This is a genomic window from Parafrankia irregularis (assembly GCF_001536285.1).
GTDB lineage: Bacteria > Actinomycetota > Actinomycetes > Frankiales > Frankiaceae > Parafrankia > Parafrankia irregularis.
Genome location: NZ_FAOZ01000014.1, coordinates 57672 through 115342, shown reverse-complemented (window position 1 = coordinate 115342; position 57671 = coordinate 57672). Strand labels below are relative to the sequence as shown.

The 57671-nt window shown below is 71.8% G+C and carries 40 protein-coding genes, 2 pseudogenes and 1 riboswitch (1 of these 43 only partly in view); of the genes and pseudogenes, 24 read left to right on the top strand and 18 right to left on the bottom strand.

The annotated features are described in order from the left end of the window. A protein-coding gene (locus AWX74_RS21225; protein ID WP_091279699.1) for an ATP-dependent Clp protease ATP-binding subunit crosses the window boundary here: on the top strand, window positions 1–1921 show its 3' portion. 584 nt of this gene lie to the left of the window's left edge; 1921 of the gene's 2505 nt are visible here — the last part of the coding sequence; its start codon lies beyond the left edge, outside the window; its stop codon occupies window positions 1919–1921. Between the two features lie 274 nt (window positions 1922–2195). Then, the gene (locus AWX74_RS21220; RefSeq protein ID WP_242666342.1) at window positions 2196–3707 is read left to right on the top strand and encodes a purple acid phosphatase family protein; all 1512 of its coding nucleotides are present in this window, start codon (window positions 2196–2198) and stop codon (window positions 3705–3707) included. 305 nt (window positions 3708–4012) lie between these two features. Here the strand turns inward: AWX74_RS21220 and AWX74_RS21215 are convergent, their stop codons facing one another. After that, window positions 4013–4567, bottom strand: coding sequence for a hypothetical protein (locus tag AWX74_RS21215; RefSeq protein WP_091279693.1), 555 nt, complete (start codon window positions 4565–4567; stop codon window positions 4013–4015). Window positions 4568–4648: 81 nt separating this feature from the next. Between AWX74_RS21215 and AWX74_RS21210 the strand changes: the two genes are divergently transcribed. The 3 genes from AWX74_RS21210 to AWX74_RS21200 all read left to right on the top strand — a co-directional run bounded on the left by AWX74_RS21210 (window position 4649) and on the right by AWX74_RS21200 (window position 9172). After that, window positions 4649–5272, top strand: coding sequence for a TetR/AcrR family transcriptional regulator (locus tag AWX74_RS21210; RefSeq protein ID WP_091279690.1), 624 nt, complete (start codon window positions 4649–4651; stop codon window positions 5270–5272). A gap of 242 nt (window positions 5273–5514) precedes the next feature. Continuing rightward, window positions 5515–7230 carry a PP2C family protein-serine/threonine phosphatase gene (locus AWX74_RS21205; protein WP_091279688.1) on the top strand — a complete coding sequence of 572 codons (1716 nt, stop codon included), beginning with the start codon at window positions 5515–5517 and terminating at the stop codon, window positions 7228–7230. A 25-nt stretch (window positions 7231–7255) separates the two neighbouring features. After that, window positions 7256–9172, top strand: a complete 1917-nt coding sequence (locus AWX74_RS21200; protein ID WP_091279685.1) for an NAD-binding protein — start codon at window positions 7256–7258, stop codon at window positions 9170–9172. A gap of 26 nt (window positions 9173–9198) precedes the next feature. On the opposite strand, the gene AWX74_RS21195 is transcribed toward AWX74_RS21200, so the two are convergent. Further along, on the bottom strand, window positions 9199–10935 hold the full coding sequence (locus AWX74_RS21195; RefSeq protein ID WP_091279683.1) for a hypothetical protein: 1737 nt from the start codon (window positions 10933–10935) through the stop codon (window positions 9199–9201). Between AWX74_RS21195 and mptB the strand changes: the two genes are divergently transcribed. Continuing rightward, complete coding sequence (gene mptB, locus AWX74_RS40810) at window positions 10827–12779, top strand: polyprenol phosphomannose-dependent alpha 1,6 mannosyltransferase MptB (RefSeq protein ID WP_397312260.1); 1953 nt, start codon at window positions 10827–10829, stop codon at window positions 12777–12779. The two genes, AWX74_RS21195 and mptB, sit on opposite strands and share 109 nt — an antisense overlap. A 460-nt stretch (window positions 12780–13239) precedes the next feature. On the opposite strand, the pseudogene AWX74_RS41415 reads toward mptB, so the two are convergent. Beyond that, a pseudogene (locus AWX74_RS41415) lies at window positions 13240–14145 on the bottom strand (glycosyltransferase 87 family protein); the annotation flags it as partial. Window positions 14146–14313: 168 nt separating this feature from the next. Between AWX74_RS41415 and AWX74_RS21175 the strand changes: the two are divergent. Further along, on the top strand, window positions 14314–15570 hold the full coding sequence (locus AWX74_RS21175; protein ID WP_054568941.1) for a Glu/Leu/Phe/Val family dehydrogenase: 1257 nt from the start codon (window positions 14314–14316) through the stop codon (window positions 15568–15570). Here the strand turns inward: AWX74_RS21175 and AWX74_RS21170 are convergent. Further along, a complete protein-coding gene (locus AWX74_RS21170; RefSeq protein WP_091279675.1) occupies window positions 15515–15976 on the bottom strand; it encodes an RNHCP domain-containing protein in 462 nt (153 codons plus the stop codon). The two genes, AWX74_RS21175 and AWX74_RS21170, sit on opposite strands and share 56 nt — an antisense overlap. A 217-nt stretch (window positions 15977–16193) precedes the next feature. Between AWX74_RS21170 and AWX74_RS21165 the strand changes: the two genes are divergently transcribed. From AWX74_RS21165 to otsB, 3 genes are read left to right on the top strand one after another with little or no spacing between them, the layout of a single operon-like run. Continuing rightward, entirely contained in the window at window positions 16194–16526 is a 333-nt protein-coding gene (locus AWX74_RS21165; protein ID WP_091279672.1) for a DUF3263 domain-containing protein, read from the top strand. A 10-nt stretch (window positions 16527–16536) separates the two neighbouring features. Then, a complete protein-coding gene (locus tag AWX74_RS21160; RefSeq protein ID WP_091279670.1) occupies window positions 16537–17169 on the top strand; it encodes a LytR C-terminal domain-containing protein in 633 nt (210 codons plus the stop codon). A 46-nt stretch (window positions 17170–17215) separates the two neighbouring features. Next, window positions 17216–18100 carry a trehalose-phosphatase gene (otsB, locus tag AWX74_RS21155; RefSeq protein ID WP_091279866.1) on the top strand — a complete coding sequence of 295 codons (885 nt, stop codon included), beginning with the start codon at window positions 17216–17218 and terminating at the stop codon, window positions 18098–18100. A 285-nt stretch (window positions 18101–18385) separates the two neighbouring features. Here the strand turns inward: otsB and AWX74_RS21150 are convergent, their stop codons facing one another. Together AWX74_RS21150 and AWX74_RS21145 are read right to left on the bottom strand one after the other, a co-directional pair. After that, window positions 18386–19879, bottom strand: coding sequence for an alpha,alpha-trehalose-phosphate synthase (UDP-forming) (locus AWX74_RS21150; RefSeq protein ID WP_091279668.1), 1494 nt, complete (start codon window positions 19877–19879; stop codon window positions 18386–18388). A 130-nt stretch (window positions 19880–20009) separates the two neighbouring features. Continuing rightward, a complete protein-coding gene (locus AWX74_RS21145) occupies window positions 20010–20816 on the bottom strand; it encodes an HAD family hydrolase (protein WP_091279664.1) in 807 nt (268 codons plus the stop codon). A gap of 99 nt (window positions 20817–20915) precedes the next feature. Next, window positions 20916–21035, top strand: a riboswitch (SAM riboswitch). An 8-nt stretch (window positions 21036–21043) separates the two neighbouring features. Between AWX74_RS21145 and thrC the strand changes: the two genes are divergently transcribed. Beyond that, window positions 21044–22321: a threonine synthase gene (gene thrC / locus AWX74_RS21140; RefSeq protein ID WP_054568935.1), complete on the top strand. Its 1278-nt coding sequence runs from the start codon at window positions 21044–21046 to the stop codon at window positions 22319–22321. A gap of 183 nt (window positions 22322–22504) precedes the next feature. On the opposite strand, the pseudogene AWX74_RS41410 reads toward thrC, so the two are convergent. After that, window positions 22505–22987: pseudogene (locus AWX74_RS41410) on the bottom strand (tyrosine-type recombinase/integrase); the annotation flags it as partial. 290 nt (window positions 22988–23277) lie between these two features. Then, the gene (locus AWX74_RS21130; protein ID WP_091279660.1) at window positions 23278–25887 is read right to left on the bottom strand and encodes an MMPL family transporter; all 2610 of its coding nucleotides are present in this window, start codon (window positions 25885–25887) and stop codon (window positions 23278–23280) included. Window positions 25888–26435: 548 nt separating this feature from the next. Between AWX74_RS21130 and AWX74_RS21125 the strand changes: the two genes are divergently transcribed. The 3 genes from AWX74_RS21125 (at window position 26436) to AWX74_RS21115 (ending at window position 30024) form a co-directional block, all read left to right on the top strand. Then, window positions 26436–27305 (top strand): LuxR C-terminal-related transcriptional regulator, encoded by an 870-nt coding sequence (locus AWX74_RS21125; RefSeq protein WP_242666341.1) that lies wholly within the window; start codon window positions 26436–26438, stop codon window positions 27303–27305. 334 nt (window positions 27306–27639) lie between these two features. After that, complete coding sequence (groL, locus tag AWX74_RS21120; protein WP_091279652.1) at window positions 27640–29262, top strand: chaperonin GroEL; 1623 nt, start codon at window positions 27640–27642, stop codon at window positions 29260–29262. A 168-nt stretch (window positions 29263–29430) separates the two neighbouring features. Further along, window positions 29431–30024 carry a Uma2 family endonuclease gene (locus AWX74_RS21115; protein WP_054568930.1) on the top strand — a complete coding sequence of 198 codons (594 nt, stop codon included), beginning with the start codon at window positions 29431–29433 and terminating at the stop codon, window positions 30022–30024. An 80-nt stretch (window positions 30025–30104) separates the two neighbouring features. Here AWX74_RS21115 and AWX74_RS21110 read toward each other — a convergent pair whose 3' ends face one another. From AWX74_RS21110 to AWX74_RS21075, 7 genes are all read right to left on the bottom strand, one after another. Continuing rightward, complete coding sequence (locus AWX74_RS21110) at window positions 30105–31742, bottom strand: DNA repair helicase XPB (RefSeq protein ID WP_091279863.1); 1638 nt, start codon at window positions 31740–31742, stop codon at window positions 30105–30107. Window positions 31743–31902: 160 nt separating this feature from the next. Beyond that, a complete protein-coding gene (locus AWX74_RS21105) occupies window positions 31903–34443 on the bottom strand; it encodes a helicase C-terminal domain-containing protein (protein ID WP_091279649.1) in 2541 nt (846 codons plus the stop codon). A 44-nt stretch (window positions 34444–34487) separates the two neighbouring features. Continuing rightward, the gene (locus AWX74_RS21100; protein ID WP_193209788.1) at window positions 34488–34736 is read right to left on the bottom strand and encodes a hypothetical protein; all 249 of its coding nucleotides are present in this window, start codon (window positions 34734–34736) and stop codon (window positions 34488–34490) included. 791 nt (window positions 34737–35527) lie between these two features. Further along, a complete protein-coding gene (locus AWX74_RS21090) occupies window positions 35528–35965 on the bottom strand; it encodes a DUF3180 domain-containing protein (RefSeq protein WP_035953157.1) in 438 nt (145 codons plus the stop codon). Beyond that, on the bottom strand, window positions 35962–36966 hold the full coding sequence (gene folK, locus AWX74_RS21085; protein ID WP_091279861.1) for a 2-amino-4-hydroxy-6-hydroxymethyldihydropteridine diphosphokinase: 1005 nt from the start codon (window positions 36964–36966) through the stop codon (window positions 35962–35964). The genes AWX74_RS21090 and folK overlap by 4 nt, the downstream gene beginning before the upstream one ends. A 37-nt stretch (window positions 36967–37003) precedes the next feature. Next, window positions 37004–37897, bottom strand: a complete 894-nt coding sequence (folP, locus tag AWX74_RS21080; protein ID WP_091279640.1) for a dihydropteroate synthase — start codon at window positions 37895–37897, stop codon at window positions 37004–37006. Beyond that, complete coding sequence (locus tag AWX74_RS21075) at window positions 37894–38829, bottom strand: GNAT family N-acetyltransferase (protein WP_091279637.1); 936 nt, start codon at window positions 38827–38829, stop codon at window positions 37894–37896. Before AWX74_RS21075 ends, folP begins: the two co-directional genes overlap by 4 nt. A 631-nt stretch (window positions 38830–39460) precedes the next feature. Between AWX74_RS21075 and AWX74_RS21070 the strand changes: the two genes are divergently transcribed. The 4 genes from AWX74_RS21070 (at window position 39461) to AWX74_RS42085 (ending at window position 45420) form a co-directional block, all read left to right on the top strand. Next, window positions 39461–40699, top strand: a complete 1239-nt coding sequence (locus tag AWX74_RS21070; RefSeq protein ID WP_054568923.1) for an NsdA family TPR-like regulatory protein — start codon at window positions 39461–39463, stop codon at window positions 40697–40699. A gap of 40 nt (window positions 40700–40739) precedes the next feature. Further along, complete coding sequence (locus AWX74_RS21065) at window positions 40740–41708, top strand: aminoglycoside phosphotransferase family protein (protein WP_091279635.1); 969 nt, start codon at window positions 40740–40742, stop codon at window positions 41706–41708. A 447-nt stretch (window positions 41709–42155) separates the two neighbouring features. After that, window positions 42156–43007, top strand: coding sequence for a nickel pincer cofactor biosynthesis protein LarB (gene larB / locus AWX74_RS21060; protein WP_091279631.1), 852 nt, complete (start codon window positions 42156–42158; stop codon window positions 43005–43007). Window positions 43008–43197: 190 nt separating this feature from the next. Beyond that, the gene (locus AWX74_RS42085; protein ID WP_091279627.1) at window positions 43198–45420 is read left to right on the top strand and encodes a MinD/ParA family ATP-binding protein; all 2223 of its coding nucleotides are present in this window, start codon (window positions 43198–43200) and stop codon (window positions 45418–45420) included. Window positions 45421–45487: 67 nt separating this feature from the next. On the opposite strand, the gene AWX74_RS21050 is transcribed toward AWX74_RS42085, so the two are convergent. Continuing rightward, a complete protein-coding gene (locus tag AWX74_RS21050; protein ID WP_091279623.1) occupies window positions 45488–46681 on the bottom strand; it encodes a geranylgeranyl reductase family protein in 1194 nt (397 codons plus the stop codon). A 7-nt stretch (window positions 46682–46688) separates the two neighbouring features. Next, on the bottom strand, window positions 46689–47708 hold the full coding sequence (locus AWX74_RS21045; RefSeq protein ID WP_091279620.1) for a DUF5926 family protein: 1020 nt from the start codon (window positions 47706–47708) through the stop codon (window positions 46689–46691). Window positions 47709–48211: 503 nt separating this feature from the next. Here AWX74_RS21045 and AWX74_RS21040 point away from each other — a divergent pair. From AWX74_RS21040 to purL, 5 genes are all read left to right on the top strand, one after another. Then, window positions 48212–49171: an NAD(P)/FAD-dependent oxidoreductase gene (locus AWX74_RS21040; protein ID WP_091279617.1), complete on the top strand. Its 960-nt coding sequence runs from the start codon at window positions 48212–48214 to the stop codon at window positions 49169–49171. A 100-nt stretch (window positions 49172–49271) separates the two neighbouring features. Next, entirely contained in the window at window positions 49272–49817 is a 546-nt protein-coding gene (locus AWX74_RS21035) for an ATP-binding protein (RefSeq protein WP_091279614.1), read from the top strand. A 174-nt stretch (window positions 49818–49991) separates the two neighbouring features. Further along, the gene (purQ, locus tag AWX74_RS21030) at window positions 49992–50711 is read left to right on the top strand and encodes a phosphoribosylformylglycinamidine synthase subunit PurQ (RefSeq protein WP_091279611.1); all 720 of its coding nucleotides are present in this window, start codon (window positions 49992–49994) and stop codon (window positions 50709–50711) included. 5 nt (window positions 50712–50716) lie between these two features. Beyond that, the gene (locus AWX74_RS21025) at window positions 50717–51673 is read left to right on the top strand and encodes an ABC transporter substrate-binding protein (RefSeq protein WP_091279608.1); all 957 of its coding nucleotides are present in this window, start codon (window positions 50717–50719) and stop codon (window positions 51671–51673) included. 72 nt (window positions 51674–51745) lie between these two features. Further along, a complete protein-coding gene (gene purL / locus AWX74_RS21020; RefSeq protein WP_091279605.1) occupies window positions 51746–54004 on the top strand; it encodes a phosphoribosylformylglycinamidine synthase subunit PurL in 2259 nt (752 codons plus the stop codon). A gap of 46 nt (window positions 54005–54050) precedes the next feature. On the opposite strand, the gene AWX74_RS21015 is transcribed toward purL, so the two are convergent. Then, window positions 54051–55052, bottom strand: a complete 1002-nt coding sequence (locus AWX74_RS21015) for a DUF3027 domain-containing protein (RefSeq protein WP_242666340.1) — start codon at window positions 55050–55052, stop codon at window positions 54051–54053. A 357-nt stretch (window positions 55053–55409) separates the two neighbouring features. Here AWX74_RS21015 and AWX74_RS21010 point away from each other — a divergent pair, with 357 nt between their 5' ends. Beyond that, window positions 55410–57269: an MFS transporter gene (locus tag AWX74_RS21010; protein WP_091279601.1), complete on the top strand. Its 1860-nt coding sequence runs from the start codon at window positions 55410–55412 to the stop codon at window positions 57267–57269. The last annotated feature ends 402 nt before the right edge of the window (window positions 57270–57671 follow it).

Below are 57671 nucleotides of genomic sequence, written 5' to 3'. Positions count from 1 at the left end.
GCGCGTCATGCAGGTGCTGTCGCGCCGGACGAAGAACAACCCGGTCCTCATCGGCGAGCCCGGCGTCGGCAAGACGGCCGTCGTCGAGGGGCTGGCGCAGGCGATCGTCAAGGGCGAGGTGCCCGAGACCCTGAAGGACAAGCAGCTCTACACCCTCGACCTCGGCGCTCTCGTCGCCGGGTCCCGCTACCGCGGTGACTTCGAGGAGCGGCTGAAGAAGGTCCTCAAGGAGATCCGCACCCGCGGCGACATCATCCTGTTCATCGACGAGCTCCACACGCTCGTCGGCGCGGGTGCCGCCGAGGGCGCGATCGACGCCGCCTCCATCCTCAAGCCGATGCTGGCGCGCGGCGAGCTGCAGACGATCGGCGCGACCACCCTGGACGAGTACCGCAAGCACCTGGAGAAGGACGCCGCCCTGGAGCGGCGCTTCCAGCCCATCCAGGTGGCGGAGCCGTCGGTGGCGCACACCATCGAGATCCTCAAGGGCCTGCGCGACCGGTACGAGGCGCACCACCGCGTCTCGATCACCGACGCCGCCCTCGTGGCCGCGGCCTCCCTGGCCGACCGCTACATCTCCGACCGGTTCCTGCCGGACAAGGCGATCGACCTGATCGACGAGGCCGGGTCCCGGATGCGCATCCGCCGGATGACCGCTCCGCCGGACCTGCGCGAGTTCGACGAGCGCATCGCGAACGTCCGCCGGGACAAGGAGTCCGCGATCGACGCGCAGGACTTCGAGAAGGCCGCGTCGCTGCGCGACAAGGAGAAGACCCTGCTGGCCGAGAAGGCCAAGCGGGAGAAGGAGTGGAAGGCCGGGGACATGGACGTCGTCGCCGAGGTCGGCGACGAGGAGATCGCGGAGGTCCTCGCGATCTGGACCGGCATCCCCGTCTTCAAGCTCACCGAGGAGGAGACCGCCCGCCTCCTGCGCATGGAAGACGAGCTGCACAAGCGCGTCATCGGCCAGGAGCAGGCGATCAAGGCCGTCTCGCAGGCGATCCGGCGTACCCGCGCCGGGCTGAAGGACCCGAAGCGCCCCGGTGGCTCGTTCATCTTCGCCGGCCCGTCCGGTGTCGGTAAGACCGAGCTGTCGAAGACGCTGGCGGAGTTCCTCTTCGGCGACGAGGACGCGCTGATCCAGCTCGACATGTCCGAGTACATGGAGAAGCACACCGTCTCGCGGCTGGTGGGCTCCCCGCCCGGCTACGTCGGGTACGAGGAGGGTGGCCAGCTCACCGAGCGGGTCCGGCGCAAGCCGTTCTCCGTGGTCCTGTTCGACGAGGTCGAGAAGGCCCACCCGGACGTCTTCAACACGCTCCTGCAGATCCTGGAGGACGGTCGCCTGACCGACTCCCAGGGCCGGCTGGTCGACTTCAAGAACACCGTCCTGATCATGACGTCGAACCTGGGCACCCGGGACATCTCCAAGGGCCCCGGCATCGGCTTCGCGACCGGTCAGGGCGCGATCGACTACGAGCGGATGAAGGCGAAGGTCCAGGACGAGCTCAAGCAGCACTTCCGGCCTGAGTTCCTGAACCGGATCGACGACATCATCGTCTTCCACCAGCTCTCCGAGAACGAGATCATCCAGATCGTCGACCTCATGCTGGCCCGCGTCGACTCGCAGCTGAAGAACAAGGACATGGCGCTGGAGCTCACTCCCGCCGCCAAGGCCCTGCTCGCCAAGCGCGGTTACGACCCGGTGCTGGGCGCCCGGCCGCTGCGCCGGACGATCCAGCGGGAGATCGAGGACGTCCTGTCCGAGAAGATCCTCTACGGGACGCTGCGTCCCGGCGAGATCGTCGTCGGCGACGTCGAGGGCGAAGGCGAGGAGGCGAAGTTCGTCTTCCGTGGCGAGCCGAAGCCGAACTCGGTGCCGGACGCCCCGCCGATCGACCTGGCCAAGTCCAGCGAGTGACACTGTGCCGGTAGTGTGACCGACAGTTCAGGCTGTCGGTCACACCGACCGGCGCACACCACCGCCAGACCTGTTCGAAGGGCGGTTGCGCGTCACGCGTAACCGCCCTTCGGCATGTTCACCGCACACCGCACCGGCTCGCCATCGACCCGCATCGGAAGTCATGCCTCGCCGCCACCAGGACGAAGACCAGTCCGCAGCGCCGCGCCGACAGTCCGACGGGCTGGCCAGGCACGGCGTACACCTAACCTTCGGTCCCGATCCGGCCAGCTCGATGATCGTCTCCTGGATCACCAGGTCACCCGTGCTGCGACCCGAGGTCCGCCTGCGGCCGGCGCCCATCGACAACACCGCCACCGCGACGGACGCCGCCACCGCCACAGACACAGACGCTGCCGCCGGCACAGACACTGCGGCCGGCACAGACACTGCCGCCGGCACCGGCATCAAGGTCGACGCTGTCACCCGCTCGTACACCGACGCGGTGACCCGCCAGGAGATCTTCGCCCATCACGCGCTGCTCGAAGGCCTGGAACCCGACACCGAGTACCGCTACGAGATCTCGATGCGGGTACCGGGCAACGCCCCGTTCCGGCACCGCGGCTCCGGTCGGCTGCTCGAGCTGGGCGGTTCCTCCTTTCGTACCGCCCCCAGCGGCCGGACGGCGTTCTCCTTCACCTGTTTCGGAGACCACGGCACGGATCACCCCGAGGACCCGTTCGGCACCGCGGCCTCGGCGACGCTGGTGGCCGGGATCGAGCGCGTGGCGCCCCTGTTCACCCTGGTCAACGGCGACCTGGCCTACGCGAACGTCAACGCCGTCCCACCGGTCGCCTGGTCGGGCTGGTTCGAGATGATCAGTGCCTCCGCCCACCGCCGCCCCTGGATGCCAAGCGCCGGCAACCACGAGATCGAGCGCGGCAACGGTGCGCTCGGCCTGGCCGCCTACCAGACGTACTTCCAGCTACCGAGCAACGACGACGAGCCCTACCTCGACGGCCTCTGGTATGCGTTCACCGTCGGCGGCGTCCGATTCGTCGTGCTCAGCGGCGACGACGTCTGCTACCAGGACGCCGGCCGGGTCTACCTGCACGGGTACAGCTCCGGCCGGCAGACCGCGTGGCTGGAGCGGGAGCTGAAACAGGCCCGCGCCGACCGGGACGTCGACTGGATCGTCGCCGTCGCGCACCAGCCGGCGATCTCCACCGCCGCCCACCACAACGGCGCCGACCTGGGGCTGCGCGAGGAGTGGCTGCCCCTGTTCGACCAGTACGGCGTCGATCTGGTGCTGTCCGGGCACGAGCATCATTACGAACGCACCCACCCGCTGCGAGGCGTCATCGAGGGGACACCGACCCGGACACCCCGCCCCGTACCAGCTGCCACCACCACCGAGAACGGCGCCATCACGATCGACACCTCGGCCGGGGCCGTGCACCTGCTCGTCGGTACGGGCGGCTCGTCGACGCCGTCCGCCCACGAGCTGTTCGATCCACCGGCCTGCCAGGTGGTGGTCGGCGTGCGCGACCCCGCACCCGGCCAACGGCATCACCCGGCGATCCGGGAGATGGAGTCCGCACCGTGGCTCGCCGCACGCTTCCCGGACCACCCCTACGCCTTCGCCGGCTTCGAGGTTGATCCGGGCACCCCGGGCGGGACAACCCGGATCGTGGTGACGGTCTACGACTCGTCCACGGCCGAGCCCGTCCCCTTCGACACGTTCACCCTGGTCCGCCCCCGCGGCGATGCCGACGGACCCTGGTCGCCCGCGCTGGACGGAGTCTAGGGCTGGCCGGACAGCGCCATCGGTACCCGCCACGCCACGCCACCACAGCCTTGCCTGGCGGCAGCAGCAGCGGCACCGGCAGCCCGAAGCCCGAAGCCCTGATGATTTTCGTCGTTCCCGCGACCACAATCCTCAGGTCTTGTCCCCCGCTCGACGCCCGAGCTCGAAAATCTGAGGATTTTGGCCGTTGTAGCCAAAATCCCCATCTCTTCGCCTTTCGCCCCTTCAGATACCGGAAAAGGGCAGGACAGAGGCGGGAGCGGGGAGAAAAGCGATGTCCGGGGCAGGAGGCCGAGGCGCCGCGCTCAGGTCCGGCGGACGGCCATCCGCACCGACTCCCATCCCGGCCAGCCGACGAACCAGACCACCAGGACAACGGTGAGCCGGACGATCCAGGCCCCAAGCTCGGCGGTGTCACTGCTACCGGCACCGGCGCCGCCCACCAGCACCATCATCAGCGCGAGCAGCCCGCAGGCCACGGCCCACGCCACAGCGGCCTTGCCGAACTCACGCCACTCGTACCGGAGCCGTTCCCGGGTGCCGCGTGGAGCGGGCTTCGGTACCGGCGGGCCCGCTCCGAGGCGGTGCGCCACCCGCCTGTCGGCCCAGCGGACCATGCTGTGCCCGAAGGCGACCGAGAAGCCGAGATAACCCGCTGAGAGCCCGTGGACGAACGTGGCGTCGGCCCCGCCCCGCAGGTCCATGACGGTCGCGGCGAGCAGCACGACGTCCACCAGCGGCACGCTGAGGAGCAGTGCGGCCGACAGCCGTTGCCGGCGCAGGACGTACCTGGCCAACAGACCGCCCGCCAGCAGAAGCCAGAATCCGATCTCGCAGCCGACCAGTACCGCGACGAGCATGTGCACCACACCTCCTCGGCGAGAACCCTCCCTCCGTTGTAACACGGACGTCCGAAATAAATCCCTGGGTAGACTCGGACTGTGCCTCGGGCCATAGATCACGAGCAGCGGCGGGCCGAGATCGGCGCCGCCGTGCTCCGTCTTGTGGCCCGTGAGGGGATCGACGCGGTCACGGTGCGCCGGGTCGCCGCCGAGTCAGGCTGGTCGACGGGCGTGCTCGCCCACTACTTCGACTCCAAGGACGAGATCCTCGCCGTGGCCTTCCAGGCCAGTTCCGACGCCTACCGGCGCCGGTTCGCGGACATCGCCGCCGACGCCCCGCCACGCACCGTCCTGCGGGCTGCACTCACCGGGCTGCTTCCGCTCGACGAGGCCCGCCGTGACGAGCTGCTGGTCTGGTACGGCTTCGTCAGCCGGGTACTGGCGAGCGAGATGCTGCGCGCCTTCCCCAGGGATGCCTATCGCGAGCTGCGGACCATCCTCGCCGAGGTGATCACGGCCGGCCAGCACGCCGGTGAGATCCGCGCCGATCTGCGGCCGGGCGACGAGGCGCGTGCCCTGCTGGCGTTCTGCGACGGGCTGGCACTGCAGCACCTGTTCGACCCGGCGGAGCTGGACCACGGCGAGCTCGTGCGGCTGCTGGAGCGCCGGCTGGCCGCACTGGAACCCGCCCCCGACGTCCGTCCCGGCGCCCCTGCCGTCTGACCGCATGACCGTATGACCTTCGGGCGCCCCGGACAGCTACCCGACACCCGAATCACCCCGGCCAGACCCCGCTATCACGTCCACCTGCTCGCGCGAACGGTGCCGAGCGGGTCGGGACGGACTTTTGTCGGAGTCATGACACAGACCCCATCGTCTACGAGTAGACGCCTTTGGTTATGTATGGGGACTGCTACCGACACGTCCTATAGCGTGATCGGGTTGGCGTGGCGGGGACGGAGGCCATGGGTAGCTCACTGGTACCGATCATGCTCATTGTGGTGCTTCTTGTGGGCGCCGTTGTCTTTGTTGTGCTCTCCAGTCGGGCCCCGCGCACCGGGGCCGACGCCGGGCGCCGGCGGACGCTGGAGACACGCCGGTCACGGCCGGGGGCCATCCCGTTGCGGGAGCAACCAAGCCCGGAGCCACCGGGCGAGCCGAGCGGCCCGGATGCCACGGATGACCCGGACGGCATGGTTCCGGGGTTCTCCGCTCCGGCCGCTGCGGGCGGGCCTGTCGCGGGCGGGCCTGTCGCGGGTGGACCGGCCGCACCGGGCTACAACGCGGCCGAGACGACCGGCGGCGAGGACGCCGCGGACTCGGGCGAGGCCACCCTCTCGGCGTGGGATGACGCTACCGGATGGAACGAGTGGGTCGACACGGACGCCACCCGGGTCAGCAGCCTGAACGAGCCCGACCTGGGCGATGAAACCGACACGGCCACGACCACGGCGGATGACCGCGAGGACGCGGGTCACAATATCGGTGGCGTGTACCCACCGCACGCCACGGGCGGATTCGACTCAGGCAGCAGGGACACCTACATGAACGACAGCCGGGACCCGGACGCCACCGGGTGGACCCCGCCTCCCAGCGGCCGCCCGCACCACAGCGACGTCGACGACTCCGCCTACCGGCTGTCGACGGCGCAGGAGGGCCGGGGGCCGGCCACCGGAGGCTTCCCGATCCCCGAGCCACCCACACACGCGGGGTACTCCGATGCGGGGCATGCGGGGAGCTCAGGCCCGGGGTACCCCGGGCCGGGGTCCTACCCCGATCCCGCGGCCGCGCAGACCAGGCGGGTTCCCGTAAGCCCGGAGCATGCGCCGAGCTGGGGCTCGAGCCACGCACCGGCACCGCCCGCCCCACCCCTGCTGCCTCCGCTGCAGGCTCATCCGCAGGCGCAGGCTGAGGCGGAGGGCACCTCGCCCGAATCAGGCGAGGCTGGCATCGTCGCGGCCGAACCGGCCCAGACCACGACGCCGGCGCTGCGCCTCGCCGCGGCCGGGCGTTCCAGGCGCGGCAAACGTGGCGGCCCGAACGAGGACGCCTGGGTCGTCTCGGACGGCCTGCTGGCGGTGGCGGACGGCGTCGGCGGCGAGGCCGCGGGCCAGATCGCGTCCACGCTCGCGGTCACCACCGTCGCGGGCTTCCGCCCCCAGTACGCCCGGGACCCGGTTGACGGCCTGCGTCAGGCCATCGCGCGGGCCAACCAGGTCGTCCGGGAGAAGCCGCGGGAGGAGCCGGCCTGGCGGGGCATGGCCTGCACGCTCGACGTCGTCATCCTCGGGCGGCAGCAGTCGACCGGCGAGACCCTGTTCATCGCCCACGTCGGTGACAGCTCGGTCTGGCTGCAGCCGCAGAAGGGGCGCCCACACCAGATCACGACGCCGCACGCGATCAAGAACGGCCCGCTGCTCAACGCGATCGGCCTCGCCGACCAGATCGAGGCGGATCTTCTGCACGAGCCGGTGCGCGCGGGCGACCGGGTGATTCTCGCCAGCGACGGCATCACGAAGGTCATGACCCCGGAGCAACTGCTCGGGCTCATGACCGAACTCGGCGCCGAGCCACCGGAGAAGGCCGCGGACGCCCTCGTCGAGGCCGCACTGATCGCCGGCGCTCGAGACGACACGACGATCGTGGTCGCCGACCTCGTGTCGGAGCCGTCGTCACGGTGACGACCCGCCGCGGGTGACGCGGGGTATGAGGCTCGACCCCGCGTTCCTGTTCGGGCCCGTGAGCCGGATCGGCCGGATGCTCCGGTGGCTGCGCCGCCATCTGCTCAGCATGTTCGTGGTGCTGGGGCTCATCGCGCTGGCGCTGAGCCTCATCGGTACCTACCAGCACTTCGCGGCCACGCCGGAAAGTTTCACGTGGACCAACGTGGTCTTCTTCGCGTCAACCCTGTTCCTCGCGGACGGGACGATGTTCGAGGGCGGCGGGCAGTTCCCTCCCGCGCTGGAGGTTGCCCGCTTCCTGGCGCCGCTGGCCACCGCGGTGGGCGTCGCCGACGCGGCCAGCACCCTTTTCGCGCACCGGTTCGAGCAGTTCCGGGCCCGGCACGCCCGCCGGCACGTCGTCGTCTGCGGTAGCGGCCCGACGGCGTCGGCGCTGGTGGACAAGCTGGTGGGGTCCAGGCGGGTGGTGCTGGTCGCCGAGGACGCCGAACGCGAGTACCCGGACGCCGAGCGCCCCCCGAACCTGCTCCGCATCAACGGGGATCCGGCCGAACTGCTCGTGCTTCAGGGGGCCGGGGTCGCGCGTGCCGACGTCATCTACAGCTGCCTCGCCGACACCGCCTCCAACCTGGCCGTCACCCTCACCGCCCGGGCGGTCCTGCGGGCCGGGCGCACCCGCGCCCGGTTCCGCCGGTTCACCGACGCCCGGGCGGACAACCCACTGCGCTGCCTCGCCCAGGTCGGAGACCTGTCGTTGCTCCCGCACCTGCGCGCTCGGTGGATCGGGCTGGAGGGCGACCCGGGCTTCCGGCTCGACTTCTTCGCGGTCGAGGTCCTCGGCGCGCATTCCCTGCTCAACAGCAACGCCCCGGCCTGGTCCCGGCCGGGGCACGACGACACCGCACCGCACGATCCGCCGCACCTGGTCGTCCTGGGCACCTCGGGCCTCGGGCAGGCCGTCGTCATGGAGCTCGCGCGGCGGTGGCGGGACAACAGCCCGGCCGGCGGCCCGTTGCTGCGCATCGTGCTGTGCGCACCGGACGCGTCCGTCAGGGCCGCCGCGATGCGCTCACGTGAGCCCGCGCTCGGCCGGGTCACGCTGCTGTGTCACGACAGCGCCTCCGGTGACGTCCCCCCCGAACTCGTCCTGATCAGCCGCGCGCCGGGCGAGCCACCGACACCACCCGAGTTCGTGTACGTCTGCCATCGGGAGGAGGAGGAGGCGCTGCTGCGCGGTCTCGAGGTGGTCCGCGCGGTCGGTGCCGGCAGCCTCGGCGTCAACCGCACCAGGATCGTCGTGCGGACGGGGCGCCAACGCAGCTTCGAGGACGTGTTCGGCCCGCGTGAGCCACCCACCGACGAGACTGACCCGGCCGGCGATGGTGGGCTGCTGGACAACGTCGGCGGTGGGCTGCGGTTCTTCGCCGTGAACGACGAGGCGCTGCCGCTCGACCCCGGAGCCAACGATCTCATCGAGAACTTCGCTCAGATCATCCATGAGAAGTACCTCACGAAGGAGCTCGCCGCGGGCGCGCAGATCGGCTCACGGCGCGGTCTGCGCCCGTGGGCGGAGCTGGCCCCTGATCTCCAGGCCTCGAACCGGGCACAGGCGATCGGCTACAGCGAGGTCCTGCGCCGGCGGAACTGGATGCTGGTGCCCCTGGGGGAGCATGATCCGGAGTTCGTCTTCACCGACGAGGAGGTGGAACAGCTGGCTCCCGAGGAGCACCTGAGGTGGCGGCGCGAGCGGGAGAGCCGCGGGATGCGGTTCGGGCCCACCGAACAGGACGGCTCCCACCCGTCACTCATCGAGTGGGAGAGCCTCTCCGCGGAAGATCAGGACCGCAGCCGAGCCGTCGTGCTCAACATGCCGGTGGTGCTCGCCGCGGCGGATCTCGGCATCGTGCGGATGATGCCCCGACCGCCGGACCCGCCCGCCTGACCCGAACGTCTGGCCCGGAAGCTGGTTCAGTGCAGGCGTTCGTCGGCCGGGCAGTCCAGGGCGCTGGCACGCGTCAGACCGTCCACCGACAGGCGCGCCGACAGACGGACGGCCCCACTGGACTGGGTGAGGATGCCGGTCCAACCCCCTGCCGCACGGAACACACAGGCGTCACCTTCGGTGAGCTGCCAGTACGGGGTGTAGTGCACCAGGACCGTGGCGAAGCCCGGGTTCGCGAACGACACCGCGATCGAGCTGACGCCCAGCTCGGTGAGGGTGGCCGGCCCGTGGACCAGACCCGCGGAGTCCCGGACCAGCCAGATCTTCCAGTCCGCGTTCTGCCACGCGAGCTCCAGGTACGGCAGCCCGGAACGGAGCAGCTCGGCCTCGGCCACCGCGGACGGGTCGAGATCGACGTTCGGCAGCGCGACATAGGTGACGCCCCGGGCAAGCAGCCAGTCGTGATACGTCTCGGCCGTCAGCGTCCCGTCGTAGAACAGCGCGTTGTACTTGCTGTCGGCCTGGCGCAGCCACCCCCGGCTCATGGGGATCCGCGGGGGCACATAGCGTGCCTCCCAGTGCGACCGGGTGAAGGGAATCTCCACCCGGCCGACCGGCACGGGGCTGTCGTTGTCCAGGTAGTCCAGCATCTCGGTGTAGTAGCCAGGCGACGCTGACGGATCACCATGTGTGACCAGGGCTCCGTGGACCGGGCCGATCTGCCAGGCGATCAGTGGAATCGCCACCACGGCCAGCGCCCGCGGGCGGCCGGCCAGGAACACCGCGGCGGCCGGCCCGGCGAGCATCGTCGCCGGGCGGGCTATGTTGCCGCCGATCTGGGTGGGCACGAAGAAGAAGAAGATCGCCGCCGCCGCCCACAGCAGCAGACCGTTACGGACCGCCCGCCGATCCTTCGGCACCAGCAGCAGCCCGCACCCGATCAGCGCCAGCAAGGAGATGAACGTGACGGCCGGGAACGGCTGGTAGCCCTCGTCGGGGAAGGCCAGCGCGACGATGATCCCCGCGGTCGCGCCCAGGAACCCGGCGAGCACCCGGCGCGGCAGCGACCCGAGCAGAGCCAGGCCGACCATCAGCACGAAGCCGGCGGCAAGCGGCGACGCGAGCGACGACAGCACCGCGCCGAGCCACACCAGCCAGACCCTGCGCTCCCTCGCGCCGACCAGCGCGAGGGCACCGAAGGCCATGCCGAGCGCGAACGGCATCCGGCCGACGACCAGGTTGGCCACGGTCGCTACCGCGAACCACACCAGCGCCAGATCATGCCCGCGGCGGCCCCCCGGCCCACGCAGCAGCCTCGTCACGATCGCGGTCGAGGCGACACACGCCAGCACCCCGATGGTCTGGACCCCGAGCAGGGCACCCAGCGGGGGAAAGAGCACACTGTAACCGAGTATGGGATGGCCGCCGTACCAACCGTCGTCCCACAGAAGCGCTCCGCCGTGCTCGAACAGCCAGACCCGATACTCCTGAGCGGGAGTGTCCGGGCCGGTCACGTCGAAGCACACCGAGATCAGACAGAGCACGGCGGTCAGCAGCCAGGGCCTGCGCACCACCGCGGTGCCCAGCGCCGCTGCCGCCTCGGCCAGCCGGCTACGGCGACGAGGGCCCACGGCGAGGCAGGAGGTCTGCGGGAGTGAGTCGTGGCGACGACCGGTCCCACTGTGGCGCGCCAGCTCGGGCGATTCCGGGATTTCGCCGGTGGTGGTCCCGAGCGGCGGATCAGGCGTCGCCAGCAGGCCCACCCGCCACCTCCCAGGCTCACACGGCCGGCCCCACCGGCACCCTGATCAATACGCACGGACACAGCGTCGACATCTTCGCCGCTGACACCGCCAGCGCCACCGACACCGCAGCCACCGGCACCGCCGACGCAGCCAGCGCCACCGGCACCGCCGACGCAGCCAGCGCCGCCGACGCCACCGCTGCCGACACTGCGGGTGCCCCGGCCGGCCGCCGGGCAGGCACGCCGCCAGGGCGGCGACTGATCGTGGCGGGCACGATCGCCGCGATCATCGCCATGGTCGGCGAGGCCCGGCTCGGCCCCCGGGACCCACAGGCCAGCGACCCGTCGTCCTGGTGGGGAATTCTCCCATCCGCGCCCCCCTCGGACACGGTCAGGGGCGTGCTTGCGGCCACAGCGGTGCTGGCCGTGATCGCCCTCTGCCTGACCTGGGTCATCCTGCTGCGGCACGCCCTGCGTCACGCGCTCCCGGCCCGGACGGCCGCCGTCGCCGCCCTCGCGTGGGCAACCCCGTTCGCGGTTGGCCCTCCGTTGTTCAGCCGGGACGTCTACGCGTACGCGGCCCAGGGCGAACTCGCCCGGTACGGGCTGGATCCGGCAACCCACGGGATCGGCGATCTGCTCTCACCGGACGCGGCCGGCACGGCGGGCGCGGCATTCGTCGCCGCCGTCGACCCCCGGTGGCGCGAGACACATGCTCCCTATGGCGGGCTCGCCGTGGGTGTGGAACGGTTCGCGGCGGCGGTCGGGAACGCTCTGGGGTCCGGCCCCGCCACCGTGACAGTCGTGCTGCGGATCATCGCGGTGGTCTCCACTGTTGCCCTCGTCCTGCTGATGCTGCGCCTGTGGCGCAGGCCGGGCCCACTCACCGCCGGGACGGGTTCGCTCACCGCGGCAAGCTCACCCGCCGGCACGGGTACGGAACCCGGCCCCGCGGACTCCTACGCCTCGATCGTGCTCGTCCTGCTCGCGGCCAATCCGTTCGTGATCATCCATCTGATCGGTGGAGCGCACCTGGACGCGCTCGCCGCGGCACTGCTCGCGGCCGCGCTGGTCGTCGACCGGATGCGCGTCCGCGAGCGGCCCTCCCCCGGGCACCACGACCTGTTGCTCGGCGCGGCGGCCGTGGCCCTTGCCTGCCTCGCCGGGAGCGTCAAGGCAACCGCCTTCCTCGGGGTCGCCTGGCTCGTGGTCGCCCACGCCCGGGACGGATGGCGACGATCCCTGGGAGCGGACGTCGCCGCCGGGACGATCGCGGTTGTCGCCGCCAGTGCCGCGGGCGGCTTCGGGCCGACCTGGCTCGGCGCGCTGGCGACGTCCGGCAAGCTCGAGACGGGTGTGGCCCCGGCGTCGATCCTCGCGACCGCGGCCGGTGCGCTGGCCCACCTGGTCGGGCTGGATGTCACGGACGACAGCCTGCTGCGGGCCACCCGCGCCCTGACCCTGCTCACGGCTGGTCTCATCGTCGGCTGGCTCCTGTTGCGGGCCTGGTCAAGGCCGCCCACGAGCGGACACCGGGATGATCTGGCCGTCGTGGGCTACGGCGGGATGGCCGTGGCTCTCGGTTCCCCGGTGCTCTACCCGTGGTATCTCGCGCTCAGCGTGCCGTTCCTGGCAGCGCTCGTCGCGCTCGCCGCACTCGACCGACGGACCAAGGCAGTGCTCGCGCTGGTCGTGGTCACGTCGGTGTGGCTGTGTGCCGCGACGTTGTCACCGCTCGCCGCAACCTGGCGGCTGCTCGGCCGAGCCGGGGTACCTGGCGCGGTAGCGGCGGCGGCACTGGTTCTGCTCGCGCTGGCGGCGGCGGCGCCGCAGGTCCAGCGGCGCGCGGCTCGCTCGCGGTAGCCCGCAGCGCATACCACGCGGCTACTACAAGCAGCAGGTTCCGCGCGATCAGCAGCAGCCCTCCGACCACCCGGCCCTGCACGACATCGTTGTACCGCCACGGGTAGACGATCTGCGTCAGCAGGCAGGCAGCAACGAGCAGCACCGTCAGATCCCGCCGGCCGGCCCACAGCCCACCCCGCCGCCAGCCTCGCCGTCCGGGCAGTCGGCCGAGAGGGTGCCCGTCCGGCTGGCTGACCGAACCGTCCGGCTCCCCGGCCCCGCCCGGCACCGGGCGAGTGCAGGCGAGCTGGGCCGCGGCCAGCGCAAGCAGCCAGACCAGATACTGCGGGCTCAGCACCCGTGAGGTGACCATGATGATGAGCACCGCGGCCAGAGCACGGCCCGCGGTCCCGGCCGCGGCTGCAGCCGCAGTCTGCGCCTCTTTCTCCCGCGGCCGGCGCCCCCACCACCACACCACCGCCACACCGATCAGAGCCATCTCGACGAGAGAACACGCGGAGGCGACACCCCGGGCGGCCGGGCTGTCGAACTGGAGCGACCCGTAGGAGTACGTCGGGCCGGAGCCGGCCCCGAACATCGCCGCCACGACGAAGGGTGTGGCCGGTACTGCCTCGACCTGCAGGCCCCGGGCCCGCTGTGCGTCCAGGAAGCCGAGCGCGCCGTGCCACCAGCCGGCGGTCAGGAGCACCGCGGACAGCCCGGCGGCCACGGCCGCGGCACCGGCCGCGATCCACCCGAACCGCGCCGGGGCCGCGTGCCGACGGCCGAGGGCGACGAGCAGCAGCCCTGGCCACACCTTCACCGCGGCGCCGAAGGCCACCCAGCCACCGAAGCGACCGAACCGGTCGCGGTCGCCGCCGGGGCTGGGGCTGGGACCAGGGCCGCTGCCATCACGGCCCAGCGCGAGCACGGCCGCGAGCGCACCGGCGGCGGGCACCAGGTCGAAACGGGCCACGGTGACCGGGCCCAGCGCCAGGGTGCCCAGCAGCCACCAGTTCGCCGCGCGGCGCGAACGCCGGGCCAGCGCCCAGGTCACGACCGCGTCGAGCCCGAGGATCAGCAGGTAGAACGAGACCTCGTACGGGACACCCAGCAGTTCCCTCGGCACGGCCGGCAGTGCCAGCACCACCGCGGCACCCGGCGGGTACTGCCACTTCTCGTCACCGGGAACCTGCCCCTGCGCGACGAGCGTGTGCCCCCAGTCCCGGTAGAGATCCACATCGCCGAGAACGCTCTGCTGCGCGCCGAACACCTGCCCGGCCAGCGCCAGCACGAGGAGCACCGCACGGCTCAGTGCCCAGCGGACGAGCAGCGGGCGGCCGAACAGCGACCGGCCGAACGGACTCACCCAGGCACGTCGCATCTGCCGAAAAGTACCTGCCGCGCCGGCACGGCAGGTACCGGCGTGAGAAAGTCATCGCCATGCGAGTACGCTTCGCTACCTAGCGTTACATCACCGGCTCGGCGTCCCGATGGCCAAGCGTCACCCGCCCTGGACGCTGCCCGACAGCAGAAGTCACGGAGGTGCTCTGTGATCCTCGGGACCGGCTCCGCCTGGGACACGGCGTGCGTGCAGCTTGCCGACGCCGTCCGCCACCTGGGCCTGGACGACGGCATGCACGACCTGCTGCGCACCCCGCGCCGATCGATCTCCGTCTCGGTGCCGCTGCTGCGCGACGACGGGCAGCTGCTCGTCCTGTCCGGCTACCGGGTCCAGCACAACCTGGCGCGTGGGCCCGCAAAGGGCGGCCTGCGCTACCACCCATCCTGCGATCTTGACGAGGTCAAGGCCCTCGCCATGTGGATGACCTGGAAGTGCGCGCTGATGGGGATCCCCTACGGCGGGGCGAAGGGCGGGATCGCCGTCGAGCCGGGCCTGCTCTCACGGCAGGAACGTGAGCGGATGACCCGGCGGTACGCGGCCGAGCTGGTGCCGCTGATCGGGCCGGACAAGGACATCCCGGCGCCGGACGTCGGCACCGACGAGCAGACCATGGCCTGGATCATGGATACCTACTCCACGCACACCGGCCACACCGCCGCGGGCGTGGTCACCGGCAAGCCGCTGTCGATCGGCGGATCCGCCGGGCGGGCCGGGGCCACCAGCCGTGGCGTCCAGCTGGCGGCGTTCGCCGCGCTGCGCGAGCTCGACAAGGAGCCCAGGGAGACCACGGTCGCCGTGCAGGGCTTCGGCAAGGTCGGTGCGCTCGCCGCCCAGTACCTGCACGACGCCGGCTGCCGCCTGGTCGCGGTGTCCGACGTCAAGGGCGGCGTCCACAACAGCGCGGGGCTCAACCCGACAGCACTGATCCGGCACGTGGCCCGCGGCGGCGACACGGTCGTCGGCTACCCCGGCACCGACACGATCACCAACGACGAGCTGCTCGAGCTGGACGTCGACATGCTGGTCCCCGCGGCCCTCGAGGGTGTGATCAACGTCGGGAACGCCGACCGGGTCAAGGCGCCACTGATCGTCGAGGGCGCGAACGGACCGGTGACGGCGGAGGCCGACCGGATCCTGACCGGGAACGGCACGGTGATCGTGCCGGACATCCTCGCCAACGGTGGCGGCGTCGCCGTCTCCTACTTCGAATGGGTGCAGGACATCCAGGCGTACTTCTGGTCGGAGGACCAGGTGAACGACCGCCTGCGCGAGCTGATGCTGCGCGCCTACCGGGAGGTCTCCGCGCTGGCCCGCGAGCGGCGGGTGAGCCTGCGCACCGCCGCCCACATCATCGGCGTCGCCCGCGTCGCCGAGGCGCACCGGACCCGGGGCCTGTACCCCTGACCTGCTGGCCGCCGCGCTGCGGGCCCGCGGGCTCCGGCCCGTGCCGACTGACCTCCTCCGCGACCATCCTGGCCAGCGCGAACAGGGCGGCCTCGGCGTCCGCCGGTGCGGTCCGGTTGCGGCGCCGATGGCCGCAGTCCACACAGTGATGGGTCAGGATGCTGTCCCTGGCCCGCATCTCCACCGCGACCGGGCGCATCAGCCCCCGACACGCCGCCGCGCGGTCGCCGGGGTGGACGTCCACATGCCGCGACCACAGGCAGGCCGGACAGTGGTTCGTGTAGCCGTCACCCCGGACCGTCGCCCCGCACACCAGGCACTCGAAGTCCTCCGGCGTGCGGGCGAACCGGCGGGACTCACCCCCGGCCCCCTCTTCGGGACCTGCCGTCTCCTCATGCGGTCGCACCGCTCAACGGTATGAGTCGCCCCGCCTGCGCGGTATGGGCCGGCGGCGCTGGACCGATGCCATCGACGCCATGGGCCGTCCGACGCTATGGGCCACTGAGGGCCGACGCGCCCGGTGTGTCCGGAGGAACGAACCGGGATGTGGGACCCACGGGATGAAATAGTGGGCGGCGTCCCTGCCTCCCCAGCGAGGCTGTTGCCCCGCAAGGAGGTTCGCCGTGCCCCCCGCCCCCGGATCGGACGCTGCCGATTCCGGCCCGGCTGTGGGCGGCGGCAGCCTGAGCGAGCGGGATGCCCGGATGCTGGCGTTCGAGAAGAAGTGGCCGGTGCACACCGGCCCCAAGGATGCCGCGATCCAGGCCGAGTTCGGTCTGTCGTCGACCCGCTATTACCAGAAGCTGCATGTACTGATCGAGTCACCAGCCGCGCTGGCCGCCGAGCCGATGCTCGTCAACCGGCTGCAGCGGCTGCTTGACGAACGCCGGCGCGCCCGCGCCGGCGCCCTGGACGACGCCGGCGCGCCCGGCGGCGACGATCCCGACGACGCATGAGGAGAGCCCCGTGCCCAGTGGCTCCCACCCCTACCGAAACCGCGGTAGTGACCGCCTGCGCACGGCGGCCGCCACCGCCGTGGCCGTGCTGGCCGTGCTCGCCGGCATCCTGCTGGTGAACCTGTTCAACGGCGACACCGATGACGAGGTCGCCGCCGCGGGGGCCAGCCCCACCCGGGCCGCGTCCGCCGAGCCGACGAGGCCGGCCGAGACCACCGAGCCGACCAGGCCCGCCGAATCCACCCGGCCGGCCGAGACCACCGAGCCGACACCATCCCGGCAGGCGACGCCGACGACCGCCCCGGCCACGCCGAAACCCGGGTCCGACCCGGCGGCGCCGCACGTGGTCGCGCCCGTCATCGTGCTGAACAACTCCCGGATCGCCAAACTCGCCGACCGCGCCGCCGACAAGGTGGAGGCCGCCGGCTTCAAGGTCGAGCGGACCGGCAACTACGTGGGCCAGTACAACGTCCCGGTCACGACTGTCTTCTACGACCCCGAGGACGCCGAGGCGGCCCGCACTCTGCTGGAGACCGTCCCCGGGGTTGACCGCATGGTCCCCCGCGCCGAGACGCGAATCGTCGAGACGGACACCCTCATCCTGGTCATCACCAGGGACTTTCCTGCCGGCGACCAGCCCTGACGGCAGCCGGCCCGCCACCACCCACCGCATGCGACCGGGAGCGATCGTGACCGAATCCTCGACCTCGCCGCCCACCGGCCGGGCCGCGCCCGCCACCGTGGAATCCCCGCCGACCCCACGCACCCCGGCCGGCGGTGCCGGTCTGGCCGCCCTGTTGACCGCACCGGAGAACGCCCTGGTCGCGCTCGACTACGACGGCACCCTGTCACCGATCGTGTCCCGGCCCGGGGACGCCGTTCCCGCCCCGGGCGCCATGGCGGCGCTGAGCCGGATCGCCCGCCGGGTCGGCACCGTGGCGATCATCACCGGCCGGCCGGTGGACGCCGTCCTGCAGCTCACCGAGGCGGCGCGGTTCGCCGACCTCGGCCGGCTGCTCGTCCTCGGCCAGTACGGGCTGCAGCGCTGGGACGCCGAGACCGGGCAGACCACCAGCCCGGAGCCGCTGCCCGGGGTGGGCACCCTGCGCAGTGCCCTCACCGAGGCACTCCAGGATGCCCCGGCCGGGACGTCCGTCGAGGACAAGCAGCACGCCCTGGTCGTGCACGTCCGGCGGACCGCCGACCCGGACGCCACGCTCGCCGCGCTGACGCCGGCCCTGAGCCGGCTGGCCCAGGACCACGGTCTGGAGGCCGCGCCCGGCAAGCGGGTGCTGGAGCTGCGCCCACCCGGTCATGACAAGGGCCGGGCGCTGCGCGCGCTGATCGCCGAGCGCGGGGCCCGGTCGGTGCTGGTCGCCGGTGACGACCTGGGCGACCTGCCCGCGTTCGAGGCGGTCGACGAGCTGCGGGCCAGCGGCGTGGGTGGCGTCACCGTGTGCAGTGACAGCCCCGAGGTGCCGGACGCACTGCGCCTGCGGGCGGATCTGGTCGTCGACGGCCCGGCCGGCATGGTCACCCTGCTGGAGGTCCTGGCCGACCGGCTGATGCCCTGACCTGTCAGGCCCGACGTCCGAGACCGACGCCGGGCACTGATGCCTCAGCCGCCCCGAAGCACTGAGGATTTTGGTCGTTCCAGCGACCAAAATCCTCTGATCTTGTCCGGCAACAACGGCCTCAACTCGAAGAGTTGAGGATCCTGGTCGTGCTGACAACCAGGATCCTCAGATCTTGCCCAGCAGCAACGGCGGCCTGAGGCACCAGAGGCCACGGTGGGGCCAGCGGCGGGCCAGAGGCGGGGTGGGGCCACGAGCCGCACCAGTCGGCGGTCGGCTGGTTGGCTAGCCGGCGATCTCGTCGAGCTGCGCCCGGAACCACGCGCGCGGCGGCAACTGCGCGGCGATCGCGGCGAGCCGCCCGGTCCGGGCGCACCGTTGCGCCGGGTCCATGGTCAGCGCGGTGTGCATCGCCTCCGCGGTGGCGGTGACGTCGAACGGGTTCACCACCAGGGCGTCGGCGGACATCTGCGAACAGGCGCCGGCCTCCCGGGAAAGGATGAGAACGGCGTTCTCCGTGGAGACGACCATCCCCTCCTTCGCGACTAGGTTCATCCCGTCCCGGATGGGGTTGACCACCAGGACGTCCGCCAGGCTCATCGCGGCCAGCGAGCGCGGGAAGTCGTCGCTGATCTCCAGGTGCACGGGCAGCCAGCTCTCGGTGCCGAACTCGGCCTCGATCTCCGCCGCGATGCGCTGCACCGCCGCGGTGTACTCGCGGTACTCGGGCAGATCGTGCCGCGACGGGTACGCGCAGACCAGATGCATCACCCGCCCGTGCCATTCCGGATGTGCGCGCAGCAGCTCGCGGTAGGCGTCCAGCCCGCGGACGATGTTCTTCGACAGCTCGGTGCGGTCGACCCGCACCACCAGTCGGCAGCCACCAGCCAGCTCACGCAGCTCGGCCACCCGCTCCTGCACATCCGGCCGGGTGGCACGGTCCCGCAGCTCGGCGGCGTCCACACCGAGCGGGTAGAGGCTCGTCCGCACCGTGCGCCCGCCGGCCGAGATCGCATCGCCCTCGACCGTCGCGCCCAGGATCTCGGCACAGCACTCCCGGAAGGCCTCCGCCCAGGCGGGGGCGAGGAAACCGAGCCGGTCGGCCCCGAGCATGCCCCGCAGGATGGCCGCCGCCACCGAGTCGGGCAGCATCCGGAAGTACTGCGGTGGCGACCAGGGTGTGTGGCTGAAGTGGGCGATGCGCACATCCGGCCGGATCGCGCGCAGCAGGGCCGGCACCAGCGTCAGGTGATAGTCCTGGACGAGGACGCACGCCCCCGGCGCGGCCTGCTCGGCGAGCGCCTCGGCGAAGGCGGCGTTGTAGTCCTCGTAGGCTGCCCAGTCCTGCCGGAACGACGCCCCGAAGCTCGGTTCCGTCGACGGCGAGTGCAACAGGTGCAGGACGAACCAGAGCGTCCGGTTGGCGACCGCGTTGTAGGCCCGGTCGAACAGCACCCGGTCCAGGTCGAGCATGCGGACCGAGGCACCGCCGGTGTCGTAGCCGGCCTGGTCGATGCGGCCGCCCGGCGCCGAGCGGGCCGCCCGGCGGTCGGCCTCGCTGAGTGCGGTGCAGACCCAAAGCAGCTCGCCGCCGTCCTCGGGCGCGTCCTGCACGACCTGGGCGAGACCGCTGACCAGCCCGCCGCCACCGCGTCGAGGGATCAGCAGGCCGTCATCCCCGACCGCGAAGGAGACCGGACCCCGGTTCGACGCGACCAGCAGGTCGGCCTGGAACGAGCCGGCACCGGCCTGCGCCGCGAGCTCCCCGATGCCCGGCATGTGACGCACACAGCGGAGCGTAGGACATCGAGCGCCCTGTCGGGGTGTCATCCCCGCACGGCGGGGCTATCGGGCTGCCCCGACACCCCCGCACGGGGGTGTCGGGTTCGTCACTGATCGTTACCAGTCGTTACCGGCCGTCGATAGCGCTGCGGATGGCGCTCGCCCAGCCCAGCCCGACCGCGTCCGACTCGACCACCACGTTGTCGTGCCTGGTGAGTAGTTCGGCGATGTCGGGATGGCGCACCGCGTTGGCCACCAGATGCATCCGGCCCACCGAACGAGCCATCTCCAGATCACTGGCCGAGTCACCGATGGCGATGGCGTCGGCCGGGTCGATCCCGCGCCGCTTGAGGTCGTAGGCCACCGCCTCGCCCTTGCTGACGCCGTCCGGCACCAGGTGATAGACGTGAGGTATCTCACCGAGGTCGGGCATGTTCGCCGGCGAGACCAGCCCGTTGTCACGCATGCTCAGCCAGCCGAAACCGGTCTCGGCGAGCCATTCGTCCACCTCGGCGAGGTTGATCTTGCCGCGCAGCATGACGTCGATCTCCCTGCCCGCGTGCCAGGGCGAATGCAGCTCGAGGCGACCGGGGTGGAGCCGGATCAGCTCGTCGAGCAGGCTCTCCGGCACCTGGGCGTAGGAATCCGGCATGGCACCGCGCAGGATCTCGCTGTCGAGCCAGGTTCCGCTGGTCCACCCGACGATGGCGCCCAGCTCCCCGATGAACCCGTCCGCGCCGAAGATCCCGGCGGCTTCCACGAGCTGCGGCCGCGTCCGCCCCGAGACCAGGACCAGCGCGACACCGGCCTCATGCAGGTCCACCAGCGCGCGGGCCGGTTCCAGGGTGCTGGCCCCGTCCTCGGAGCGGAAGAAGCATCCACGCGGGCCGACCATCGTTCCGTCAAGATCGGTATAGACGATCCGTACAGGCACGCTTACGTCTCCCTCAGTTCGTGACGCCCGTCCGACCCCACAAACTACGGTGCACACCCGCCCACACGCGGACTACAGTACGGACAGACAACTTCATCTGGCTCATCCAGAGGGGCAGAGGGAACGGCCCAGCGAAGCCCCGGCAACCACCGACGCGACCCTGCGCGGCAGGTGCTAATTCCGACCCGGGACGCAGCCGGCGCCCGGGAAAGATGAGGAGTTCACGCATGACTCTCGCGCCCGAGCGCGCCACTCTCCCGAGCCCGGATACCGCGAACCCCGCTGTTTCGCTGTCCTGTCGCCACTGCGGAGCCACCTATCCGCTGTCGCCGACGCACGTCTGTGTGGAGTGTTTTGCGCCACTCGAAATCGCCTACGACGAGGACCGGCTACGCCGGGTCACCCGCGAGTCGATCGAGGCCGGCCCGCAGAACCTGTGGCGCTACGTGGGGCTGCTGCCCGCCGGGCACGTCGCCGAGCGGCGGGTCTCGCTGGGTGCCGGCTGGACGCCGCTGCGCCCCGCGCCGCGGCTGGCAGCCGAGCTGGGCATGCGCACCCTGTGGGTGAAGGACGACAGCGCCAACCCGACGCACTCGTTCAAGGACCGGGTCGTCTCGGTGGCCCTCACCGCCGCCCGTGACCTCGGTTTCACCACTGTGGCCTGCGCGTCCACCGGCAACCTCGCCCAGTCGGTGGCCGCCCACGCGGCGTCCGCCGGGCTGCGCTCGATCGTGCTCGTCCCGCACGACCTGGAAGCCGGCAAGACCGTGTCGACCGCGGTCTACGGCGGCACGCTCGTCGCCATCCAGGGCAACTACGACGACGTGAACCGGCTGTGCAGCGAGCTCGCCGGCGAGTACGAGTGGGCGTTCGTCAACGTCAACGTGCGGCCGTTCTACGCCGAGGGCTCGAAGACGCTCGGGTACGAGGTCGCGGAGCAGCTCGGCTGGCGGCTCCCCGGCCAGGTCGTCGTCCCGATCGCGTCCGGGTCGCTGCTCACCAAGGTCGACAAGGCCTTCGGTGAGCTGGGCAAGCTCGGCCTGGTCGAGCCCACCCCGTACAAGGTCTTCGGCGCCCAGGCCGCCGGCTGCAACCCGGTCGCCTCCGCGTTCGCCCGCGGCGTCGACACGGTGTCCCCGGTGAAGCCGTCCACCATCGCCAAGTCACTGTCGATCGGCAACCCGGCGGACGGCCCATACGCCCTCGACGTCGCCCGCCGCACCGGCGGCGCGATCACGGACGTCACCGACGAGCAGATCGTCGACGGCATCCGCCTGCTCGCCCGCACCGAGGGCATCTTCGGCGAGACCGCCGGCGGCGTCACCGTCGCCTGCCTGCGCCGCCTGCTCGACGAAGGCCGCCTCGACCCGGACGTCGAGACCGTCATCTACAACACCGGCGACGGCCTCAAGACGCTCGACCCGCTGGTGCCCACCGGTGGCCCGACCGCGACGATCCGGCCGTCGCTGTCCGCCTTCGAGGCCGCCGGCCTCGGCGACGACTGATCCACCGCGCTGATACCACGGCTTGGACCACGGCGGCGAGGCGTTTGTCTCACGCCGGGGCGCCTCACGCCGGGGCGCCTCACCGCGGGACCGCCCCGGGCCGCCGCGGGAGGCGCCGCCGGGGTGAGGCCCGGCTTCGTCGCCCAGCTGCCATTGCGCCAGCGCCCTGGCTGACAGGCGTGTGTACCGGGCAAGGGAGGCGACCGAAGTGAGCCCAGAGTAGGCCAGCAGTGTCGAGGTGTTCGCCCCGTCCTCGGCGGCGTGGGTGAGCGCCGAGTGGCGAAGCTGGTGCAGCGTCGCTCCGTCGGTCGCGGTGTTGAAGATGTCGGCGGCGCGCCGGTAGGTCAGCCGGGTGCCACGGTCGGTGCGGAACACCGGCCCCGCCTCGCGGCCCATCAGCAGCTGTGGCAGCAGCCGGGCGGTCCCGGCCCGCCAGATGATCACGGCCACGGCGTTGCGTCGGCGATGCACCGGCGCGCACCGGTGCCGCAGATCCAGATCCTCGACGTCGAGGGCCAGGACCTCCGAAGCCCTGGCGGCGGTCTCGTACAACATCCACCACAGCACCCGTTCGCGCAGGTCGATGCCCTCTCGGGTGACGAGTTCCGCGACCGCCGCGCGGGACAGCGTCCGGGTCTGCGCGGGGGCTCGACCGCGGCGGCGCACCTCGGCAGTCGGCTCGGTGACGATCCAGCCCTGGTCACGCCAGTAACCGGCCGCCGAACGCAGCGTGTCGAGGTTGCGGTTGAACGTCGCCGGTGCACGCTGCCCCCACCGGCCCGTGAACCAGACCGCCAGCGCACTCGCCGCACCCGGTTCATCAAGTACCGCAAGCGGCGCCCCGGGACCGAGATAGTCGCGTAGCTGCCGTAACGTCAGCGCATAGACCCGCCGGGTACCCACATTCCCGGAATGATCAAGAGTACCCAGGAAGAGGGCTATACCCTCCCCCACCGTCAGCGCCCGGACAATGCCCACGACTCCTCCTCGGAAAACAATGCAGACACCTTCGCCGAACTCTCCTCAGGGCGACTTGAACTCGGTTCTCGGTACACCTCGGAGATTTCCACCGACGGGTACCGATCCCAGCCGTGGAACGCGCGAAAACCGCTCTCAGTCCGCACCGGATAATTCCATCGAGCCGGGCGCGGCAAAAATTCCGATTCCGCCCGCTCCCCCGTTTCCTCGGGGTGTCCCTCGGCGTGTCCTTCATGGAGTCCGTACCGCTCGTGGAGCAGGCGCAGCGGCCGCGGGGCCCACCAGTTGTAGTCGCCCGCCAGTGCCATGAACGCCGGGACCAGGATCGCGCGCACGACGGTCACATCGAGAATGACGGCGACCGCGAGACCCACCCCGACCATCCTGATGATGCTGATCCCCGAGGTCGCCACGCCGATCATGACGACGATCAGGGCGAGTGCCGCACACGTGATCAACGGGCCGGTGGAGCCCAGACCACGTGCGACCGACCGGGTGTTGTTCCCGGTGCGCAGATACTCCTCCCGGATCCGGGAGAGCAGGAAGATCTCGTAGTCCATGCTCAGCCCGAACGCGATGCAGAACATCAGAACCGGGCTGGTCAGCTCCGTCGTTCCCGAGATCTGCAGGCCTTCGGTCAGCACCCCGACGTGCCCCTCCTGGAAGACCAGGACGAGAACACCGAGCACGGCCGCCAGATTGAGTGCGTTGAGGACCAGTGCCTTGATCGGAAGAACGACACTGCCGGTAAAAAGGAACAACAGGACGAAGGTCACCAGCACCACCATGCCGACGGCACGGGGCAGGCTGCGAACCACCTTGTCCCGCGTTTCCAGCAGGTGGGGAGCGATTCCACCGGCGTAGACCGGAAAAGGGGACGGCACCGCGCGTATCCGCCCGATCATCTCCCTCGTCTCGGCGGAGACGGCGTCCGGGTGATCGGGCCACAGAGAAAGCCACGTCCCACCGTGCACCCCGATGAACGAACCACCGTCCGCCGGTGCCGGCATCACCTGATGCCCGCCGGCGAAGCTTCCGGCCGCCGTGTCGACCCGGGCCACTCCCGGCACCGCCGACACCGCGACGGCATAGCCACTGAGCTGGGCCGCGGCAATCGGATCGCGGGCGTCCACCCCGGGCACGACGAGCGGGATCTGGCACGGCAGACAGATGGCGAAGTCATCTCGCATGGCGTCGTTGACGATGTGCGACTCGGACGTCGCCGGCAGGACGGTGTCATCGGCGAGCGCCACTGTCAGATCCCGCAGCGGTGCCGCCAGGATCAGCATCACCGCGACGGCCGCGCCGCCGAACAGCAGGGGACGTGTCATCACCATCCGCGCGATACCGGCCCAGACCGCCCCGGGCTCGCGCCGCGCCCGGCGACCGGCCCGCCCTCGGCGATCCCGCCTGCCGAGGGTGCCCGCCATGCTGCCCGAGTGGCGGGCCGGATGTTCCACCCCGGCCCACCTCTGTCGGCGGGCGTCGATCCGATCCCCCAGGACCATGATCGCGGCGGGGAGGAGGAGCAGCGCGGCGACCTCCGAGGTGATCACCACGGCGACGCCCGCGAACGCGTAGGAACGCAGGTACGGCAGCGGGAACAGCAGTGCTCCCGTCAGGGACAGCGCGACGGTCACCCCGGAGAACAGGACGGTGCGTCCGGCGGTCTGCAGGCTGACCCGCAGGGAGTCGGCCCGAGTGCGCCCGTTGCGCTGCTCCTCCCAGAACCGACGCAGGATGAACAGGCTGTAGTCGACGGCGAGAGCGAAGCCGAGCGCGGTGGTGAGGTTGAGCGAGAACACCGAGATCGGTGTCATCTCGGCCAGCACACGCAACAGCGCGATGCTCGCGATGACCGCGCTGCCGCCCACCAGCACCGGCAGCAGTGCCGCGGTCACACCGCCGAAGGCGTAGAGGAGGACGGCGAAGACGAGCGGCGCGGTAACGAGCTCCGCCCGTTCGAGATCCTCCCGGCCGCGTTCGGTGACGTCGCGCATCGTCGCGGGTGCGCCACCGAAGGTCACCTGAACGCCGGGGCCTCGGTGCGCGTACTTCTCGTACAGCTGGTCGAGCCTTTTCTGGACCTCGTCCTCGGTGCCGGTGAGCCGGAACAGGATCAGGGCGGACCGACCGTCCCGTGACCGGAACAGTTCGCTGCGACCGGCCTGGCCCCAGTAGGAGACGACCGCGGTGACACCGGCTTCCCCGGAGAGCTGGGTGGTGAGGTCCCGGCCCAGCCGGGCCGGGGTGGGGCCGTCGATGCCTCCGGCCGCCGTGAGGAGGACAGCCACGTTCGGCGGGGCGCCGGGAAACTCGGAGTCAAGCAGCGCCTCGGCCCGGGCCGCGGGGTCTTCGGGCGCGTAGAACCCACCCACGGCCAGGTGCCCGAAGATGCCCGCGGCCCACGGCGCCGCCAGTACCAGCAGCAGGCCGGCGATCGTGAGCACTCGCCAGGGACGGGTCGTGGCGGCACCTGCCAGCAGGGCGAACAAGCCACCGCGCTGTGTCCGCGGCTCGTCAGACCGGGTTTCCAGCCGGGAACCGTACTCATCCGCGCCGGGCCACCGCGGTGCGCCCACCGCCATACACACCCCTTCCACCGACTATCCGTTCAGTACACTTCTGATATCAGTCGACTGATATCTCTGACATTTCATCGGATGGATTACCCGACCTCCGCCGGAGTTCGTTCCCTCCGCAAACAACGCATCCACGCAGGCACGCCCATCCATCCAGAGGGATTCAGATGACCGCGAAGGAGATTCGTAGTCTCGGGAAGTCCAGCCCGTTTTAATACCCTCTTTCTGGGGTACTTAGCGAAGCCCTAAAACACGTAGGTTCGGGCCCCGAACGCCCTGCTTCCAGACAAAAAGGTTCACGGATTGGCGGGAGGCGAACCACTCCACCCCGCAGACCAGTGCGACACAGCACAGATCAGGTCACTTATTAGCGACGCCAGGTGCGGATTGTTATGCTTTGACCGTTTCTAGATGTTGATCAATCTCGGTCCGAACACCGTCCGGAACCAGGAATGAGCGAATCCGGCGGCTCCGCACGGTCACTTGTCCCGGTTGTCGGGGCCCTGCGCCACCCGATCGACCAGCCGCCCGATCGACCGAGGAGCAGGTACAAGGTGACCGTCAGGACAGGTAACGAGAGAACCGGCGACGATGGTCGAGACACCCGGAGTGCCCGGCGCGACCAGTTCCTGACCCAGGTCGTCACCAGGCTGCGGGCCCGGACCGGCGTGGACCTGGTGGCAGGCGGCCACGTCGAGCCGCATACCCGGAACATCAGCATCCGCTGCGTCGACGGCATCCGAGGCTGCAGGCTCCCCGCTGCGACGATCCCGCCGAACGAGGGGGTCAGTGGGCGGGTCGTGGCGCTTGGCCGGTACACCCTGGTCGAAAGCGGCAGATGGGTGATGCCGGCTCTCGCCGATGACGTGGACCTCACGGCCTGCGGAGGCATGCGCTCGGTGCTGGCCGTTCCCCTGCGGTTCGACGGCCGTGTGCTGTTCGTGTTCTACCTGGCCCGGCGATCCGGTCAGATCGGGGCCGCGACCACCAGAACAGCGCTGTCGATCATAAGCCGCCTGGCGGCTCTGATCGCCCAGTCCACGCAGACAGACCGGCTCGGTGGGCTGCTCCGTCTGAAGATGGAGATCCAGGCTCTGTGGGAGATCGGCGTCCACCTGGAGGAACTCGCCAAGCAGGCCAGCACCCCGCTGGCCCGGGAGCGGATTGCCATCATTCAGCAGCTGCTCGAAGACAGCCTGTTCGAAACGGTGACGGCGGACCAGACCGCGTTCAGCCTTACCCGACGGGAGGTCGAAGTGCTCGACCTGGTGGCGCAGGGCCTTTCCAATGCCGAGATCGCCACCCGGCTGGTCGTCAGCCCGGAAACCGTCAAGGCCTACCTGCGGAGCATCCGTAACAAGCTGGGCGTACGGAATCGGACAGCGGCGGTGGATGTCGGCCGGAGATCAGGGCTGCTGGGCTGACCGCACGGCCAGTCCGAGCGGAGCCCACCGGCGGTCCGAGCGGAGCCGGCTGCGGCCCCGCGCCGAGTCAGACAAAGAGCCCGGGAGCGGGCTGGCCGGGCCCCGCCGGCGTGCCCGCGCCACACCGTCACGCGGAGCGGCACGCGCTTGCACTCTCCCATGGCGAGTGCTAAACAGGACCTGGCACTCTCCCCACGGGAGTGCCAAAGGCTGAAACGACGAGGCTTCCTGGTCGTCCTCCCGTTCAGGCGGGGAGCCGGGTCGGGCCGTCCGTCGCGGGCGTCGTTGTGGCCAGGCCATCGAACTGCCATCCCCCTGGGAGGACCCAGACACCATGCCGAAGATCATTGCCTTCGACGAGGAGGCACGGCGCGGCCTGGAGCGCGGCATGAACCAGCTGGCCGACGCTGTCAAGGTCACGCTCGGCCCCAAGGGTCGCAACGTTGTCCTGGAGAAGAAGTGGGGCGTCCCCACGATCACCAACGACGGCGTCAGCATCGCCAAGGAGATCGAGCTCGAGGACCCGTACGAGAAGATCGGCGCGGAACTCGTCAAGGAAGTAGCGAAGAAGACCAACGACGTCGCGGGTGACGGCACCACCACCGCGACGATCCTGGCCCAGGCACTCGTCCGCGAGGGCCTGCGCAACGTCGCCGCCGGCGCGAACCCGATGGGCCTGAAGAAAGGCATCGAGGCCGCCGTCGAGCGCGTCTCCGAGGAGCTCATCAGCGTCGCCAAGGACGTTGAGACCAAGGAGCAGATCGCCTCCACCGCCTCCATCTCCGCCGGTGACCCGGCCATCGGCAGCATGATCGCCGAGGCGATGGACAAGGTCGGCAAGGAAGGCGTCATCACCGTCGAGGAGAGCAACACCTTCGGCCTCGAGCTTGAGCTCACCGAGGGCATGCGCTTCGACAAGGGCTACATCTCGCCGTACTTCGTCACGGACACCGACCGCATGGAAGCTGTCCTCGACGACCCGTACATCCTCATCGCCAACAGCAAGATCTCGGCGGTCAAGGACCTCCTCCCGATCCTGGAGAAGGTCATGCAGGCCGGCAAGCCGCTGGCGATCATCTCCGAGGACGTCGAGGGCGAGGCGCTGGCCACCCTGGTCGTCAACAAGATCCGCGGCACCTTCAAGAGCACCGCGGTGAAGGCCCCCGGCTTCGGTGACCGCCGCAAGGCCATGCTGACCGACATCGCCGTGCTGACCGGCGGCCAGGTCATCTCCGAGGACGTCGGCCTCAAGCTCGAGGGCACCACCGTCGACCTGCTGGGCCGCGCCCGCAAGGTCGTCATCACCAAGGACGAGACCACCATCGTCGAGGGTGCTGGCGACGCGGACCAGATCGCGGGCCGGGTCAACCAGATCCGCAACGAGATCGAGAAGTCCGACTCGGACTACGACCGCGAGAAGCTGCAGGAGCGGCTGGCGAAGCTCGCCGGCGGCGTCGCGGTCATCAAGGTCGGCGCGGCCACCGAGGTCGAGCTCAAGGAGAAGAAGCACCGCATCGAGGACGCCGTCTCGAACGCGAAGGCCGCGGTCGAGGAGGGCATCGTCGCCGGCGGTGGCGTCGCTCTCCTGCAGGCGTCCACCAGCGCCTTCGAGAAGCTCGAGCTCACCGGTGACGAGGCGACCGGGGCGAACATCGTCCGGCTCGCGCTCGAGGCGCCCATCAAGCAGATCGCGTTCAACAGCGGTCTCGAGGGCGGCGTCGTGGTCGAGAAGGTGCGCAACCTCCCGACCGGCCACGGCCTGAACGCGGCCACCGGCGACTACGTCGACATGGTCGCCACCGGCATCATCGACCCGGCGAAGGTCACCCGCTCGGCGCTGCAGAACGCCGCGTCGATCGCCGGCCTCTTCCTCACCACCGAGGCCGTCATCGCCGACAAGCCGGAGAAGAACGCGGCCCCGGCCATGCCGGGCGGCGGCGGCGAGATGGACTTCTGAGTCCAGTTCCCGCGCTCTGACGAGCAGAGGGGGCGGTTCCGGCTTCGGCCGGGCCGCCCCTTTCGCATTCCTTTGAACGGCCTGTCATCAAGTTACCGAACGGTAGTAAGATTGGCGTCCGCGGGTCGCGACCGTAAGACTTCGACAGTGGACGGAGCAACAGGCACGATGAAAAGCGTGGTACAAGCTCCCGCTCCGCTACGAGCCCATCGCCCAGGTCTCGTGCTGCCGTCGCCGCCGGTCACCGTCGCCGACCTCGACAAGATCGTCCACGATGCCGCGCGGGTCGAGATCCTGGACGGGCTCCTGGTCGCACGGCCGTGGCCGACGCCGCTGCGCGCACGGGTGACGGACCGGCTCAGGACCCTGCTCACCGACACGGCGACCTCCGGCGCGCAGGTGTTCACCAGCGTCCAGGTGGAGCTGTCCCCGCGGTGCCTGCTGGTGCCGGACATCGCCGTCGTCGCGGTCGGCGACCCCGCGCGGCGGCGGATCGCCGAGACACCTTTCGCGGTGGTCGAGATCGCCGACGCGAGCACCCGCCGCTACGACCGAACCCTGAAGCTCGACCTCTACCGCGAGTTCCGGATCCCGGTGTGCTGGCTGGTCGACCCCGACTCGGCGACCATCGAGGCCTTCGAGCTGGTCGGGGCCGACTACGTCCCGGCCGGTGTCGTGCGCGGTGACGACAGGCTGGTCGCCACCCGGCCGTTCCCGGTCACGGTCACACCGGCAGCGCTCATCGACCCGCCGGAAGACTGAGCCGGCGGTCAGCTGAGCCCGCCGGAGAGCTGAGCCCGCCGGAGAGCTGACCCGGCGGGCGGCGCAGACGGGTCCGGCCCTCAGGCGATGTCGTCCGCGTCGACGATCGTGTAGGCGTAGCCCTGCTCGGCCAGGAAGCGCTGGCGGTGCGCCGCGTACTCCTGGTCGAGGGTGTCCCGCGAGACCACGGTGTAGAAGTGCGCCGACCGGCCGTCCGACTTCGGGCGGAGCACCCGGCCGAGCCGCTGGGCCTCCTCCTGCCGAGAGCCGAAGGTGCCGCTGACCTGGATCGCCACCCCGGCCTCGGGAAGGTCGATCGACACGTTGGCCACCTTGGAGACCACAAGGGTCGTGATCTCACCGCTGCGGAACGCGTCGAAGAGCCGCTCCCGCTCCTTGTTTCGGGTGGAGCCCTGGATGACCGGTGCGTCGAGCAGGCGCCCGAGCTCGTCCAGCTGGTCCAGGTAGGCGCCGATGATCAGAACCCGGTCATCCGCGTGCCGTTCGGCGAGCCGGCGCACCACCGCGCTCTTGCTGTGCGCGGTGGAGCACATCCGGTACCGCTCCTCCGGCTCGGCGACCGCGTAGGTCATCCGCTCGTCGTCGGTGAGCGTGACCCGGACCTCCGTGCACTCCGCGGGCGCGATCCAGCCCTGGGCCTCGATCTCGCGCCACGGAGCGTCGTAGCGCTTCGGGCCGATCAGGGAGAACACGTCGCCCTCCCGGCCGTCCTCACGGATGAGGGTCGCGGTGAGCCCAAGCCTGCGGCGCGACTGGATGTCGGCCGTCATCCGGAACACCGGCGCGGGCAGCAGGTGGACCTCGTCGTACACGATGAGACCCCAGTCGCGTGCCCCGAACAGCTCCAGGTGCAGGTACTCGCCCTTCCGGCGGGCCGTCATCACCTGATAGGTGGCGATGGTGACCGGCCGGATCTCCTTGCGCTCACCGGAGTACTCGCCGATCTCGTCCTCGGTCAGGGACGTCCGACGCAGCAGCTCGTTACGCCACTGCCGGCCCGCGACGGTGTTGGTGACCAGGATCAGCGTGGTCGCGCCGACCTGGGCCATCGCGGCGGCCCCGACGACCGTCTTGCCGGCACCGCTGGGCAGCACCACGACGCCCGAGCCGCCCTCCCAGAAGCCGGCGACCGCGCCCTTCTGGTATTCGCGCAGCTCCCAGCCGTCCTGGCGCAGCTCGATGGGGTGCTTCTCTCCGTCGACATACCCGGCGAGGTCCTCGGCGGGCCAGCCGACCTTCAGCAGGGCCTGCTTGAGCCGGCCACGCTCGGACGGATGGACCACGACCGTGTCGTCGTCGATGCGCGCGCCGAGCATGGGCGCGACCCGCTTCGCCCTGGTGACCTCGGTCAGGACAGCGCGGTCCAACGCCCGCAGCACCAAGCCGTGCACCGGGTCCTTCTCCAGCCGGAGCCGGCCGTAGCGGTCCATCGTGTCGGCGATGTCGACGAGCACCGCGTTGGGGACGGCATAGCGCGAGTAGCGGACGAGGGCGTCCACCACCTGCTCCGCGTCATGGCCGGCCGCACGGGCGTTCCACAGCGCGAGCGGCGTGACCCGGTAGGTGTGCACGTGCTCGGGGGAACGCTCCAGCTCGGCGAAGGGCGCGATCGACGCACGGGCCCGCCCGGCGAGCGGGTGATCGACCTCCAGGAGCAGGGTCTTGTCCGACTGGACGATCAGGGGCCCATCCGGCAAGCCCGCCACCGCCTTCCGCTGTTGTCACATCCACCGCACTCGACGGTACAACCAGCGGCAACCAACACCCATGCCCTGCCCGTCCGCCCGCCGCGCGGCGCCGACGCCGACGCCGACTCCGACGCCAGCTCCGGTCCGGTCCGGGTCCGGTCCAGTCCGCTCAGGCCGGCTCGTCGTCGTCGGCATCGGCATCGGCGACCGGCGGAACAACCCAGTCGCCGGTCTCCGGCGCCGGTGGCCTCGGCGGTCCTTCGAACGAGCCGTCGAGGTCCGCGACCCGGGTGATCCGATGCAGTGCGAAGCGGCGGGGGGCGGCGCTGCGTTCGTCCCAGGCGGTCAGCCAGCCGCCGTCGAGCGACGACGGACGGACGATCCGGTCGCTGGGCGTTCCCTGCTGGTCGACGTACCCGAGCAGGACACGCCGACCATCGCGCACCGCACCCTGCAGCGTCACCAGGATGAGCGGAGCGGAGCGGACCGACGCGAGCTCCTCACCGGCCAGTTCCCGCGCCGCCTGAGCGGCCCGCGCGCTCTCGTCACCGCGCCGCACCAGCCGGACGACGTCCCGCAGCTGGTTGACCCGGTTCCCGGTCGGCCCGGCGGTGGCGACCCGGATGCGGGCCGGCGTCCGGTGGATTTCGGGGCGGGGCAGCACGATCCGCCCGTCCGGCCCCTCGGCGACCGGGGCGAAACCAGCCGCGCGCAGCCCGTCCAGCAGCTCGGCCACCGGCAGGGCGGAGATGACGATCGTCGGTGCCACCCGGCGCATCGCCAGTGCCTGGGTGTGGCGCGACGCGACCACCTCGGTGAGCAGCGCCGTGTCGTCGCAGCGCAGGTAGGACGCCGCCGGCCCGGAACGCAGCCGCCCGTGCCGGCGGGCCGTGTCGTCGATGAGGTAGGTCAGCGTCTGCGGGACACCGCCGCGGGCGAGCTGGCCGAGCAGGAAATGCAGGTCCTCCGCGGAGCTTCCGGCGTCCAGCGCCCGGCGCAGCGAGCTCTCGGTGAAGCGGTAGACGGTCGCCGCGCCCGCCGACTCGATGTCGGCCATCCTGGCCAGCTCGGCCGCCACCCGGGGGACCAGCGGGCCGGGTGCGACGGCGGTCAGGTCCGCCTGGATGAGCAGCTCCTCCACCGGCTCCGGCAGCAGCGGGGCCATCGCGTCCGCGAGCAGGTGGCTGAGGTCGTCCTGGATGGCGTCGCGGGTCGCGACCAGCCGCCCGAGCGTGCTCGGCGCACCGCGCCCGGTGAACCCGAACAGCTCCGCCTCGACGAGCGTCCCGTCGACCACGCCGTCGAACAGCGCGCCGGTCCGGCGGGGCGAATGCCAGCCGAGCCGAGCGCGAACCGCCTCGGGGGTCGGCGCGATCCCGTCCGGTGCCGCGAGAACGGCGCGCAGCACCTCGGCGCGCAGCTCGGCGACACCGGGGCGGCGGGTGTCGAACGACATCGCCGCGTACTGGCGACCACGGTCGTCACGCCCGCCCACCAGCCAGGACGCCGACGGCGAACGCAGCCAGCCGTCGGCCAGGATCGCCCAGCGCATCGCGACCGGCTCGGTGCACCACCGGTCGTAGGTGTTCGTCGGTACGAACTGGACGTCGGTTCCGGGCGTCGCGTCCACCAGGCCGGCGGCTGCCGCGGTCTCGATGACGACCGCCGCGTGCGACTCCGGGAGATCCATCAGCCTCGCGCTGTTGCGCAGGTCGCGGACGCTGAGACCACCCGAGCGCAGCGGCGTCACCGGTGTGCTTCCCCAGGCCGTCAGCAGGGTCGTCACGGCACGCACCAGGGCGTCCGCGGCGAGCGCCGCGGACGGGTCGACGGAGTCCGCGCTCACGGCCCGGCCGCCCACCTCGGGCGGCGCCGGATGGAGCTCCCCCGCCGGCCGGTCCCCACGCAGCAGCAGGCCGACCTCCCTGGGAAGCTCGACGGTGCCGGGCTCGACACCGACGATCAGCCCGCGGGCCAGCAACTCCTCGACCGGGGTGCGGGCGGCGCCGACGTCGAGCAGCCGCTCGGCATCGTTCGTGGCACCGAGCGCGGGGCCGCCCGCCAGCCGTTCGGCGACGTGGCGGGCCCGCGGGGAGCACTGGTCGAGCAGCGCGGACACCCGAGCGGGATCAGCCAGGACCGCGGAGATCATTTCGATCAGGGCGTCTCGCCTGCTCTGTTCCACGGACTGCCCCAGGTTCCGGCCGTTCGCACCGGCCGAAACCGCCTCGGGCAGGCCGACCGCGCCGGCGAGCCGCGCGAGCTGCGGCAGCCGATAGGCGGCCAGGCACCTGCGCGCCGGGTGGCCCAGCCCGAGCGGTCGCCCGCCGAGCAGGTCCACGGCCACCCCGACCAGCCGGATCGCCTCGTCCGGGCCCCACACGACAGCGCGCTCCCGCAGACTGTCGATCGTCTCCCGCAGGTCGAGGCCGCCGCAGAACTCGGTCAGAGCACGGAAGGACACCGGGCTGGGCAGCACCGTCAGCGCCTCGACGACCTCGAGCGTGAACGTGTCCATCCGTTCCAGCGCACGGCTCACGCTGCCACGGATCTCCAGCCGAGCAGCCAGAATGTCGAAGTCCGGCGGCGGGGGCGTGGCAAGATCCGGCCGAAGCCTGAACAGCCAGACCAGGGCCTCGTCCGGCAGCTCGCGTAGCCAGGCGGCCAGCGCTCCGGGCGGGCCCGAAACCCGGCCTGTCGACGGGGACACCCTGATGACGGTAACCGCAGGCGCTACTGGAGGGTCCCAGCTGGTCAACGAAGCTCTTTGACCTGGTCCACCACGACGGAGAGATGGTTGTCCCGAGCCCAGTCGGCCAGCCTGGAGGGAACACCCTGGTCCCCGGGCTGAGCCAGCGCCCGGCCGATCGAGACACCGACCACGAGCACCACGCAGACCAGCACGGCCTTGAAAACGGTCAGCGCCCGCCGGGGTCGGGCCCGAGCCGCGGGACGAGGCCGGTCCACGGGACGATCACGGTCCATGGGGCGATCACGGTCCATGGGGCGCTGCTGGTCCACGACGGGCCGGCGGGGCCGGGGCCGTTCCGGCTGGCCCGGGTACGGCCATCCCGGAGGCGGCTCATCGGCCACACGATCGTGGTAGCCGGTGGTGCTGACACTTTCCAGCCCGGCCGCTCGGGGTGGCCCCTGGGAAAGCCCGGCGGGGCCGGGCCGCGGAGTGGGACCAGGCCGCGGGGTAGGACCAGGTCGCGCAGTGGGACCAGGCCGCGGAGTGGGACCAGGCCGCCCGGCAGGACCCGGCCGCGCAGTGGAGCCGGGACCCGGAGCAGGACCTGGACGCGGAGTAGGACCTGGTCTCGGAGCAGGACCTGGACGCGGAGTAGGACCGGGCCGTGCGGCGGAACCCGGCCGCACGGTGGGCTCGTCCTCGTCCTGGCCTGGGTGGTAGGCGCCCGGCGCCGGTTCGGTGACCAGCTCGGCCGGATCGAAGCTCGCCCGCCCCGGGCGTGCGCCGCCCGGGGGCTCCCGGACCGGAGCGGTCCGGAGGTTGCCGAAGCTGACCAGGCGCGATCCGGCCTGGCGCGGGCGCCCCACATCCATCGGCTGGCCGGCCCCATCGCCAGGACCGCCGGCGGTGTCGCCGCGCCCGGAGAACGTGTCCTGGCCCTGAGAGACCACGCCCGTCCCCTTCCGGTCAGGGGCGCCGCCCTCCTGCAGCCGCATCTCCGGCTACACACCATGACCAACGAGGCACCATGACCAGCTGGACGTCATGGTCAACGAGGCATCATGACCAACGAGGGCACACCCGACCAAAGGGTAGCCTGCCGTCAGCGGTCGCGGATCCGGCAGGCACGTTCGAGGACGAGCCCACCAGCCAGGAGAACGGCCGTGGCCGCCAGGCCGAGCCCCGCGGCGAGAGCGTCCCCGCCGGCCGTTCCGAAGTCGCCCGTGCGCGGGGCGGTGTAGGCGAGCAGGGCGGTCCAGCCTCCGATCAGCGCCGCGGCGACGACCGAGGTCGCCTTGGCCAGGGCGGCGAGCCGGGCGACGGTCAGCGGCAGGATCGGGCGGGTCCCCGGGCGCCCGGCGAGGCGCCGTTTCGTCAGCGACGCGGTCTGCAGCTCGATCAGCCCGACCAGCAGGACGGACAGCGACGTCGTCGGCGGGATCTGCGGCAGCGACTGGTAGCGCCACCACAACAGCAGGTAGACCGCCGCGCCGACGACGACCGCGACCGAGAGGAGGTCCCACACCCGGGTCGGCCTCACCGCTCCGGTCCCGGCAGGTCGTGAGGTGTGAGCAGGCCGTGGGATGTCCGTCGGGGCGCGACGGCGCCGGGAACCGCGCTCAGCGCCGCCACGAGATCGGCCACCCGGCCGTGCCCGACCAGGGTGGCGCCAGGGTCGACGTCCAGCCAGGGAACGCAGACGAACAGGCGGTCCTGCGCACGCGGGTGCGGCAGCAGGATGTCGGGGTCGTCGCTGCGGAGGTCGCCGCAGGCGATGATGTCCACGTCGAGGGTCCGCGGCCCCCAGCGGACGGTACGTTCCCGGGCCGCGGCCTGTTCGGCGGCCCGCGCCGCCGCGAGCAGCTCCCCGGGCGATGCGGCCGCGACCAGCACGACCGCGTTGAGGTAGTCGTCCTGCTCGGGGCCGCCGACCGGGTCGGTCTCGTACACGGGTGACACCGCGAGAACACCGAGCCTGGCATCGAGCTCCCGCACCGCGCCGCGCAGGAAGCCGAGCCGGTCACCGATGTTGGAACCGATCGCCACCACAGCGTGCCCGTGTGTGTGCTCCTGGGTGTGCCCGCCCTCCTGGACGTGCAGCTCCTGGTCGCGCAGCTCCTGGTCGTGCCGGGAGCGCGCGACGGTCACGGCGACGTCCGCGAAGGGAACCGAGATCGGTGCCGCGGGCTTGTGCACGGTGACCTCGGCCGCGCTGACCAGCGGCTGGGCCAGGCAGGCCCGCACCAGCCGGTGCGCCAGGGTCTCCAGCAGGTCGACCGGCTCACCCGCGACGATTCCGGCCAGCGCCTCGGCCAGCTCGCCGTAGTGCACGGTCAGCGAGAGGTCGTCGGTCGCCGCCGCCGGCCCGGTGTCCAGCCAGAGGGTGGCGTCGATGACGAAGAACTGCCCGAGCTCGCGTTCCGCGGTGAGCACCCCGTGGCGGCCGTGCACCCGCAGACCGGCCAGCGTGATCCGGTCGTGGTGGGCGCCGCCGCCGGAGCGGTCGCGTCCCGGCGGCCCGCCGGCTGGCTGACCCGTCATCGTGACCCCCACAGTCCTCGTTGAAGACGGAAAAGGCTCAATGGAACGGCGCCGCCGGTCGGCTGACACTCGCTGCCGCCGCGGCGGCAGCGGCGCCACGCCATGCCCGTTCCACCCGAATGCCGTCCACCGCGGGCCGGACCGCGTGCACCCGCACCGCCCAGACCCCCGCGGCGGCCAGCAGAACGGTCGTGGCCTGGGTTGCGTCGTCACGTTCCACCGGCGGGCGCACCGGTTTACCCGGCTCGTGCAGCACCGCGCCGAGGAAGGTCTTGCGGGAGGTGCCGACCAGCAGGGGCCGGCCGAGGGCGGCCAGCGGTCCGAGATCCGCCAGCAGTGCCCAGTTGTGGGCCGCGGTCTTGGCGAACCCGATGCCGGGATCGATGATCACCTTGTCCTCGGCGATGCCGGCGGCCAGTACGACCTCCAGCCGGGCGGCGAGCTCGCTCACCACGTCGGTGACGACATCGTCGTAGACGGCGAGCTCGCCCATCTGCGCGCTGGACCCGCGCGAGTGCATGAGGACGTAGTGCACGCCCCGGTCCGCGACGATGCTCAGCAGTTCGGCGTTCATCCCGCAGGAGACGTCGTTCACCAGCACCGCGCCGGAGTCCACGGCGGCGGCCGCCACCGACGCCCGGCTCGTGTCGATGCTCACCGGAACACCGGCGGCCGCCAGCGTGGCGACCACTGGAAGCACCCGCCGCAGCTCCTCGCTGGCGACCACCCGGGGCGCGCCCGGACGGGTCGACTCGCCGCCGACGTCCACGAGATCGGCGCCCTGCTCGACCATGAGCTGGCCGGCACGCACCGCGTCGATGGGATCCGGGTAGGCCCCACCGTCCGAGAAGGAGTCGGGGGTGACGTTGACGATGCCCATCACCCGGGTCGGCCCGCCAGCGGCGAACAGGTCCGTGAGTGACTCGCTCATGCTTCGCCACCCAAGCCAGCACCCGAGCCAGCACCTGACCCAGCACCTGATCCAGCGCCGGAGCCGACGGCTGATCCGACGCCGTGCCCGGCCGCGGCCGGTACGGGCAGCCGCCGGTAGCTGTACTCGTAGACCGGGCGGAAGCCGCGCCGGGTGTAGAGCCCCCGGGCATCGGCGCTGTCCCGCTCCACCTGCAGGTACGCCTGGTCGGCCCCACCCTCGCGAGCCCAGCGTGCGAGCTCCGCGAGCACTCGCCCCGCGACTCCGAGGCCCCGCGCGACGGGCAGCGTCGCCATGCTGTAGATGCCCAGCCAGCCGCGGTCGAGCACGCCGCGCCCGACGCCGACCGGGTTGCCGTCAAGGAGCAGCGTGAGGTAGCGCTGCGGCAGCTTCATCGCCGTCAGCACGGCGAGTGAGCCGGTGAGCTGCGCGGCGAAGGTCGTGAGCACCTGGCCGGCCACCCCGATCCATCTCGCGTCGGGAAGATCGGCACAGGTGATCTCGAGACGGGCACCCGCCGGATCGGGCCTGGTCACAAGCAGGCCGGTGAGCGGTGCGACGCAGACATCGGTGGGCCCGGCGTCGTCGTAGCCGGCGTCGTCGAGCGCGTCCAGCAGGCCGGCGGGGCGAGCGACCGGGGTTACCTGGAACGTGGCCGGCAGGCCCGCGGCCTCGTAGAAGGAGCGGACCACACGAAGACCATCCGCGAGGTCGGGAACATCGCCGCGGGCCCACACCGAGTTCCCCCGGCGCGACGAACCGGCGGACTCGCGCAGAACCCAGCCCGCGAAGTTCCGTTCCCGCAGCGGCGGCCACGCCCGATGCGCGAGACCCTCGAGCTCACGGGCCAGCTCGACGTCACTCGTTGGCAGCACACGCCGTGGGGCCACCAGCGCGTCGCCGCCAGCGAGACTCGCCGAATCAGCGACCACGGGGCCCCCGGAGGCACCGCGCGGACAGTTCGACGACCACGGGACTGAGGCTACCGACCCGGCTCCCCCGATCGCCGGCAACGGCGCCACATGTGCAGCTCGCCTCGCCCGGCCGCCAGACCGGGGCCGGGCCCGCCGCGGCGGCATCCCTGGACGACCCACATCCATCCAACCCATCCACCCTCGAATCGGGAGTTTTACCACCCGCAGACCGGCGATATAGAGACCAACGACCTGGTCAAACGTTACATATGCCGCAGAGGGCGAACGACTCGGAGCGGGCAGGGGATCACCGGGAGATCACCCGAAAACTCCATTCCAACACCATTGACACAACCCCCGACAGGCCACGTTGCTGTGACACAAGCCCGTCACTGTCGGACACCTGCGACCCGTAGCATCGAGCCGTGCACGCGACACTCGCACCCGCCGTCCGGCGATGGCGTCCGCACGGGCGTCAGCAACGGCACGGGGAGCGGCCGCCGGCAACAGCGCGGCGACGCGAGCAGGCGATCAACGTGGTCTACCCGGTGGCTGTCCATCGGTGAGCCGGCGGGCAGCCGTTTCTGTCACCTAGCTTGACGGAGCAAGGTCACGAAGGCGCCTCGTGGCACACAGGAAGGACAAGGTCATGCCGCAGTCGGACGGACCCCCGCCGCCGGCAGCGCCGGCACACGACGAGATCTTCATTCCCCCGGCCCGAACTCCCCCCGACGACAGGCCCGAGGACTACCCGGCCCAGCCCCCCGGCCGCCAGGCCCCCGAGGATCTCGCCGCCGGCCCCCCGGCGGGTGACGGCACCAACCCGGACCGCAGACAGCTTCACCTGGGCGCGGGCGCGGCCATCGTGAGCGCGCTGCTGACCCAGAGCCCGATCATGGAGGTGGCGGACGTGCTCGCGGCCAGCCCCGTACAGCTTGCCCTCGAGCGCGCGAACGACGCCCTGGGCGAGCTCATGGACACCCACGAGGTCGTACCGCCCGCCCACGTTCGGGCCCGGACAGCCCGGCTGCGGCGCGGCCTGGAACGCCTCGGCCGGCGCTCGATGGCGACGGAGGACTCCCACCAGCTGCTCGTGCTCGCCGGCCGGGTCGCGGTGCTGGGCGCCGACGCCGCCTTCAAACAGGGCGACGTCGCCTCCGCCCGTGCCCTCGCCAGCGAGGGCTACCTGGCCGGTGTCGAGGCCGGAGACGGCCCGCTGTGCGGCTCCTCCCGTGAGGTCGGTGCCGTGAACGAGTTCTACGGGGGGCGCCCGAACGAGGCGCTGCGCCTGGCCCGGGACGGCCTGCGCCACGTCGGGCCCGGGCCGGTGCGGGCCCGCCTGGTCTGCCAGGAGGCGCGTGCGCTCGCGGCCATGGGCGACCTGCGCGGCGCCGCGGCCAGTCTGGAGCAGGCCTACGACCTCGCGGACACGATCCCGGCGGAGCGCTGGGGCCGCCCAGGGCCCAGCTTCGACACCTTCCACCCGGTGGAGGTCTCCTACAACGCCACGACGGCGCTCTGCCTGCTCGGGCGGCCGCGCGCGGCCCAGGAACACGCCGATATCGCGCTGCCCAGCCTGGACAGCATGGACGCTCCCGGCTTCCGCTCGGTCATCCGGTTCGACCTGGCGCTGGCACTGGCCCGCCAGGGCAGGCTGGAGCTCGACGGCGTCTGCGAGCTCGCGACCGAGGCGATCCGGATCTCCTGGGGTCGCACGGTCGCCTCAGTCTCCAGCCGGGCGGATCAGCTGCTGGCGGCCACCGCCCCACACGGCGAGGTGCGCCAGGTACGGGAGCTGGCCGCTCTGATCCGGGACTGGCAGCGCTCGGCGGCCAGGCAACGGCCGGAGCCCGGTGTGGTCCCGGCAGCCCCCACACCGGACGTCTGACCCATCACGGACATCTGACGCCACCACGCCCGCGGCACCGATGCAGCGTCCGGAGCGGTCCGATGGTCGCTTCACCGCGGCGCGCTCCCGGCAGGCGCTGCACCGCGTCTGCGCCAGCGTCGGGATCGATGACCGTGACGCCGAACCGATCAAGCTGACCGTCAACGCGGTCTACCGGCTGCCGCACGCGGCGGCGATCGTGCGGATCGCCACCTCCAGCGCGATGCATCACCGGGTCGAGAAGGTCGTCCAGGTCGCGCATTGGCTGGCCGACCACGGGATGCCCGCCGTGCGGCTGCTGCCCGGCGTGCCCGCACCGGTCCGGGTGGACGACTACGTGGCCACGATCTGGTGCGACGTCGGCGCGGGCGACGCCGATCCGCGCGACGCCAATCCGGTCGATGCCGGTCGGGGCGACGCCAATCCGGGTGCGGTGCGCTCCGCCCACGCGCTGGCCACGATCCTGCGCCGCCTGCACGCGCTGGAGCCGCCCGAGCCGCCGCTGCCGTCCTGGGATCCGCTGGACGACGTCCGCCGGCGCCTGGACGACGCGGAGGGCCTCGCACCCCGGGACCGGACGTTCCTCGAAGGCCTTTTCAGCCGGGTGGAGGAGGCGCTCGGTGCCGTCAGGTACGAGTTACCGCGGTCCGTCATCCACGGAGACGCACACCTGGGCAATCTGATCCGCTCGGCCTCCGGAGAGATCGTGATCTGCGACTTCGACGCGACCTGCCACGGGCCGGCCGAGTGGGACCTGGTGCCGGTGGCGCTGGGCCCGCTGCGGTTCGGGCGCCCGCCCGCCGCCTCGGCGGAGCTCGCCCGCGCCTACGGCTTCGACGTGACCGCCTGGGACGGATTCCCGGCGCTGCGGGCGGTGCGGGAGCTGAAGCTCGTCACGAGCGTGGTCCCGATGCTCGCCAGCCGCCCGAGCGCCGCGGCCCAGTTCGCGGTCCGGCTCGACAGCCTGCGCTCGGGCGCCGATCACGCGGTATGGGCTCTCTACCGCTGAGTCTCGTCCCTCGCGGACCCGTGCCCACGGCTCCCTGACCGCATGGGCTCGGATGATCACCCATGCTCGGGCTCGAAGGGCTGAGGATGTTCGTCGTCCTGGAACACGGAGCACGATCCCGAGCCTCGGACAGCCGCCGCTACTGCCCCTGCCACCGCCACCGCCACCGCCACCGCCACCGCCACCGCCACCGAGCAAAAAGTGAAGATTCTGGCTGTTGCAGCAACCCCGATCCTCACTTCTTGCCGATTACCAAGTGACATTTTGCCCAGTTTGTCCCGATTGATGCGGACCGGGGGATCATGGTCCCTGGGACGGCCGTGGTCGTCAGATCTTCGAGGTGCGACTTTCCGGTCGCTGTCCACTGCCGCCCGCGCACCGTGAGAGGGAAAAGGTTCACTGATCTCCGGCGGCATCGATCTCGGCGCCGGTGGCAGCATCAGCCGTATGGACCCCGAAAGTCTGCGGAACCTGCTGAAGGCCGTCTCCACCGGACAGGTCGACCCCGAGGCCGCGGCGGCCGAGCTGGCCGCCGGCCCGCTGGGTGCCGACGGCTCGGGCTTCCGCGATCTCGGCTACGCCCGCGTCGACACCCACCGGGGGATCCGCACCGGTGATCCTGAAGTGGTCTTCGGGGCCGGCAAGACCGCGGCGGAGACCGTCGGCATCGTCGAGGCGCTGCGCCGCGCCTCGGGCGTCACCCGGCCCACACTGGTGACCCGCGCGGATCACGTCACGGTCGCGGCCCTACGCGAACGCTGGCCGGATGCCCAGGTCAGCTCCGGTGCCGAGCCGCTGACCACGAACCAGCTCGCGGGCAGCCCGCTCACGGGTGATCGACGTCCGGCGACGGTGGTCGTCGGTCCGTTGCCCGAGCCTCGTGGACTGGTCGTGGTGGTCGCCGCCGGCACCTCGGACGCCCCCGTCGCCGAGGAGACCGCGATGACCGCCGCCGCCGCGGGAGCCGGCGTCGAGATGGTGCGCGATGTCGGGGTGGCCGGGCTGCACCGCGTACTGGCCGCGCGCCCGGCACTGGAGCGCGCCGACTGCCTGGTCGTGGTGGCGGGGATGGAAGGCGCACTGCCCAGCGTCATCGGCGGCCTGGTCGGCACTCCGCTGGTCGCGGTACCGACCAGCGTGGGGTACGGGGCGAGCTTCGGTGGGCTCTCCGCCCTGCTCGGCATGCTCACCTCGTGCGCGCCGGGAATTGTCGTCTGCAACATCGACAATGGCTTCGGCGCGGGCCTCTTCGCCGCCCGGGTCGCCCGCCTGGCGCGCAGCGAGTCCACCCACCGTTGACGCGGCATGGTCCGGCGGCCACGGACCGTGCCGTGTCAGGGCGTGGAGAGTCGTGTCATCCTGGATGAGCGTCCGTTGTTGACCGCCCGAACGGAGGATCAAGGCTGGACAGTGTGCCGAGTCAGGCGCAACCGTGTGATTTCGTCACAGGGCGGCCGTACATCTCAGGCAGGATCATGAGCAGGCGACCATGAACAGGACCGACGACATCGGTGGCGGGGGCCACCCGTCGCCTTCCGGTGGCATGTCCGTGGAGGTGACCGGGGCGTACGACATCCGCATGCCTGACCGGCCCAGGAACGACCGCGATGCGATCGACGTGGGCGGCGTGCAGGTCGGCGGGGTGGACGTCGGCGGGATCGACGTCGGTGGCGTGCATGGTGCCGGCGTGCATGGTGCCGGCGTGCATGGTGCCGGCGTGCATGGTGCCGGCGTGCATGGTGCCGGCGTGCATGGTGGCGGCCTCGGTGTCGGGTCAACCCCGGTAACGGCCGCGGGCAGTGGCCTCGGGGGCATCGAGGTAGGCGGAATCGAGGTTGGTGGCCCGGACCGTCCGAGAGAACCGGGCTGGTCGCAACCGCCCGTTTGGTCGCAGCCCCCGGCCTGGTCGCAGGCCGCGGACTCGCCGCAACCAACCGCCCTGGCCGGGCCGGCCGCTCTGCCGAACCCGAACGCAGCCCAGCCGAACCCGACCGCCGGCCATCTCAGCCCGACTTCCGCCCTTCCGGGGCCGACCGCCGCCCTGCCGGGGCCGCCGCAGCCGCTCTACTCGCCGCCACCACCGCCACCCGCGCGGCCGGGAGTGGACACCTGGCCGTCGCTGCGGCCCGGATACGACGACACGGCCTACGACGACACGGCGATCCCGCCTGCTCCGCCGGCAAAACCGGCCCGCCTGATCGACGGAGTGCCGACGCGGACGTTCGATCCGCTTCTCGATCACGGCCTGCCGCCGGCAGCCACGGGCGAGTACCGGCCGTCCACTCTCTATCCCGCGCCGCCTCCGCCGCTGTCGCCCCCTCCATCGCTGTCCCCGCCGCCACTGTCGCCCCCTCCACCGCTGTCGCCACCCGGCTACGCGGCGCCGCCGCCACCTCCACCACCGCTTCCGCCCCCGCCCCCTCCGCTCCCGCCGCCGGGCTATGCCGCCCCACCGCCGCCACCCGGGTCCACCGGGGCCTCGACCGCGCCGAGAACCGATCCCTACCGCTCCGGGCGGGTGGCGTCCTGGCTGCGCGAGCCCCCGCCGGCGGAGCCGGCCGGCTTGACGGAGCCGCCCGATCACCAGGCGGATCAACCTGGCTACGCGACCTCGACGGGGCGGGCCGGTTACTCGACAGAGCCACACGACTACCCCATCGTCGCCGCGGGCCGGCATCCCCGCAGCGATCTGCCTCACGACGAGCCGCGGGCACGGGAGCAGGACTGGGACCAGCCTTCGCCACGTTTCGAGCCGTATGACGAGCCGTATGACGAGCCCTATGGCGATCATCCGGCCGACCCCTACGGCGGGCTGCCCGCGGACGCGCTGCTGCCCGCCGGGCCGGACACGGCGTCCCGTGGGTGGCGCCGGCTGCTCTACCAGGTGTCCGCGGGCACGCTCAATCCAGGCCCGTCCCCCGAGGAGGCTCGCTACCGGCGGCTGATCGGCCGGGTCCGCACGCCCCTGGATGACTGTCACCGCATCGCGGTGCTGTCCCTCAAGGGCGGCGTCGGCAAGACCACAACCACGGCCGCGGTCGGATCCACGCTGGCGAGCCTGCGCGGCGACCGGGTTGTGGCGATCGACGCGAACCCCGACCGCGGAACTCTGGGGACGCGCCTGTCGCGAACGACCCGCCACACCGTCCGCGACCTGCTCACGGACGCCGATCGACTACACCGTTACGTGGATGTCCGTCGGTATCTGTCGCAGTCCGAGTCGCGGCTGGAGGTGCTGGCCTCGGCCAGCGACCCGGAGATCTCCGACGCGTTCTCCGACGAGGACTACCGGGCGATCGACGATCTGCTCCAGCGGCACTACTCGATCCTGCTCACCGACTGCGGCACCGGCATGGTGCACAGCGCGATGCGCCCGGTCCTGGAGCTCGCCGACACCCTGGTGATCGTCAGCAACGCGAGCGCGGACGGTGGCGCCAGTGCCAGCGGCACCCTCGACTGGCTGGACGCGCATGGATACCACGCCCACGTGAGCGAGGCCATCACCGTGATCACCATGTTTCCGCAGGCCGGTGAGGCGGTGGACGTCGACGCGCTCGAGGAGCACTTCGCGGCGCGGACCCGCCAGGTGGTCCGGGTGCCGTTCGACCCGCATCTCGCCGCCGGTGGTCCCATCGTCCTCGACCTCCTCCGGCGGGAGACCCGCCGGTCCTACGAGGAGATCGCGGGAGCGGTGGCCGAACGCTTCCACTGACGCGCCCGCCCGACCGTCCCGACCATCCCGACCATCCCGATCGTGTCGGCCGTCCCGACCATCTCGGTCACTTCGCGAGCGCGGCCACCACAGCGGCCACTCCGGGACGACGCAGCTGACGCGCCACGGTGGAACGGCCCTCGACGATTCGGCCGAACAGGCCGAAGGTGCCGGGCACGCCGACCATCATCGCGTGCATCAACGCGGGACGCCGGGCGAAGGCAGCCAGCACCGAACGGCCGGCGGTGATCTCGGGGCCGAAGACGTCCCCGATCCGGGCCGGATAGCGCTCGAGCGCGCCCAGGTCGCCGGCGGCGCCCGCGGCGGCGCTGGTACCGGCGAGCCGACCGGAGCGGAGTGCGAAGGAGATGCCCTCCCGCGTCCACGGATCGAGCAGGCCGGCGGCGTCGCCGGCGACGATCACCCGGCCGCGCCGGAGCGGGGAGCTCTCGGACCGCACTCGGGTGAGGTGGCCGGAGTCGTGCAACCTGGGCGCGTCGGTGAGGCCGAGCCGGTCGACGAACGCCTGGTAGTAGCTGCGCAGCGCCGAGCCTTCGTCCCGGCTGCCGATGACGCCGACCGTGAGCACCCGGCCTTTGGGGAAGACCCAGCCGTACGACCCCGGTACCGGCCCCCAGTCGAGCAGCATGCGCCCGGACCATTCGGCGGCCACGGCGGCGGACACCTCGAACTCGCCTTCGAGACCGACATCCACCTGGTCGCAGGTGACGCCGACGAAGGTGCCGGCCCGGCCGGAGGTGCCGTCCGCCCCGACGACGACCCGCCCGTGGATCGCCGGGCCGGAGCGGACCTGCACCGTCACCGCGGGGCTCCCCGGCCCGGTGTCGTCCTCGCGCAGGCCGGTGACGTGCGTGCCGGTGCGGACCTCGACACCGGCCGACTTCGCCGCGTCCAGCAGCGCCGCGTCCAGTTCGGAACGCATCACCATCGACAGCAGCGGCTGGCCGTCACGGCGGCGCCGGGTGACGGTGCGGTGTCCGTCCAGGGTCATGGTGAGCGCGTCCACCCGCGCGCGGACCAGCGGGGCGAGGTCGATCCGAGCATGGTCCATCGACAGGCCGACGAGCCCACCACCGCACGTCTTGTAACGCGGGACGTCCATGCGTTCGAGCAGGCAGACGCGGGCGCCCGCCTCGGCGGCCGCCCGCGCGGCGCTCGTGCCCGCCGGTCCGGCACCCAGCACGACCACGTCGAAGAGGCCGCTCGGCGGTTCCCCACCGAGCGGTTCCGAGAACGCCACCGCCGGCCTAGCGGAGGGTGAGCGTGCGCCCGACCACGCCGGCGCGGACCCGCCGTTCCTGTGGTGTGAGGGCACGCGCGTCGGCGACGGTCTCCCGCAGCGCCGCCCAGAGCGCCGCCGCGGGCTTCTCACAGGATTCGGCGTCCGCGCCGGGGGCCAGGTCCCAGACCGGCACGACCAGACCGTCCGCGCGGAAGGATCCCACGAAACGTGACCCTTCACCAACGCTGAGCTGGCCGGCGGCGGAAAGCCGGGCCAGTGCGTCGAGCAGCGCCTCCTCGGTGAGATCACGTGAGGATGACAGCGCCCGCGACGACTCGCCGCCGCCATCCCCATCGCCACCGCCGCCGAGCGGCAGTGCCCACCGCAGGTGCAGCCGGTCGCCCGGGTTGCACCAGTAGGCCGCCGGCACGGACTCCAGCCGTGTGGTCGGGACGACGGTCGCGTTGGCCCGGTCCAGGCTCGCGGCGACCTCCGCGCTGGGCTCCGCGCCCTCCGACGAGGGAATCCACCAGGTGAAACCTGAGTGGACGGTCACCTCCAGCGGGGCCGGGTCGAGCAGGTCGGCGAGCCGGGGCAGCTCGGCGAGGCCCCCGGGCAGCTGTTCCACGGCCGCCAGCGCGGAGGCCGGCGGGCCCTCCACCACCGTTCCGGGCTTCGCGTCGAGGGCCGCGAGCAGCGCGCCGGCGAGATCGGCCGCCGGGTCCAGACCACTGACCAGGGTCTGCATCGCGAGCAGGATCTCGCCGTCGTCACGGACCACCGCGGGCGCGGCCTGCGGGAGCAGCGTGCCCAGGATGATCCGCCGGTCCGCGTGATCGGGGTGGGCGTTGAGGTGCTCCGCCGACAGCGTCAGCGGGGCGGTCGCGCTGGGGACGAACTCACGCAACGCGACCAGGTCGGGCTCGTCCTGCCGGCCCTGGAACGGGCGCAGCACCGGCGCCGGACGGGTCCGCTCGCCATGGCACGCCTTGTACCGCCGGCCGGAGCCACACGGGCAGGGCTGGCGCGGTCCGACGGCCGGCACCTGGTCGGAACGGGATTCGGGACGGCTGGGCGTCGTACGGCGGGCGATCGGGGAGCCTCCGCGGCCGGGCCCGCGCAGCGCCGGACGCCGCGCGGGCAGATGAGCAAAGATCGAGTTCCGCGGACCGCGAGCGGCTCGGTGGAACGCGACAGGGCTAGGCGGTAAGGCTAGGGCATCAGCGCGTCAGGCCACCTCCCGACATGCGCCACCGCCCGCATGCCGATCGCGGGTCGATCACGGGTCGATGGCGGGTCGATGGCGGGTCGATGGCGGGTCGATGGCGGGTCGATCACGGTCCGACGGGGCGCCGGCCGCGTCATCGTTGCCTCGGCCCGCGGGGTTCCCCCCTTCCGTACGGGTGTTTTCCCTCCGATCGGCACCCAAGCGCCCGCCGGGGACGTCCCGCAGCTGCCGGTCGGGGCACGATGACGTCGCGGCCCGCCCGCTCCACACCAGCTTCGGGTCCGCTTCGGAGAGGAAGATCTACCCAGGACGGTTGGAACGTGTCAAAAGTCGTCGTCGCAGGTGGTGGGATCGCGGGGATCGCCTGTGCGCGGGAGCTTCGGGCCCACGGCATCGAGGTCGAGGTACGTGACCGCGGCCGGGTGGTCGGCGGCCGGATGGCGTCCCGGTGGATCGACGGCCGGATCGTCGACTCCGGCGCGTCGTACTTCACCGCCCGCGGCCCCGACTTCCTGGAGATCGTCGACGACTGGCTCACCCGCGGCCTCGTTCGGCCCTGGACGACGAGATTCCCCGTGATCGACGGGCCATCCCGCACGATCGCCGCCGCGGTGCCGGGCCCGCTGCGGTACGCGGCCCCTCGCGGCATTCGTTCCCTCGTGGCCGACCTGGCCGCCCGTGGTGGGGTCCGAGTTTCGCACTCGTCCCCGGTCACCACGGTGGAGCCGGGGCCGATGGTGGACGGCGAGCCGGTGGACGCCGTCGTCCTGGCGATGCCCGACCCACAGGCCCTGCGCCATCTCGTTCCCGAGCTCCACGCCGAACGCGCCGCCCTGCTCGGACGGGCCTGGACGCCGGTTCTCGCCCTGCTCGCCGGCTGGTCCACCCGGCGGTGGTCACCGATCGACGGCGCCTTCGTCCACCGGGATCCGACCATCGAGTGGATCGCCGACGACGGACGCCGCCGCGGCGACAACGCGCCCGTGCTGGTCGCGCACTCGACCGCCCAGTTCGCCGCCGGCCGGCTCGCCGACCCACCGGCGGCCGCGCCGGCGCTCACCGAGGCGTTGCGGCGGCTGCTCGGCATCCCGGCCGAACCCGACTGGACCTACGTGCAGCGCTGGACGTTCGCCCGCCCGGCCGCGCCCCGGGAGCAGACGTACTTCTTCGGCGCGGCCCGGGTGGGCCTGGCCGGCGACGGCTGGGGCGAACCCCGGGTGGAGTCGGCCTGGCGCTCGGGGACGGATCTAGCGCGGGCGATCATCAGCACACTGACCTGACATCCTCGTCCCCGGCGCGCTCGTCGTCGTTGACGTCGATGTGGTCGTCGTCGCAGGCGTCGCTGGTTGCTGACGGAGCGCCGGGGGTACACCGAGCGACGTGGAGATCAAGCTGGGTCTGTCGCTGCCCCGGGACGAGATCTCCATTCCGATCGTCCGGCGAATCTGTGCGCAGGCCCTCACCGTGCTCGGTGTCTCGCCGGACTGCATCGCCGATGTCGAGCTCGCGTTGACCGAGGCCTGCGCGAACGTGCTCGCGCACGCGACCGCGGAGGACGACTACGAGGTCCGCGTCGGTGTGGACAACGGGCTCGCCGTGATCGAGGTCGTCGACCACGGCGGCGGTTTCGATGTGGCCAAGGCCCTCGAAGGCGGCGGAGCGAGCCCCAACGGCGACGGCCCGGCCGACAGCGACAGCGACAGCGGCGAGGGTGAGGGCGACGGCGACGGCGACGGCGCGGCCGAGCACCTGTCGGAAGGCGGCCGCGGGATCCTCCTGATGCGCGCGCTCATGGACCGGGTCCGGTTCGACGCCGTCGAGGGACCACACCAGGGCACCAGGGTGCATCTGGAGAAGGTTCTGACCTGGAATGACCGCTCCCCCGGCGCGCAGCTCATCCGGGCCCGTGCTGGCGGGGACCCCTGATCGGCCCCCTCCGGGATGATTTCGCCCCTCCTCGGGGCCGCCACAGGTCCGAGTCGACGACGGAAGTCGACGATCGAAAAGGCTCAGATCATGGTTCATCCCGTGGCAGGCCGGTAGGTTGAGGCCGGTTACGCCTCGGATCGAGGTCACGGGCGAAGACGGTGGTGGGGACAGATGCCGGAAGTTCCGCTGGGCGACGCAGGCACGCCAGGGGCGCCCAGGGTCGGCGTGGTGACCTTTCCCGGTTCGCTGGACGACCGGGACGCCGCCGCGGCCGTCCGGCTCGCAGGTGCCGACCCGATCCCGCTCTGGCACGGCGACAGCGATCTGCACGGCGTCGACGCCGTTGTCCTTCCCGGTGGCTTCTCCTACGGCGACTATCTGCGCGCGGGGGCGATCGCCCGGTTCTCCCCCGTCGTCGGCGCGGTCGTCGCGGCGGCGCGCGACGGTCTGCCGGTGCTCGGGATCTGCAACGGCTTCCAGGTCCTGTGCGAGGCCGGGCTGCTGCCCGGCGCGCTGACCCGCAACTCGGGGCTGCACTTCATCTGCCGGGACCAGCGGCTTCGCGTCGAGACCAGCAGCACCGCCTGGACCAGCGCCTACACCGCCGGCGAGGAGATCCTCATCCCGGTCAAGCACGGGGAGGGCCGGTATGTGGTCGACGCGTCGACCCTGGCCGAGCTGACCGCACAGGATCGGGTGGTCGTCCGCTATGTGGGTGGGAACCCCAACGGGTCTGTCGACGACATTGCCGGGGTGTGCAGCGAGAACCGGCGGGTGGTCGGCCTGATGCCGCATCCGGAGCATGCGGTGGAGGAGCTGACCGGGCCCGGCACGGACGGGCTGCGGATGTTCACCTCCGTGCTGGGTGACCTGCTTCGCGCGGCGCTCTGACCTTGATGAGAAGGAGCTCGGCGAGGCGAGGCGGGGCGAGGCGGGGCTCGGTGGCGGCGACGCTGCTCGCCGTGACACTGGCGGCGGTCGCCGCCTGCGGTGGCGGCGGGGAGCCCGAAGGCGGTGACCTCGGCTCGCTCACGGTCGCGGACGCCGGGTTCACCGAGAGCACGATCCTCGCCGACATGTACGGCGAACTGCTCGACCAGGCCGGCTACCAGGTCGAACGGACCTCGCTGTCGACCACGGAGGACGGCCAGTCCGCGCTCGAGAGCGGCGAGATCGACGCGATGCCGCAGTATGTCGCCACCTATGCCAACCTCCTCAGCTCCCAGGGCAACGGCGGCGATCTCCAGCCCGGCACGGCGTCCGATCTGGACGCCGCACTGGCCAGGCTCCGCACGCTCGCGGCGGCGCGGGGGCTGAGCGTCCTCGAACCGGCCGACGCCGTCGACCAGAACGCCTTCGCGGTGAGCCGGTCGTTCGCCGAGGAGCACAACCTGAAGACGCTGTCCGACCTCGGGGCGAGCGGGCTCGCCGTCGAGCTCGCGGCCGGCGCCGAATGCGTGAACCGCCCGTTCTGCGCGCCCGGCCTGGAGAAGGTGTACGGAATCGAGATCAGCGGAATCCTCGAGACCGGGGTAGCGACCAGGCAGACCAAGGCCGCCGTTCGGGACGACGAAGCGCAGCTCGGGCTGGTGCTCACCACCGACGCGACCGTCACCGACTACGGCCTGGTCGTGCTCACGGATGACAAGAAGCTCCAGAACGCCGACAACCTGGTGCCCATTGTGAACTCCGCCTCACTCACCCCGCGGATAACGTCCGCACTGAACGCGCTGGCACCGGTGCTCACCACGGCGGATCTGGCTGAGCTCAACAAGAAGGTGGACGCCGAGCAGCAGAAGACCGAGGACGTCGCCCGCGACTACCTCGCCGACAAGGGCCTGCTCGAGGGCTGACGCCTCCTCATCGAGGCGGACGGCCCGGGCGTCGCCGACACCCTGCGCCCGCGGATCCGCCAGGATGGGGCGGTGACCGGAACACCCTCCGCCCCCACCACCAGCCAGCCCTACCGCGAGCTCGGCCTCACCGACGACGAGTACGAACGGATCGTCGCGACCCTCGGCCGGGTCCCGACCGACGCCGAACTGGCCATGTACTCGGTGATGTGGAGCGAGCACTGCTCCTACAAGTCCTCCAAGGTGCATCTGCGCCAGTTCCGGGACACCCCGGCCACCGACCGGCTCCTGGTCGGGATGGGCGAGAACGCGGGTGTCGTGGACGTCGGCGAAGGCCTGGCCGTCACCTTCAAGGTCGAGTCACACAACCATCCCAGCTTCGTGGAGCCCTACCAGGGAGCGGCCACCGGTGTCGGTGGCATCGTCCGCGACATCCTGACCATGGGGGCCCGGCCGATCGGCGTCCTCGACCCGCTCCGCTTCGGTGCCGCGGACGCCCCCGACACCTCCCGGGTGCTGCCCGGTGTCGTCGCCGGAATCGGCGGCTACGGCAACTGCCTGGGCCTGCCGAACATCGGCGGCGAGGTCGTCTTCGACCCGGTCTACGCGGGTAACCCGCTGGTCAACGCGCTGTGCGTGGGCGTCATGCCGGTCGGCCGGGTGCAGACCTCCGCGGCCACCGGCGTAGGCAACGCCGTGGTCCTGCTCGGCGCGAAGACGGGTCGGGACGGCATCGGCGGGGTGTCCGTCCTGGCGTCGGCGACGTTCGACGCGGAGGGTGGCCCGGCCCGGCGCCCGTCGGTGCAGGTCGGCGACCCGTTCACCGAGAAGATCCTCATCGAGTGCTGCCTGGAGCTCTTCGACCGCGGGCTGGTCGTCGGTATCCAGGACCTCGGCGGCGCCGGCCTCACCTGCGCGCTCACCGAGACGACGGCCGCCGGCATCGCGACCGGCCAGCCCGGCGGCATGGACGTCGACCTCGACCTCGTCCCGCTGCGCGAGGCGTCGATGGAGGCCCATGAGGTGCTGGCCAGCGAGTCGCAGGAGCGGATGCTGGCCGTCGTCACCCCCGACGTGCTGCCCGAGGTGCTGGCTCTGGCCGAGCGCTGGGGCGTGCACGCCACCCGGATCGGCACGGTGACCGACAGCGGTCGCCTCATCGTCCGCTGGCACGGCGAGGTCGTGGTGGACGTCCCGCCCGGCTCGCTGGCCGACGACGGGCCCGTCTACGAGCGCCCGCTGCGCCGCCCGGCCGATCTGGACCTGCTGCACGCGGACGCACCGACTGCCCTGGTACGTCCCGGAACAGGTGCCGAGCTGCGGGAGACGCTGCTGCGCATGGTCGCCTCGCCGAACCTGTGCTCACGGGCCTGGGTGACCGAGCAGTACGACCGGTATGTACAGGCCAACACGGTGCTGGCCCAGCCCGAGGACGCCGGCGTGCTGCGGCTGTCAGCCTCCGGGCTCGGCATCGCGCTCGCCACCGACGGCAACGGCCGCTATGCCCGGCTGGACCCGTTCGCCGGCGCCCAGCTCGCCCTCGCCGAGGCGTGCCGCAACGTCGCCGCCGTCGGCGCCGAGCCGATCGCGGTGACCAACTGCCTGAACTTCGGCTCGCCCGAGGACCCGGAGGTCATGTGGCAGTTCGCCCAGGCCTGCGCGGGCCTCGCCGAGGCGTGCCGGCGCCTGGGCCTGCCGGTCACCGGCGGCAACGTCTCCTTCTACAACCAGACCGGGGCGACTCCGATCCATCCCACCCCGGTCGTCGGCGTGCTCGGGCTGCTGCCGGACGTGGGCCGCCGCACCGCCATGGCCTTCACCGGCGCGGGCGACACCGTCGTCCTGCTGGGTGAGACACGGGACGAGCTCGGCGGCTCCGAGTGGGCCTGGGTCACCCACGGTCACCTCGGCGGTACGCCACCGGCCGTCGACCTGGCCCAGGAGAAGTCGCTCGCCGAGGTACTCGTCGCCGGCGGGCGCGACGGCGTGTTCACCGCGGCGCACGACCTCTCCGAGGGCGGGTTGGCGCAGGCCCTGGTCGAATCCTGCCTGCGAGGCGGGCACGGCGCGCGCCTCGAGCTCCCCGCGGACGCCGACCCGTTCGTCGAGCTGTTCAGCGAGTCGGCCGGGCGCGCGGTCGTGACCGTCGCCGCCGCCGACCTGGATCGGCTCGCGGCCCTGTGTGCCTCACGTGGTCTGCCGTGGCGGCCAATCGGCGCTGTGACGGCGGCTGTCGACCTCGAGGTCGCCGGCCAGTTCACCATCCCGCTGGACGAGCTGCGGACGGCACACGAGGGGACGCTGCCTCGCCTGTTCGGTCGCACCGGCTGACACCCGTGTGACCGGCGCCGGCCCGGACGACCCGGGCCGGCGGGGGTCAGGAATGCCCGTACGGCTCGGGGTCCGCGGTGTCGGCGCCAGGTGTCCTCGCGGTGTCCGGCACCGACCCCGGGGCGTGCTGCGCGACCACACCGACGAGCTCGATGTCCGTCGGCACCAGATCCGAGGGGTCCTCGTCGAACGGCACCGGCTCGGGATGGGCCGACGGCGCCACCAAGGCCTCCGAGTGCGCGCCGCAGCCGTGGTCGATCGCCGTCACCCGGCCGTCGTCGGGCGCGAACTCGTTGGCGCAGACACCGAACATCCGGCCCAGCACGCCGGCCAGACGGACGTGGAAACCACAGGTCAGGCAGGATGCCGGCGCGACCTTGGCGATGGAGGCCTCCGGACCCGCCTCGCCCCCGTACCAGCGCTGCGCCGTGTCCTCACGGCCCGCCGGCGACAGGATCCGCGGGCGGCCGAGCCCCAGTTCCATCCAGACGTCGGCGTCGTCCAGCTCAAGGGCGTCGCCGGCCCGCAGGGTGAGACGGGCGTCGTCCACCGCGGTCGGCAGCAGGTCGCCCACGCCGACATCTCCCGGCCGCAGACGCTCTGACCAGGGAACCCAGGCCGGTGCGAGCAGCGCGCCCTCGCCGGGCATCAGCACGACGTCGTTGACGGTCGGCTTGCGGATCCTGGAGGCGCGCGCGACGGCGACCGTCCAGGCCCAGCCCGCGTAGGCCGGCGAAAGGCACGCGAACCGGTGCAGCACCAGCCGCTCCGCCTCCGCCTCGACCCCGAGGTGCTCGCCGACCGCGCCCGCGTCGCCGGCCTCTTCCTCGGCCGCGGCGCGCGCGAGATCGACCGCCGCGGCGCACACAGCGTCGGGCACCAGCTCCCGGGCGGTGCGGGACGCCCGACCGGCCCGTGGCCGCGGCGGAGCCGCCTCCGCGCCCGCGTCGCCGGCCACAGCCTCACCAGCCGCCACAGCCTCACCGGCCGCCGCCGCAGCTTCACCGGCCGCTCCGGACTCCACTGCCGCCGGGGATTCGGCCTTCACGGCCGGCTCGCCCTTCACGGCCGCCGCGGGCTGCGCGGCGGTAACGCCGGCGGCCGGCTCGACAGCCGGCTCGGTGCCGGCCGCGTCAGACGCCGCACGGGCACGACGGGGCGACCGGCGGCGCGTGGGCCGCGTCGGTGCCGAGTCCGTCGAGCCGGTCGAATCCGTCGAGCCGGTCGAATCCGTCGAGCCCGATGCAGCCGGCCCAGTGGCCTCACTGTGATCCGCCGCGGTGTCGGCTGCCGGCCCGTCGGCGCCTGACGACGGGGCCCGAGATGCACGAGTCCCAGCCGACTCGGAGCGAACGTCGAGTGTTTCCACGCACGTATTCTCACTCACCGACTGCCGCCCCGCCCGATGTGGTCGTGGTCTCGGGCGGTGACGGCGAGCAGACTCGTCAGGGTGAAGTTCGGAAGCACGCTCACCCAGGGAGTGAACCGCCTGCGTGCGACCATTCGCCGCGACGGCGCGCAACAGTCCGGGCTCTCCTCGTTGACCGAGCTGTCGTTCGTCAACGCGGCCGGTGATGCGCTTGTCACAGTCGCACTGGCCGGATCGTTGTTCTTCGCGGTACCGACCGGTGAGGCCCGTTCCAAGGTCGCGCTGTACCTGTTGATCACCATGGTTCCGTTCGCCCTGCTGGCGCCGATCGTGGGTCCGCTGCTGGACCGGGTCGCCTACGGCCGGCGCACCGCGCTCGCGGCCATCTGCCTGGGGCGCTGTCTGCTGGCCTGGCAGCTCGCCGGTGCCCTCGACGGTCTCGCCGTCTACCCGCTCGCGCTGGGTCTGCTCGTGCTCTCCCGGGCCTTTGGTGTCGCTCGCAGCGCTGTTGTTCCGCGCGTCACACCGTCGGAACTGACCCTGGTGAAAGTCAACTCACGGATCTCACTGGTCAACATCGTGGCCGGCGCGATCGTCGCCCCGCTGGGCCTTGGGTTGGCCAACATCCCATTCGTCGGCTATCCGTGGGTTCTACGGGTCTGCGCACTGGTCTACATGGCCGGCGTTCTGCTCGCCTTCAACCTGCCCGGTCATGTCGACTCCGCCGCCGGCGAGCGGACGCTGCGCGAGCTGACCGGTCCGCGCCGGCGAGGCAACCTGCGGAACCGGGTCGTGGCGGTGCTCGGCGCTCTTCCGGTAGCGCTGCGGGCGACGCTCGTGTTGCGCGGCCTGGTGGGCTTTCTCACCTTTTATCTGGCTTTCCTGCTGCGAACGAACGGCGGCAACAACCTCTGGCTCGGCGCCCTGGCGGCGACCGCCGGTGTCGGTAGCGGCATCGGCGTGCTGATCGGTGGCCGGCTCGGCCGCCGCCGCCCGGAGGGCATCCTGGTGCTGAGCCTGCTGCTGCCGACAAGCGGCTGCCTGCTGGCCGCGGTGACCTACACCCGGCTGACTTCGCTGGTGGCGGCGCTGGCGGCGATGACCGCCGGCTCGATGGCCAAGCTCGCCCTGGACGCGATCATCCAGCGCGACATCGTGGAGGACACCCGCGGCTCCGCCTTCGCCCGCTCGGAGACAGCGCTGCAGCTCGGCTGGGTTCTCGGCGGAGCGCTGGGGCTGATCGAGATGCCTGGAGCGCTCGGTTTCGCCCTCGCGGCCGCAGCCGTCGGGCTGACTCTGATCCTGCAGGCCCGTGCCCTGCGCCAGGCCAGGGCACACGCCCGCGAGCGGCAGGTGCGGACTGCGTCGGCCGCCGCCCCGGTTGGCCCACCGGCCCCACCAGACCTCCTGGCACCACCGGCCACGCCAGACTTCCATGTCCCACCGGCCGTACCGCACCCACCGGCCACGCCGCACCCGCCAGCAACCCCGCACCCGACAGGCGCCGCGCACCCGACCGGCGGGCCTCTGCCAGCGACCGGCCGCGACGGCTACGCCGTGACGGCCATGGCCGATCCCGGCCCGGTCGGCGTCACCCCCGACCAGCGCGCCGACGTCCCGGTCGGGTGGCGTGATCCGCGGGGCTGGCCGCGGGGCGCACGGTCGCCGGCCGGAAACCCGACGCTTCCGGATCTCACCGTGCCTGATCTCACGGTTCCCGATCGCACCGTTCCAGATCTCAGCCTGCCCGACTGCACCGTGCCCGATCACACCGTTCCGGATCTCGGCGTGCCGGCGGCGGACCCGCCCGGCCCCGAACCCGCGGCGCCGGATCCGCCGCGGCCGGTAGGCGACCACCCGGGACGTGGCCGCGCACGCCGTGGTCGCCAGCACTAGACACCATCGGCGTTCGTTCAGTTCGCCGTAGGCGCCACGCCGAGCCTCGGCCTGCGACTGCTGCTGGGCAAGAGTTGAGGATCGTGGTCGTAAAAACGACCACGATCCTCAACTCTTGCGGATTGCCAGGTCGCTCCTCGCCCCTTTTACCTCCCTTGATGTGAACTGCCTGCGCGGCACGGCGGCGCGACAGCAGGGATGCCCGGCGTGCGGCCGTGCGGCCGTGCGGCGAATGGACACGGACCTCGGACCGCCAGGCCAATGCTGGTGGCCCCGAATCCGCCACTTATCGGGATTCCGCTCTGCTCCCCCGCGCCCCCGGCGACCATCTCCCTCAGACCTTGCTCGGCAGCAGCGACATCCCGAGGTCGCAGGTCGCAGCGAGCACCGTCATCAGATCTT

Coding starts and splice junctions, on each gene's coding strand:
- AWX74_RS21220 (WP_242666342.1), top strand. CDS start 2,196: ATGATCGTCTCCTGGATCACCAGGTCACCCGTGCTGCGACCCGAGGTC.
- AWX74_RS21215 (WP_091279693.1), bottom strand. CDS start 4,567: ATGCTCGTCGCGGTACTGGTCGGCTGCGAGATCGGATTCTGGCTTCTG.
- AWX74_RS21205 (WP_091279688.1), top strand. CDS start 5,515: ATGGGTAGCTCACTGGTACCGATCATGCTCATTGTGGTGCTTCTTGTG.
- AWX74_RS21200 (WP_091279685.1), top strand. CDS start 7,256: ATGAGGCTCGACCCCGCGTTCCTGTTCGGGCCCGTGAGCCGGATCGGC.
- AWX74_RS21150 (WP_091279668.1), bottom strand. CDS start 19,879: ATGCCGGGCATCGGGGAGCTCGCGGCGCAGGCCGGTGCCGGCTCGTTC.
- thrC (WP_054568935.1), top strand. CDS start 21,044: ATGACTCTCGCGCCCGAGCGCGCCACTCTCCCGAGCCCGGATACCGCG.
- AWX74_RS21130 (WP_091279660.1), bottom strand. CDS start 25,887: ATGGCGGTGGGCGCACCGCGGTGGCCCGGCGCGGATGAGTACGGTTCC.
- groL (WP_091279652.1), top strand. CDS start 27,640: ATGCCGAAGATCATTGCCTTCGACGAGGAGGCACGGCGCGGCCTGGAG.
- AWX74_RS21115 (WP_054568930.1), top strand. CDS start 29,431: ATGAAAAGCGTGGTACAAGCTCCCGCTCCGCTACGAGCCCATCGCCCA.
- AWX74_RS21100 (WP_193209788.1), bottom strand. CDS start 34,736: ATGGACCGTGATCGCCCCATGGACCGTGATCGTCCCGTGGACCGGCCT.
- folK (WP_091279861.1), bottom strand. CDS start 36,966: ATGACGGGTCAGCCAGCCGGCGGGCCGCCGGGACGCGACCGCTCCGGC.
- folP (WP_091279640.1), bottom strand. CDS start 37,897: ATGAGCGAGTCACTCACGGACCTGTTCGCCGCTGGCGGGCCGACCCGG.
- AWX74_RS21070 (WP_054568923.1), top strand. CDS start 39,461: ATGCCGCAGTCGGACGGACCCCCGCCGCCGGCAGCGCCGGCACACGAC.
- AWX74_RS21065 (WP_091279635.1), top strand. CDS start 40,740: ATGCAGCGTCCGGAGCGGTCCGATGGTCGCTTCACCGCGGCGCGCTCC.
- larB (WP_091279631.1), top strand. CDS start 42,156: ATGGACCCCGAAAGTCTGCGGAACCTGCTGAAGGCCGTCTCCACCGGA.
- AWX74_RS42085 (WP_091279627.1), top strand. CDS start 43,198: ATGAACAGGACCGACGACATCGGTGGCGGGGGCCACCCGTCGCCTTCC.
- purQ (WP_091279611.1), top strand. CDS start 49,992: ATGCCGGAAGTTCCGCTGGGCGACGCAGGCACGCCAGGGGCGCCCAGG.
- AWX74_RS21025 (WP_091279608.1), top strand. CDS start 50,717: ATGAGAAGGAGCTCGGCGAGGCGAGGCGGGGCGAGGCGGGGCTCGGTG.
- AWX74_RS21010 (WP_091279601.1), top strand. CDS start 55,410: ATGTGGTCGTGGTCTCGGGCGGTGACGGCGAGCAGACTCGTCAGGGTG.